The 57000-nt window shown below is 58.3% G+C and carries 49 protein-coding genes and 5 pseudogenes (2 of these 54 only partly in view); 20 read left to right on the top strand and 34 right to left on the bottom strand.

The features are described 5' to 3' along the window. On the top strand, window positions 1-136 hold the final stretch of the coding sequence (locus ACZZ0D_RS11895) for an autotransporter outer membrane beta-barrel domain-containing protein (protein ID WP_463553334.1). It extends 3758 nt beyond the left edge of the window; 136 of the gene's 3894 nt are visible here — the last part of the coding sequence; the start codon falls outside the window, past its left edge; the stop codon is at window positions 134-136. Between the two features lie 210 nt (window positions 137-346). On the opposite strand, the gene ACZZ0D_RS11890 is transcribed toward ACZZ0D_RS11895, so the two are convergent. The 3 genes from ACZZ0D_RS11890 to ACZZ0D_RS11880 form a co-directional block, all read right to left on the bottom strand. Further along, window positions 347-1618, bottom strand: a complete 1272-nt coding sequence (locus ACZZ0D_RS11890) for a delta-60 repeat domain-containing protein (protein ID WP_463553333.1) — start codon at window positions 1616-1618, stop codon at window positions 347-349. A 128-nt stretch (window positions 1619-1746) separates the two neighbouring features. After that, a complete protein-coding gene (locus ACZZ0D_RS11885) occupies window positions 1747-3021 on the bottom strand; it encodes an NHL repeat-containing protein (RefSeq protein ID WP_463553332.1) in 1275 nt (424 codons plus the stop codon). 359 nt (window positions 3022-3380) lie between these two features. Beyond that, window positions 3381-3779, bottom strand: coding sequence for a hypothetical protein (locus ACZZ0D_RS11880; RefSeq protein WP_463553331.1), 399 nt, complete (start codon window positions 3777-3779; stop codon window positions 3381-3383). A gap of 291 nt (window positions 3780-4070) precedes the next feature. Here ACZZ0D_RS11880 and ACZZ0D_RS11875 point away from each other — a divergent pair, with 291 nt between their 5' ends. Together ACZZ0D_RS11875 and ACZZ0D_RS11870 are read left to right on the top strand one after the other, a co-directional pair. Beyond that, window positions 4071-4493: a MerR family transcriptional regulator gene (locus tag ACZZ0D_RS11875; protein ID WP_053119751.1), complete on the top strand. Its 423-nt coding sequence runs from the start codon at window positions 4071-4073 to the stop codon at window positions 4491-4493. 89 nt (window positions 4494-4582) lie between these two features. Continuing rightward, a complete protein-coding gene (locus ACZZ0D_RS11870; protein ID WP_463553330.1) occupies window positions 4583-5815 on the top strand; it encodes an NADH:flavin oxidoreductase/NADH oxidase family protein in 1233 nt (410 codons plus the stop codon). On the opposite strand, the gene ACZZ0D_RS11865 is transcribed toward ACZZ0D_RS11870, so the two are convergent. Next, complete coding sequence (locus ACZZ0D_RS11865) at window positions 5816-6259, bottom strand: PaaI family thioesterase (protein ID WP_053119755.1); 444 nt, start codon at window positions 6257-6259, stop codon at window positions 5816-5818. 182 nt (window positions 6260-6441) lie between these two features. Between ACZZ0D_RS11865 and ACZZ0D_RS11860 the strand changes: the two genes are divergently transcribed. Beyond that, a complete protein-coding gene (locus ACZZ0D_RS11860) occupies window positions 6442-7569 on the top strand; it encodes a saccharopine dehydrogenase family protein (protein ID WP_463553329.1) in 1128 nt (375 codons plus the stop codon). Here the strand turns inward: ACZZ0D_RS11860 and ACZZ0D_RS11855 are convergent. Next, a complete protein-coding gene (locus ACZZ0D_RS11855; protein ID WP_463553328.1) occupies window positions 7553-8014 on the bottom strand; it encodes a thiol-disulfide oxidoreductase DCC family protein in 462 nt (153 codons plus the stop codon). The genes ACZZ0D_RS11860 and ACZZ0D_RS11855 overlap by 17 nt on opposite strands. A gap of 219 nt (window positions 8015-8233) precedes the next feature. On the opposite strand from ACZZ0D_RS11855, the gene ACZZ0D_RS11850 reads away from it, so the two are divergent. Next, window positions 8234-9046, top strand: a complete 813-nt coding sequence (locus ACZZ0D_RS11850; RefSeq protein WP_463553327.1) for a carbon-nitrogen hydrolase family protein — start codon at window positions 8234-8236, stop codon at window positions 9044-9046. Window positions 9047-9116: 70 nt separating this feature from the next. Next, window positions 9117-10217, top strand: coding sequence for a polyamine ABC transporter substrate-binding protein (locus ACZZ0D_RS11845; protein WP_463553326.1), 1101 nt, complete (start codon window positions 9117-9119; stop codon window positions 10215-10217). A 40-nt stretch (window positions 10218-10257) separates the two neighbouring features. Here ACZZ0D_RS11845 and ACZZ0D_RS11840 read toward each other — a convergent pair whose 3' ends face one another. Both ACZZ0D_RS11840 and tspO read right to left on the bottom strand, forming a co-directional pair. Beyond that, window positions 10258-11199 carry an alpha/beta hydrolase gene (locus ACZZ0D_RS11840; protein ID WP_463553325.1) on the bottom strand — a complete coding sequence of 314 codons (942 nt, stop codon included), beginning with the start codon at window positions 11197-11199 and terminating at the stop codon, window positions 10258-10260. A 92-nt stretch (window positions 11200-11291) separates the two neighbouring features. Then, a complete protein-coding gene (tspO, locus tag ACZZ0D_RS11835; RefSeq protein WP_463553324.1) occupies window positions 11292-11729 on the bottom strand; it encodes a tryptophan-rich sensory protein TspO in 438 nt (145 codons plus the stop codon). 161 nt (window positions 11730-11890) lie between these two features. Between tspO and ACZZ0D_RS11830 the strand changes: the two genes are divergently transcribed. Further along, the gene (locus tag ACZZ0D_RS11830; protein WP_053119766.1) at window positions 11891-12076 is read left to right on the top strand and encodes a hypothetical protein; all 186 of its coding nucleotides are present in this window, start codon (window positions 11891-11893) and stop codon (window positions 12074-12076) included. Between the two features lie 27 nt (window positions 12077-12103). Here the strand turns inward: ACZZ0D_RS11830 and ACZZ0D_RS11825 are convergent, their stop codons facing one another. The 9 genes and pseudogenes from ACZZ0D_RS11825 to ACZZ0D_RS11785 form a co-directional block, all read right to left on the bottom strand. Continuing rightward, entirely contained in the window at window positions 12104-13963 is a 1860-nt protein-coding gene (locus ACZZ0D_RS11825; protein ID WP_463553323.1) for an ABC transporter ATP-binding protein, read from the bottom strand. 140 nt (window positions 13964-14103) lie between these two features. Beyond that, window positions 14104-14610 (bottom strand): peptide-methionine (S)-S-oxide reductase MsrA, encoded by a 507-nt coding sequence (gene msrA, locus ACZZ0D_RS11820; protein ID WP_053119771.1) that lies wholly within the window; start codon window positions 14608-14610, stop codon window positions 14104-14106. Window positions 14611-14716: 106 nt separating this feature from the next. Continuing rightward, window positions 14717-15924 (bottom strand): annotated as a pseudogene (gene chrA / locus ACZZ0D_RS11815) (chromate efflux transporter). Window positions 15925-16295: 371 nt separating this feature from the next. Next, window positions 16296-17150, bottom strand: coding sequence for an NUDIX domain-containing protein (locus ACZZ0D_RS11810; RefSeq protein ID WP_463553322.1), 855 nt, complete (start codon window positions 17148-17150; stop codon window positions 16296-16298). Between the two features lie 58 nt (window positions 17151-17208). Then, complete coding sequence (locus ACZZ0D_RS11805; RefSeq protein WP_463553321.1) at window positions 17209-17727, bottom strand: P-loop nucleotide/nucleoside kinase family protein; 519 nt, start codon at window positions 17725-17727, stop codon at window positions 17209-17211. A 9-nt stretch (window positions 17728-17736) separates the two neighbouring features. Beyond that, a complete protein-coding gene (locus tag ACZZ0D_RS11800; protein ID WP_463553320.1) occupies window positions 17737-18282 on the bottom strand; it encodes a GNAT family N-acetyltransferase in 546 nt (181 codons plus the stop codon). 53 nt (window positions 18283-18335) lie between these two features. Then, window positions 18336-18809, bottom strand: coding sequence for an LEA/WHy family protein (locus ACZZ0D_RS11795; RefSeq protein WP_159811380.1), 474 nt, complete (start codon window positions 18807-18809; stop codon window positions 18336-18338). A gap of 67 nt (window positions 18810-18876) precedes the next feature. Next, a complete protein-coding gene (locus ACZZ0D_RS11790; RefSeq protein ID WP_463553319.1) occupies window positions 18877-20343 on the bottom strand; it encodes a nucleobase:cation symporter-2 family protein in 1467 nt (488 codons plus the stop codon). A gap of 212 nt (window positions 20344-20555) precedes the next feature. Beyond that, window positions 20556-21455, bottom strand: a complete 900-nt coding sequence (locus ACZZ0D_RS11785; protein WP_212546001.1) for a LysR family transcriptional regulator — start codon at window positions 21453-21455, stop codon at window positions 20556-20558. A gap of 99 nt (window positions 21456-21554) precedes the next feature. On the opposite strand from ACZZ0D_RS11785, the pseudogene ACZZ0D_RS11780 reads away from it, so the two are divergent. Further along, window positions 21555-22647 (top strand): annotated as a pseudogene (locus tag ACZZ0D_RS11780) (polyamine ABC transporter substrate-binding protein). A 25-nt stretch (window positions 22648-22672) separates the two neighbouring features. Further along, entirely contained in the window at window positions 22673-23632 is a 960-nt protein-coding gene (gene speB, locus ACZZ0D_RS11775; RefSeq protein ID WP_463553318.1) for an agmatinase, read from the top strand. A 206-nt stretch (window positions 23633-23838) separates the two neighbouring features. Here the strand turns inward: speB and ACZZ0D_RS11770 are convergent, their stop codons facing one another. After that, on the bottom strand, window positions 23839-24891 hold the full coding sequence (locus tag ACZZ0D_RS11770) for an aldo/keto reductase (protein ID WP_463553317.1): 1053 nt from the start codon (window positions 24889-24891) through the stop codon (window positions 23839-23841). 237 nt (window positions 24892-25128) lie between these two features. On the opposite strand from ACZZ0D_RS11770, the gene zapE reads away from it, so the two are divergent. The 3 genes from zapE (at window position 25129) to ACZZ0D_RS11755 (ending at window position 27521) form a co-directional block, all read left to right on the top strand. Beyond that, window positions 25129-26247, top strand: coding sequence for a cell division protein ZapE (gene zapE / locus ACZZ0D_RS11765; RefSeq protein WP_400748636.1), 1119 nt, complete (start codon window positions 25129-25131; stop codon window positions 26245-26247). Window positions 26248-26264: 17 nt separating this feature from the next. Beyond that, window positions 26265-26846, top strand: coding sequence for a DinB family protein (locus ACZZ0D_RS11760; protein ID WP_463553316.1), 582 nt, complete (start codon window positions 26265-26267; stop codon window positions 26844-26846). Between the two features lie 177 nt (window positions 26847-27023). Beyond that, a complete protein-coding gene (locus ACZZ0D_RS11755; protein WP_159811374.1) occupies window positions 27024-27521 on the top strand; it encodes a GNAT family N-acetyltransferase in 498 nt (165 codons plus the stop codon). 78 nt (window positions 27522-27599) lie between these two features. Here ACZZ0D_RS11755 and ACZZ0D_RS11750 read toward each other — a convergent pair whose 3' ends face one another. Both ACZZ0D_RS11750 and ACZZ0D_RS11745 read right to left on the bottom strand, forming a co-directional pair. After that, complete coding sequence (locus ACZZ0D_RS11750) at window positions 27600-27809, bottom strand: hypothetical protein (RefSeq protein ID WP_463553315.1); 210 nt, start codon at window positions 27807-27809, stop codon at window positions 27600-27602. Between the two features lie 260 nt (window positions 27810-28069). Further along, window positions 28070-30316 (bottom strand): TonB-dependent siderophore receptor, encoded by a 2247-nt coding sequence (locus ACZZ0D_RS11745; RefSeq protein WP_463553314.1) that lies wholly within the window; start codon window positions 30314-30316, stop codon window positions 28070-28072. Between ACZZ0D_RS11745 and ACZZ0D_RS11740 the strand changes: the two genes are divergently transcribed. After that, a complete protein-coding gene (locus tag ACZZ0D_RS11740; protein WP_463553313.1) occupies window positions 30291-30563 on the top strand; it encodes a hypothetical protein in 273 nt (90 codons plus the stop codon). The genes ACZZ0D_RS11745 and ACZZ0D_RS11740 overlap by 26 nt on opposite strands. On the opposite strand, the gene ACZZ0D_RS11735 is transcribed toward ACZZ0D_RS11740, so the two are convergent. Beyond that, window positions 30560-32311, bottom strand: a complete 1752-nt coding sequence (locus ACZZ0D_RS11735) for a phosphoethanolamine transferase CptA (RefSeq protein ID WP_463553312.1) — start codon at window positions 32309-32311, stop codon at window positions 30560-30562. The two genes, ACZZ0D_RS11740 and ACZZ0D_RS11735, sit on opposite strands and share 4 nt — an antisense overlap. A gap of 231 nt (window positions 32312-32542) precedes the next feature. Here ACZZ0D_RS11735 and ACZZ0D_RS11730 point away from each other — a divergent pair, with 231 nt between their 5' ends. Further along, complete coding sequence (locus ACZZ0D_RS11730; RefSeq protein ID WP_463553311.1) at window positions 32543-37342, top strand: dermonecrotic toxin domain-containing protein; 4800 nt, start codon at window positions 32543-32545, stop codon at window positions 37340-37342. A gap of 42 nt (window positions 37343-37384) precedes the next feature. Here ACZZ0D_RS11730 and ACZZ0D_RS11725 read toward each other — a convergent pair whose 3' ends face one another. Beyond that, the gene (locus ACZZ0D_RS11725; RefSeq protein WP_053119802.1) at window positions 37385-37573 is read right to left on the bottom strand and encodes a DUF6026 family protein; all 189 of its coding nucleotides are present in this window, start codon (window positions 37571-37573) and stop codon (window positions 37385-37387) included. Window positions 37574-37848: 275 nt separating this feature from the next. Here ACZZ0D_RS11725 and gnd point away from each other — a divergent pair. The 3 genes and pseudogenes from gnd to ACZZ0D_RS11710 all read left to right on the top strand — a co-directional run bounded on the left by gnd (window position 37849) and on the right by ACZZ0D_RS11710 (window position 41177). Next, window positions 37849-38830 (top strand): annotated as a pseudogene (gene gnd, locus ACZZ0D_RS11720) (phosphogluconate dehydrogenase (NAD(+)-dependent, decarboxylating)). Further along, complete coding sequence (gene zwf / locus ACZZ0D_RS11715) at window positions 38827-40350, top strand: glucose-6-phosphate dehydrogenase (protein ID WP_426620230.1); 1524 nt, start codon at window positions 38827-38829, stop codon at window positions 40348-40350. The pseudogene gnd and the gene zwf overlap by 4 nt, the downstream one beginning before the upstream one ends. Further along, window positions 40347-41177, top strand: coding sequence for an HAD family hydrolase (locus ACZZ0D_RS11710; RefSeq protein ID WP_463553310.1), 831 nt, complete (start codon window positions 40347-40349; stop codon window positions 41175-41177). Before zwf ends, ACZZ0D_RS11710 begins: the two co-directional genes overlap by 4 nt. A 211-nt stretch (window positions 41178-41388) precedes the next feature. Here ACZZ0D_RS11710 and nhaB read toward each other — a convergent pair whose 3' ends face one another. The 3 genes from nhaB to ACZZ0D_RS11695 all read right to left on the bottom strand — a co-directional run bounded on the left by nhaB (window position 41389) and on the right by ACZZ0D_RS11695 (window position 44919). Next, window positions 41389-42891, bottom strand: a complete 1503-nt coding sequence (gene nhaB, locus ACZZ0D_RS11705; RefSeq protein ID WP_463553309.1) for a sodium/proton antiporter NhaB — start codon at window positions 42889-42891, stop codon at window positions 41389-41391. A 188-nt stretch (window positions 42892-43079) separates the two neighbouring features. Then, window positions 43080-44369 (bottom strand): hypothetical protein, encoded by a 1290-nt coding sequence (locus ACZZ0D_RS11700; RefSeq protein ID WP_463553308.1) that lies wholly within the window; start codon window positions 44367-44369, stop codon window positions 43080-43082. 283 nt (window positions 44370-44652) lie between these two features. Continuing rightward, on the bottom strand, window positions 44653-44919 hold the full coding sequence (locus ACZZ0D_RS11695; protein ID WP_053119811.1) for a hypothetical protein: 267 nt from the start codon (window positions 44917-44919) through the stop codon (window positions 44653-44655). Between the two features lie 345 nt (window positions 44920-45264). Between ACZZ0D_RS11695 and ACZZ0D_RS11690 the strand changes: the two genes are divergently transcribed. Continuing rightward, entirely contained in the window at window positions 45265-46590 is a 1326-nt protein-coding gene (locus tag ACZZ0D_RS11690; protein WP_053119813.1) for a sigma-54 dependent transcriptional regulator, read from the top strand. Between the two features lie 78 nt (window positions 46591-46668). Here ACZZ0D_RS11690 and ACZZ0D_RS11685 read toward each other — a convergent pair. From ACZZ0D_RS11685 to ACZZ0D_RS11645, 9 genes and pseudogenes are all read right to left on the bottom strand, one after another. Continuing rightward, window positions 46669-47984 (bottom strand): annotated as a pseudogene (locus ACZZ0D_RS11685) (hypothetical protein). A gap of 45 nt (window positions 47985-48029) precedes the next feature. Next, window positions 48030-48849: pseudogene (locus ACZZ0D_RS11680) on the bottom strand (hypothetical protein). Between the two features lie 27 nt (window positions 48850-48876). Beyond that, the gene (locus tag ACZZ0D_RS11675; RefSeq protein ID WP_053119820.1) at window positions 48877-49557 is read right to left on the bottom strand and encodes a C39 family peptidase; all 681 of its coding nucleotides are present in this window, start codon (window positions 49555-49557) and stop codon (window positions 48877-48879) included. A gap of 64 nt (window positions 49558-49621) precedes the next feature. Next, window positions 49622-50617: a heme utilization protein gene (locus tag ACZZ0D_RS11670; protein ID WP_463553307.1), complete on the bottom strand. Its 996-nt coding sequence runs from the start codon at window positions 50615-50617 to the stop codon at window positions 49622-49624. A 68-nt stretch (window positions 50618-50685) separates the two neighbouring features. Then, a complete protein-coding gene (locus ACZZ0D_RS11665; RefSeq protein ID WP_282357597.1) occupies window positions 50686-51255 on the bottom strand; it encodes an adhesin in 570 nt (189 codons plus the stop codon). A 1-nt stretch (window position 51256) separates the two neighbouring features. Then, window positions 51257-51706 (bottom strand): hypothetical protein, encoded by a 450-nt coding sequence (locus tag ACZZ0D_RS11660; RefSeq protein ID WP_463553306.1) that lies wholly within the window; start codon window positions 51704-51706, stop codon window positions 51257-51259. A gap of 357 nt (window positions 51707-52063) precedes the next feature. Next, window positions 52064-52588 (bottom strand): AAA family ATPase, encoded by a 525-nt coding sequence (locus tag ACZZ0D_RS11655; RefSeq protein WP_463554800.1) that lies wholly within the window; start codon window positions 52586-52588, stop codon window positions 52064-52066. Further along, window positions 52585-53148 (bottom strand): nicotinamide riboside transporter PnuC, encoded by a 564-nt coding sequence (pnuC, locus tag ACZZ0D_RS11650; protein ID WP_159811360.1) that lies wholly within the window; start codon window positions 53146-53148, stop codon window positions 52585-52587. Before pnuC ends, ACZZ0D_RS11655 begins: the two co-directional genes overlap by 4 nt. A gap of 192 nt (window positions 53149-53340) precedes the next feature. Beyond that, the gene (locus ACZZ0D_RS11645) at window positions 53341-54975 is read right to left on the bottom strand and encodes a methyl-accepting chemotaxis protein (RefSeq protein ID WP_463553305.1); all 1635 of its coding nucleotides are present in this window, start codon (window positions 54973-54975) and stop codon (window positions 53341-53343) included. 305 nt (window positions 54976-55280) lie between these two features. Here ACZZ0D_RS11645 and ACZZ0D_RS11640 point away from each other — a divergent pair, with 305 nt between their 5' ends. Then, window positions 55281-56111, top strand: coding sequence for an undecaprenyl-diphosphate phosphatase (locus tag ACZZ0D_RS11640; RefSeq protein ID WP_282357602.1), 831 nt, complete (start codon window positions 55281-55283; stop codon window positions 56109-56111). Beyond that, window positions 56108-56536: a DUF1294 domain-containing protein gene (locus ACZZ0D_RS11635; protein WP_463553304.1), complete on the top strand. Its 429-nt coding sequence runs from the start codon at window positions 56108-56110 to the stop codon at window positions 56534-56536. Before ACZZ0D_RS11640 ends, ACZZ0D_RS11635 begins: the two co-directional genes overlap by 4 nt. Window positions 56537-56652: 116 nt before the next feature. Here the strand turns inward: ACZZ0D_RS11635 and ACZZ0D_RS11630 are convergent, their stop codons facing one another. After that, window positions 56653-57000, bottom strand: partial view of an MmcQ/YjbR family DNA-binding protein gene (locus tag ACZZ0D_RS11630; RefSeq protein WP_159811356.1) — the 3' portion only. 12 nt of this gene lie beyond the right edge of the window; only the last 348 of its 360 coding nucleotides appear in the window; its start codon lies off the right edge, out of view; it ends in the stop codon at window positions 56653-56655.

Below are 57000 nucleotides of genomic sequence, written 5' to 3'. Positions count from 1 at the left end.
GGGCGAGGTGAATGTCGGGGTGGATTATCAGGCGAATCGGCGCACGACGTTTACCGCTTCGGCGGGGTATCGCCAAGGGTTTGATGGCGACAGTCATGGGTACGACGCGATGCTGGGGTTCAAGATTAATTTTTAGCGTACACCCACTGTGGGAGCGGGCTTGCTCGCGAAAGCGGTCGTCCTGCAACAATGATGCTGAATGTTCTATCGCCTTCGCGGGCAAGCCCGGCTCCCACAGGGTGCCACGTCGTTCACAAAATCCGGCTACACCACATAACTGTGGGAGCAGAGCTTGCTCGCGAAGAGGCCAACCCCGACCTCGGATGCGAAAATCAGCCTGTGATCTTCAGACGTGATAGCGAAGGATGACGCCGCTTGTTTGTGGCAGCGCAGCCGCAGCGCAAATAAGAATTTTTCCATCACCTTGCAGCTCTATAGCCCTTGCCGATTGGCCATTCTGGCCGATGGGCGTTGTGGTCCAACCTTGGCCGTCATTAAACGATTGGTCGAACGATCCATCACTCTGCAAGCGCGCCACGGCGATGATTGACTCGCCTTTGGGCCAGTAGTCGCCGACAAGCACGATGCTACCGTTGGGCTGCTGTCGGGCGCCTGACCAGTAGGTATCAGCATTATCCAGGCGGATCAGTAATGGCTTTGCGCCGTTGAACTGAATATTCGGTTTGCCGTCGGGTTCGAGGCTCTCGAGCAGGCCGGAATATTGTGCGCCGTCGTTGGCATAGCCTAATCCCAATACCCGTTTGTTCACTTGTCTGATCGCGCCAACTACAGTGGAGTACTCGGCGGTGGTTTCGGTCACCACGAAACCATTGTCACCGAATGAAGGGTCAAGACTGCCATTGCGTTTATAACGAACGAACAACGGTGCCGTCGTCGTCCCCGATTTCAAGAGGCCGCAAGCCACAGCGTTGCCATTTTCATCAATCAGAGCGCCGTGCAGCACAATATTGTCTGGGGGATGATCTGGATGTATGACCTCTACGTACCCTTTTCCATTGAACGTCAGTTCAGGATCGCCGCTGTTATTGAGCATAAACACATATGAGCTGATTGGAGTGTCTGACTGTCGGTAGGTAAAGCTGATCAGGATCTGACCGTTTCGCGTGCTGGACGTGTGGCTGTGCACCGAATCGGGTTCATTGGAGCGGCCTTCCGGGACTTCGTTGGCAGGCGTTGATGGATTTTCAAGGACGAGGTGCCCGTTCACTCCATAGCTTTTATCAAGCACGCCGTTCGGCAGAAACCGGGCCATGGCTGGAGATGAGTGGGTAGCCCCGATCAAAAGGATGTTTCCCTGAGCAAGCAGGGCAATTGACTCGCCCCTTGAATCCACTGAAATGCCGAACTTTCCCGTGACAATTCCTGAGTTACCGAAAGCATCGTCCAGGCCGCCATCTTCAAGTAGTCGGCCAAGAACATAGGGTCGGTCAGAGCCGCCTTTGCGCGCTTTTCCGGTGAAGTAAATGGTCTTGTCGGTCGGGTCGGCCAGCAACCCCAGGATTGTTGTTTCCTGATACGTTGCCAGATCGAGCGTAAACATTCCCTTGTCGGCGAAGCTGGTATCCACAGTCCCTGCGTTATTGGCTTTAACATCCATGACAGCACCCTTGAAAGTAAACAACGTGATTCTGGATTGAATACTCTTGCGTGCACCAAACCTACTGCCAGACCTGACAGTAGGTTTGGTCAGTAAGCGAGAGTAAGACTGCGTACGCCCGCGTGTTCTTAGCCGAGATAACGAAGGATAATCGCACGCAAATTTGTCTCACGGTAAAAGCCGCATACGAGGATTTTCCCATCATCCTGCAGCGCTACATTTTTCGCCGATGTGTGATTCAGGCCAATGGAAGTCACGACCCAGCCTTGACCATTATTAAACGTCGGATCGAATGCGCCATTGCTTTGCAAACGTGCCAGCGCAATGGTTGGTTTGCCCGATGCCGTTGAGTTGCCGGTGACGACAAGGCTGCCATTGGGCTGCTTTAACGCGCTGATCCATTGCGTATCGGAATCATTGAGGCGAGTCAGCAGAGGCTGGCCCCTGTTGAACTGAATGTTGGCTTCGCCATTCCATTCATGGCTGATCATTAAGCCGGAATAGTCGAAACCGCTTCTCGAATAACCGATTGCCAAAATTCGCCTGTTTCCCTGTTTGGCTAACGCATCGACCAAGGCATATTCGGCTTGAGTGTCCACAACCAAGTAGCCGTTTTCACCGTATGAGGATTCAATGCTTCCATCCTTTTTGTAACGGACGAATAACGATGCCTGGAAGTCTGCGGATTTCAGGCTTGCGCAAGCCACCACGCTGCCATCTTCATCGATCAGGCAACCGTGCAACCGGATTTTTTCAGGCGAATGGTCTGGATGTTTTACCAGCACACTGCCTGTTTGGTTGAACGACCGATCGAGTTCGCCGTTGATGTCGAGCATGAAAAGATACGAGCGGGTTGGATTGCCTGATTGGTGGTAGGTAAAACTGATCAGGATCCGGCCGTCTTGCAGGGCGGCTGTGTTGCTCTCCGCAGATTCTGCTTCGCCGGCGCTCTCTTCCGCGCTCAAAGGTGCGCCAGGCGACGGATTGGCCAGGATAAGGTGGCCGTTCACGCCGTAGCTTGTGTCGAGCGAGCCATCGGGGTGGAAACGGGCGAGGGCAGGCGAAGAGTTGATGGCGCCGATCAAAAGGATTTTGTCTTGGGCAATCAAGGCAATGGAATTTCCTTTGGACTCCGCAGCATTACTGAACTTGCCCATGGCGATTCCTTCGGTCGCGAACGTTTCGTCCAGATTGCCGTCCGGAAGCAGGCGACCGAGAACATACGGCCGATCGGAAATGCCATTTCGCCCCTGTCCTGCGAAATAAATGTTTCGGGTGGCAGAGTCGATCAGCGTCCCGGAGATGATTGTCTCTTGATAGGGCGGAGGCAGCGTTAACTCAAACATTCCATTATTGCCGAAGCTTGTATCCAGCTCGCCTGGGTTATTGGTTTGAGCATTCATCTGTGCACCTCAAAGTGATCGGCTAGTGCTTGATTGAATACTCATGTTTGGGCGATATCTACTGTCAGACCTGACAGTGGATTTTTGTTGGAAAGTGGCGTAAGCACGGGTATTTGGTTTTAGTAGCCAAAGGCTGCGCTCGCTTTTGTAGGAGCCGAGCCTGCTCGCGAAGCGGTGTGTCTGCCACGGAGGTGTCGAGCCTGCCGCCGTCATCGCGGGCAAGCCCGGCTCCCGCAGGGAGCTGCGTCGTACACCCATTTCCTTGCACACTCCTACAGGTGCCTCTGTCGAACATAAGTCTCTACGCACACCCATCGCCATGTCGCCTGCTCTACTCTTTGGAAAGACATTTGATGCAACTAAATTGTAAGGTGTCTGATTGCCATCCCACGAGGATCCGCGCCTGCTGTTCTGTCAAATATAAATTCAACTTCTATGATGGCCGTCGTCGCGTTACTTATATTAAGTTTTACATTTCGGGCATACGGTCTCCAGTTTCCATCCTGAATCATGCTATCAAGAGAATCGGTGGTGATAGTTGCACCATTGCCACCTGTTACTTTGAAATTGATATTGGCTTTGTTCCCCCCTGTATGACCACCTTTGTTGATTCGGTACTCAAGTGTATCAACAGTAAATTCGGGGCCGATCCTACGGTAGCGCAACTTCAAGTCGCCTGAGAAACCATGAACAGAAACATTCATTGTTTCTACATGCCAATCATATTTGGCTTCTGTTTTTTTAATTTCAGTTGACATTATTTACTTCCTTGTGTGGCAGGGGAGGTGATTTGTTGGTCATGAATAATTTTTCGAAATCCACCCTGTCACTGTCATAAATTACAGTTTTTTAGAACGGTTACTCATAGCCTTTATCGTGAAACGAAAGCGTGAAAAAGTTCGCTGCATCAGACTCGCGCGGCAAACTGCAGGAGCCAATTTCGGGCCCGCGAGAGCGATTTGAGCAGGGCCACAACCTTTCAGCCCTTGGCCACAAAACCGCCAAAGGTTTAAAGTGCCCTTCAAGGTCAAACGCTGCTCGGGTGAAACATGAAAATCGGTGAACTGGCAAAAATCAGCGGTCTGGCGACGTCGCGCATCCGCTTCTACGAGGCGAGCGGGCTGATCAAGTCCGTTGCGCGCAAGGCCAACGGCTATCGGGATTACGCGCCGGAAACCGAGTGGATTTTGCAGATCATCACCGGTGCGCAGGCGGCGGGGTTTTCGCTGGATGAAGTTCGCCAGCTGCTGCCGACAGGGGCAGATGACTGGCGCCCAGAAGAAATGCTCGTGGGGCTCAAGCGCAAGGTTGCGGAAATCGAAGTGCTTCAGCAGCGGCTGGCGCACAACAAAGCGCAATTGCTACAGGTGATCGAAGGCATCGAGAGCAAGCCAGAAAATGTTGGCTGCGCGGACAATGCGCAGCTATTACTCAAGCGCATGCGCAAGGACGCGGTTGAGTCTTCCCGTTAACGCCTGATGTTTGATCGACACCAAAAAAGCGGTTGACCTTCAAGTTGACTTCAATCTTATGGTGATCCCACGTTAAACGAGGATTGCCCATGAACGTGTTCGACAGCCTGTTACTTCCCAACGGCTCCACCGTCAAAAACCGCATCGCCAAAGCCGCCATGGAAGAGAACATGGCCGACGCCGATCAGGCGCCTTCAACCGAACTCATGCGTCTCTACCAAGCCTGGGCCGACGGCGGCGCTGGTCTGATCATCACCGGCAATGTGATGGTCGACGGCCGTGCGATGACCGGGCCGGGTGGCGTGGTGTTGCAGGACGAACAGCAACTGGCCAAGTTCAAGCGCTGGGCGCAGATAGGTCGATCCGGTGGCGCGCAGTTCTGGTTGCAGATCAACCATCCGGGCCGACAGATGCAGGCCAACCTCGGGCAGAAAACCTGGGCACCGTCAGCGGTTGCGCTGGAACTGGGCAGCCTGTCCAAACACTTCGCTACGCCCCATGCGATGACGCCGGAAGTGATTGCCGACGTGATTCAGCGTTTCGCCACTACCGCACGGCTCGGTGAGCAGGCCGGGTTTACTGGCGTAGAAATTCACGCCGCGCACGGCTATTTGCTCAGCCAGTTCCTTTCGCCGTTGACCAATCAGCGCACAGACGAATGGGGTGGTTCGCTGGAAAACCGCGCGCGACTGTTAGTCGAGATCGTCAAAGCCGTGCGCGCTGTGGTGGCGCCAGCCTACTCCGTCGCGGTGAAACTCAATTCTGCCGATTTCCAGCGCGGCGGCTTCAGTGCCGAGGACGCGCGGCAAGTGGTGACATTGCTCAACGAGCTGGGCGTGGGCCTGGTCGAGTTGTCCGGTGGCAGTTACGAAGCGCCGGCGATGCAGGGCGACGCACGTGATGGTCGCACCTTGGCGCGCGAAGCGTATTTCGTCGAATTCGCCCGCGACATTCAGACCGTCGCCAAGATGCCGGTGATGGTCACTGGTGGCGTCCGTCGTCGTCCGATTGCCGAGATGGTCGTGCAGAGTGGCGTGGACATGGTCGGCATCGGCACAGCTTTGGCCATCGACCCCAACCTGCCGCGTGACTGGTTGCAGGGCAAAGACAGCGCGCCCGAATTGCCGGCGATTACCTGGAAGAACAAGGCCATGGCCTCGCTGGCCAACATGGCGGTGGTCAAGTTCCAGCTGCGTAAACTCAGCCAGAACCGAACCCCCGATCCGAAGGTGTCGCCTTTGCGCGCGTTGATTCAGCAGCAGATTGCCAATGCCTTGCGCACTCGGCAGTACCGCAAATGGGTGGCGGCACGGGCGCTGTGATCAGCCCTTGTACGGCAGATTGCGCATGGTCACCAGCGCCGTGGCGCAAAGCGTTTCCTTGCCATCCTTGACGGCAAACAGATCAGCCGCCGCCACGGTGGTGTTGTTCGACGCATTGATCACCCGCCCTCGGGCGAGCAGTTTTTCGCCGTCGGCCGGGGCGATCAACTTGACCGTAAAATCCGTGGTCATGTTGATCCAGCCCGGCGGCAGCAAGGTGCCCGCCGCCGAACCGCCGGCAAAGTCCGCCAGCGCGCCAATGATTCCGCCCTGGAAAAAGCCGTTGTGCTGAGTGAGTTCTTTGCGCGTCGGCTGCTCGATTTCGCAGTGACCGGGTTTGAGGTAGTTGAAGTGAAAACCCAGCAGTTTCGCCGCCGGCATGCTGAGCACAGCGGCAGGCACGTGCTTGTCGTAATCGGGGTTGCTGGCGGTGAAATCTTCCATGGTATTGATCCTTGTCGTGACATGAGTCACTGGGTATAGCGGCTCAGCGGCAGAAACCAAGGTTTCTGCGGGTTAATAAGGCTTTTGAATATCCTTCGATAACGCGATGCGGTGGGTTACGCCGATTGCTTGGCGCTATATTCTGCCTGCCTGTGAGATCCACTGACTTAGGGAAGAATTGAATGCCGCTCAGGGTGATGGTGGTCGGTGGTTACGGTAATTTTGGCAGCATCGTGTGCCGGCATTTGGCGGTGATGCCGGGCATCGAGCTGCTGCTATCGGGGCGTGATCCGCGCCAGTTGCAATGTAAGGTCGATGAGCTGAATCGAGCGGCCGCCAACAACGTTGAAGGATGGTGCGGTGATGCCATGGGCGCCGGATTTCAGTCCGCGCTGAAAACGCTGAATATCCAATGGGTCGTGCACACCGGCGGGCCGTTTCAGGGGCAATCCTATGCGGTCGCCGAAAACTGCATTGCTGCGGGAGTGAATTATTGCGACCTGGCCGACTGCCGAACCTTCGTCAATGGCATCGACGTGCTTGATGCCCGAGCGAAGCAGGCGGGCGTGGCGATTCTCAGTGGTTGCAGCTCGGTGCCGACGTTGTCGTCGGCGATCATCGATCAGCAGCGTGATCGTTTTAGCCGTATCGACTTGATTGAACTTGGCGTGTCTGCCTCGGCAAAAATGCCCGGCCTGTCGACGATTGCAGGCGTGCTCGCCTATGCCGGCAAACCGATCAAACAACTTAAAAACGGCCAAGTGCATGAAGTGTCGGGCTGGCAGGATTTAACTCTGCGCAAGCTGCCGCCGCTCGGCACGAGGTTACTGGCCAACGTCGACGTGCCCGACATGGATATTTTCGCCGCTCGCTACGGTGCGCAGACGTTGCGTTTCAAAGCAGGCGCCGGACTCAAGCTCGCGGGCATCGCCAACTGGCTGTTGGCGCAAGCCGTTAAAACCGGTCTGATTCGCGATCATGTTCGGTGGGCCGCAAGGCTGCATCGTTTGGGCACTGTGTTCGAACGTTTCGGCGATGGCAAAAGCGCGATGTACATCGACGTTGAGGGCATTGGCGTCGACGGCGAGCCGTTGTTGATGACCGCCCAATTGACCGCTCTGAATGAAAAAGGTCAAGAAATCCCCGGCTGTGCTGCCGTGGCCCTCATGAGCAAAATGGCTCAAGGTTATGTGCCGCAGCCCGGCGCCCGGCCTTGCGTGGGTGAAATCAGCGTCGATGAATACCTCGCCGCGATCAACGAACCGGACAACCTGAGCCTCTCCGTACAGTGGCTCAGCCTTCCGAGGTAGAGGCTTTGAGGAAACGCCGTTCGTGATCGGCACTGGGCAACAGGCAGGTGTCGTACTTGCCGAACAGTCGATAGCGATTGCGCGCGATGCGGTCGTAGGCCCAATCGCGCAACGCACGCGGGAAGATGCGCAACAGCCTTAGCGGTTGCCAGCGCCCGGGCAATTGGCTGATGACTTCGAAAAAGGCCTCCGAACGCTCCCAGTAATGCCGGTCACGAATCACCGCCATGGTGTCGAACTGATCAATCGGCAAACCCGCCCATGCCAGCAGCGCCTGACCCTCGGGCGATTGCACCGCCGCCAGCCGCACGCGGCGTTGCTGATCATGACGAATCAAGAAACGCGCCCAGCCGTTGCACAGTTTGCACACGCCATCGAACAGCACCACGGTTTCACCGGGTTGCAGCAATGGCGCGGGGGTAGGGCGGGTTTCTGTGGCAGGCATAGGGGCTGATTCTTGGCAGAGGGGCACGTCGGATCATAGCCGGGTGTTGGGTGAATCAAAAGATCGCAGCCTTCGGCAGCTCCTACTTGGATCGGCATCTAACCCTTTGGGGGTACTCCCTCAGCGTGATAGGAAGTTTCGCCACGATCCGCATACTGGTCGCACCTTTGACAAAGCCTTGCTTCCTGGCCAGGACGCTATATTCCGAAAGGTCTGACAATGAAACTAGAACTCGTACAGCTGGCAGGACGCGATGGCGACGCCGCGCACAATCTGCAACTCATTCTGCAAACGATCGCCGACTGCCAGCCGGGCACCGACATCGTGGTGTTTCCCGAGGCGTACCTCACCGGTTTTCTCGGCCATGACAACATTGCCCGACTCGCTGAAAACCTCAGCGGGCCAAACGTGCAGACGATTTGCACCGCCGCCCGCGAACGCGATATCGCGGTGGTCGTTGGCCTGATCGAACGCGACGGCGAGCGCCTCTACAACACCACGCTGTTCATCACCCCAGAAGGCATCGCCCTGAGTTATCGCAAAACCCATCTATGGGTTGGCGAGCCTGAACTGGTGTTGCCCGGCGACCGCTTCGCCACCGTGCAATGGCGGGGCGTGCGCATCGGTTTGTTGATTTGCTACGACATCGAATTCCCGGAAAGCGCTTGCGCACTGGCCGCGCTCGGCGCCGAACTGATCCTGATCACCGACGGCAACATGCAGCCCTACGGCCACGTTCACCACACCGCCGTGGCCGCCCGAGCTCAGGAAAATCAGCTGTTCGCCGCCATGGTCAACCGCGTCGGCGAAGGCGTTGGCGAAGTGTTTGCCGGTGGCAGCACCGTCGTCGATCCATTCGGTCAGCGTCTGTTTGAAGCCGGCGCGGAGGAATGCCGGCATGTCATCGAACTGGACATGACGCGCATCGCCCCGGCCCGCGCGCTCTACGACTATCGCGCCGAGAAACGTTTGAAACTCGCCGCTGACATCACCGAACACCCGGACGGTCGCCGCGAGCTGCTGATCCCCTGAACCTCGCGCTATCCATAACAACAATGTCGCGGCGAACGGCCAAGCGCTGGCCGATTCCCCAGGAGCTCCTATGAAACTCAAGCGTTTGCTGCACCTTGGCGTGTTCACCGTTTGCGGCTTGGTGGCGGCCGTCAGTTCGGCGCAGGGCCCCACTGTGAACTTCTACAACTGGTACGACTTCATCGCGCCGGAAGCGCCAAAAGACTTCGAGAAAGAGACCGGCACACCGATGCTGCTCGACACCTTCGACAGCGCCGATGTCATGCAAAGCAAGTTGATGGTCGGCCGCAGCGGCTACGACGTCGCTGTGGTGACCAATAGCGCGTTGCCCAACCTGATCAAGGCCGGCGTCTTGAAGGAACTCGACAACAGCCAGTTGAGCAATCGCACGAACCTCGATCCGGACATTCTCGCCAAAGTCGCGCAAAACGATCCCGGCAATCGCTATTCGATCCCGTATCTGTGGGGCACCACGGGGATTGGTTATGACGTCGATCAGGTGAAGAAAATCTTCGGTGACGAGACGCCAGCGGATTCCTGGGATCTGATCTTCAAGGAAGAAAACATCAAGAAGCTCAGCCAGTGCGGCGTGGCGATGCTCGACTCGCCGAGCGAGATCATCCCGATCACCTTGCACTACCTCGGCTTGCCGCCGGACAGCACCAACCCCGCCGACTACGAAAAAGCCGAAGCGCTGCTGCTGAAAATCCGCCCGTACATCACCTATTTCGACTCGTCACGCTTCATCACCGATCTGGCCAACGGCAACATCTGCGCGGTGGTTGCTTGGTCGGGCGGCGTGTACGACGCGAAAACCAGCGCCGAGCGGGCGAAGAATGGCCGACAACTGGCCTATCGCATTCCGCGCGAAGGCTCGTCGGTGTGGATTGAAAACCTGGTGATGCTGAAGGATGCGCCGCACCCGGAGCAGGGCATGCAATTCATCAATTACATGCTGCGCCCCGAGGTCATTGCGAAAAGCACGAACTACCTGAGCTACCCCAACGGCAACAAAACGGCGCTGGCCTTCGTCAATGAGAACCTGCGGAACAATCCGGACATCTATCCGCCGGCCGCGACACTGGCGACGCTGTTTCCTTCACAGCCATTGCCGCTGAAGATCGAACGGGTGCGTACGCGGGTGTGGAGCAAAGTTAAAAGCGGCACTTAAGGCTCGTCATGTGGTGAGGGAGCAGACTCCCTCACCACCGTTACTGTGTTGTCCTTTGAGTCGCGGTATGGTTGGCGATGCCCTCTACATCGGCGGCGCTATCCGCGATCCGCGCCCTGATCCACTCACGACTGTACGCCAGCACACTCTGCGCAAACGCTGTCGGAAAGTGAATGAAACCGTGCGGCGAGGATGGGAGCAGGTACACCTCGACCGGCGCCGATTTGATCCAGCGTTCAGCGATGTCGAGCGTGTCGTCACGCAGAGGATCCAGTTCACCGGCAAACAGCAACGCCGGCGGCATGCCGCTGAAATCGCCGTAGAGCGGTGAAAGTGGCGGCTGACGCCGTTGCTCATCGGTCATGTCCGGCGTCAGCATGCGCAGCGCTTCAACCATCCCCGGCCCGTCCAGCACCAGCGTATCTGCCCGCGCATTGCGCACACTCGGCGTTCCCGTCAGGTCATAAACGCCGTAGTACAACAGCGCCCCGCAGATTCGTTGCAGCAATGGCGGTGACTGTTTCAGTGCCAGCAAAGTCGCTGCCGCCAGATGACCGCCCGCCGATTCGCCGACGACGATAACCGGCAGGTCGGCAAACTCGTCCTCATTGAGCAACCAGCGTGCGGCATTTAGACAGTCCTCGAGCAGGCCTTCAATCGGCGTCGACACGGCCAGACGATAATCGACCGACACCACCGCGACGTCGCAGGTGTTGACCATGGCGATGTTGAAGTTGTCGTTCATCTGCGCGTTGCCGATGACCCAACCGCCGCCATGAAAATCCAGCACCACACCTTTCGGCTGGCCTTTGGGGCGGATGATCCGAACCGGCACCGCGGCGCTGCCACTGCTAATCATTCTTCGCTCAGCCGTCAGGCCGTGCTGACGCAATTGCTTCGCGCCGCCACCCACCTGACTGACCCGCAACAACGCCTGAATCAGCCTCGGCGTAAGCCGATTACGAATGCGGAAGCGCGGCAACCAGGCGAGTTTTTAATTGAAGGCGCGCACCTCCGCTAACTCCCGCTCGCCCTGCAGCCACGGTGCTTTTCGGGTCGACCTGAACCCGCCCATCAACGGTTACGCAGAATGGAGAAATTCAGCGCCGCCGCCACGCACAACCACACGAGGTACGGAAACAGGATCAAACCAGTGATCACATCCAGCCGCAGCGCCATCACCACCATTACCGCCACCACCAGCCACAGCAGCACCAGAATCACCATCGCCGCCAACACCTGATGCGCGCCAAAGAACACCGGCGTCCACAGCGTATTCAGCGCGATCTGCGCCGCCCACAACGCCAAAACCACCTGACTGCCAGGAATCAGCGTCAAGCGATAACCGGCCCAGGCCAGCAACAGATAAATCACCGTCCAGGCCAGCGGAAATGCCCAGTTGGGCGGGGTGAAACGCGGTTTGTTCAGCGACGCATACCATTCGCCCGGTTTGAAAATCACGCCGGTGGTTGCCGCCGCCGCGCAGGCCAGAAGAAAAATGAACAGAGTCATCGCCAGTCCTTAGCTGTGATCAGCTGGTTAGGGGAGGAGGGCCGAGTTGGCCGTGTTAGAGAGAAGACGCCTGGCGTGGCGAAAAGTTTGGAATTGTCTGCGGTTCAAGCACTGGCGGGTCAGCTACGCTCAGCGCAGCAGCGAATTTTGGCGAGGATAAAATGGACTTCATCCTGGATTTGATAGCTCACCGCATCGGCGTGTTTGTGCTGAGATTGCTCAGCGGTGGCCGCTTCAAGGGCGAGAGTGGATTTGCGTGGGGCTGGGCGGTGGCGGTGGGCGGGGTGATTCTGATCGCGCCATTCGTGGCGTTTATCGCGTTGCTCATTCATTACAGTGGCCCGTAGCGTTTGTCGGCTACGGGTCATTTGTACTTAATCCTGATCCATCGCCTCGGCAATCCCTTGATCCTCACCGAGGAACCCGCCGCTCTGATGGTGCCAAAGCCGTGCATAAATGCCGTTTTTGGCGAGCAGTTCGGTGTGGGTGCCTTGTTCGATGATGCGCCCGTCGTCCATGACGATCAGTCGATCCATCGCCGCAATGGTCGACAGTCGGTGGGCAATGGCGATGACGGTTTTGCCTTCCATCATTTTGTCGAGGCTTTCCTGAATGGCCACTTCGACTTCCGAGTCCAGCGCGCTGGTGGCTTCGTCGAGGAGCAGGATCGGCGCGTTCTTGAGCATCACTCGGGCAATCGCTACGCGTTGACGCTGGCCGCCAGACAGCTTGATGCCACGCTCACCGACCAGGGTGTCGTAGCCGCTGTGACCCTGGCGATCGCTCAGTTGACTGATGAACTCATCGGCCTGCGCGTTGGCGGCGGCAGTGCGAACTTGCGCATCGGTGGCATCGGGGCGGCCATAGGCGATGTTGTCGCGAATCGAGCGGTGCAGCAGGGATGTGTCCTGCGTGACCATGCCGATGGCGCTGCGCAGGCTGTCCTGCGTGACGTGCGCGATGTCTTGGCCGTCGATGCGGATCTGGCCTTTGTCGACATCATAGAAGCGCAGCAGCAAGTTGATCAGCGTGGATTTACCGGCGCCGGAGCGACCGACCAGACCGATTTTTTCGCCCGGACGAATGTTCAGGCTCAGGCCATCGAGCACTTGGCGTTCGCCGTTGTAGTTGAAGCTGACGTTGTCGAACGTGACCGCGCCGCCGGAGGTGACCAAACCCTTCGCGTCCTGCGCATCCTGCACTTTCGGGCTGCGCGTGAAAGTGGCCATGCCGTCCTGCACGGTGCCGATGCTTTCGAACAACGCGGTCATCTGCCACATGATCCAGTGCGACATGCCGTTGATGCGCAAGGCCATGGCGATGATCGCCGCCACGGCACCGGTGCCGATTTCGCCCAAGTGCCACAACCACAGCGCATAGCCGCCGGCGCTCATGATCAGGCCGACGACCAATGCCTGGTTGACGATCTCGAACTGGCTGACCAGGCGCATCTGACGAAAACCGGTCTGCTTGAAATCTTCCATCGCCGCGCGCGCGAAGTGCGCTTCACGGTTGGAGTGGGAGAACAGTTTTACCGTGGTGATGTTGGTGTAGGCGTCGGAAATACGGCCGGTCATCGACGAGCGTGCATGTGCCTGTTCCTGGCCGACTTTGCCCAGACGCGGGACGAAATAGACCATGGCCAGGCCAAACAAGGCAATCCAGCCAACGAACGGCAGCATCAGTTTCAGCGCAAACCCGCCGGCCAGCGCGATGATCGCGATGAAATAAACGCCGATGCCGGGAAGAATTTCGATCAGCGTGAACAGCACGTCACGCACGGCCAACGCGGTCTGCATGACCTTGGTGGTGACCCGGCCGGAGAACTCATCGGAAAAGAACGAAAGGCTCTGCCGCAGCATCAGCCGGTGGAAATCCCAACGCAGGCGCAGCGGCAAATTGATCGCCAGAATCTGGTGCTGCACCATCGTGCGCAGCGCGACCAGGCCAATGCTCGCCACCATGACGATGCCCATGCCCCACAACACGCGGGTTTCTTGCGCACCGGCATCGCCCCCAGCCTTCCAGGTCGAGAGCAGATCGACGACCTGACCGAGGAACGAAAACAGCCACGCTTCGTAGATCGACACCGCGGCACTGAGCAGCGCAAACAGCAGGATATAGCCGCGCGCGCCGCGTGTGCAGGCCCAAAGGAACCGCGCCAGACCTGCGGGTGGTGGCGGTACTTCGTCTGGCGGGAAGGGGTCGAGTCTTTTTTCAAAAGCGCGAAGCATGGTGGTTTCCGAAACGATAAAGATGAGGGCGATTTTGCCACTTTAAGACTGCATCAGGGTCGGAAGCCGTCATTTACCGATGACTGATTTCGACCCCGACGCAGTGTGGCGTCTAATGGATATGCCCGTTGCGCTGACCCTCAGGCGCGCTTTGGCAGTTTCCAGTTCGGCCGGATGAAGTGGCAGGTGTAGCCATTCGGGATACGTTCGAGGTAATCCTGATGCTCAGGTTCCGCCTCCCAGAATGGCCCCGCTGGTTCGATTTCAGTAACGACGCGGCCCGGCCACAGTTTTGATGCGTCGACATCGGCAGCGGTGTCTTCGGCAGTGTCGCGTTGCGCTTCGCTGAGGTAATAGATCGCCGAACGATAGCTCGGGCCGAGGTCGTTACCCTGACGGTTCGGCGTGCTCGGGTCGTGGATCTGGAAGAAAAATTCAAGAATCTGCCGATAGCTGATCACCGCCGGATCGAAGATGATCTCGATGGCTTCGGCGTGGTTGCCGTGATTGCGGTAAGTGGCGTTCGGCACGTCGCCGCCGGTGTAACCGACCCGCGTTTGCAACACGCCCGGATAACGCCGCAGCAGATCCTGCATGCCCCAGAAGCAGCCGCCGGCGAGAAGGGCAGTTTCGGTTTGAGTGGTCATGTCAGTGCTTCCTCTTGAGGGCATTGGTGTCTGCGTAGTTATGAGGGCGGGTTGGCGGATTCCAAGGAAAAAGGCACGGATTAGTTTTCCGTTCTTTCGACGGCGCTCACATAGTGGTGCTCATCAACCCGCCGACAACACCGCTGCCGATCACGACAAGCCATGCTGGAAGCCGCCAAAACATCAACGCGATCGGGCTGCCAGCGCCAGTCCGAAGTCTTCAAGCGTGAAAATGGCGTTCGTCCAGACGGGGTCGTACAGCGCCGTCAACAGCAAGCCGACCACCGCCGCATTGATCCCGGCAAGCGCAGCCCGCGTGCGCACGCTGCGTCGCAAGCGCTCCCAAAAAGGCAAAACCCCTGCGATCAATAAAAAGGACGGGACGAAGATCGCCAGCAAGCAAAGCAGGCCGCCTGTCCAGCCGGAAGGTGTCTGGTTCATCGACGCTCCCAGAAACGCTGCGAACGTAAACAATGGGCCTGGAACCGCCTGAGCAGCCCCATAACCCGCAAGAAAGGTTTCATTACTGACCCAGCCGGGCGGCACCACCTCGGCTTGCAGTAGCGGCAAAACCACATGCCCGCCGCCGAATACCAGAGAGCCTGTGCGGTAGAAGGCGTCGATCATTGCCACGCTTCTGTCAGCGGTCAGTCCGGCTAACAGTGGCAGGCCCAGCAGCAGTGCAAAAAACAGCGACAGCCAGATTGCGCCGGACTTGCGGCTGATCGGAATTGGCAGTGAATCGTGCGCATCACTTGGCCCGGGTTTGCACAGCAACACACCGGCAAGTCCGGCAGTGACGATCACGCTGATCTGTCCCCACGCAGACGGTTCAAGCAGGGCGCCACACGCAGCAATAACCATGAGAGCAATGCGCATGAGATCAGTGCAGAGGTTTTTCGCCATGCCCCAGACGGCTTGAGCAACGACCGCGACAGCGACCACTTTGAGGCCGTGAAGGGCGCCGGGCCCAAGCGCGTCGGCATAACGGGAAACACCCAAGGCGAACACAATCAGAAGAACGGCCGACGGCAACGTGAAGCCGGCCCACGCCGCCAGCGCTCCGCGATAGCCAGCGCGGGACATGCCCAACGCGATGCCCACCTGACTACTGGCCGGTCCGGGCAGAAACTGGCAGAGCGCTACCAGATCGGCATAACTGCGTTCACTCAGCCAGTGTCGTTTTGTGACGAACTCATGGTGGAAGTAACCCAGATGCGCGATGGGGCCCCCGAATGAGGTCAAGCCGAGGCGCAAGAAGATTACAAACACCGACCAGGCACTGCTGCGCGTTTCGTTAGGGGATTGGGCCATTAATACGGTTACTCAGCAGGGTGCCCAGAACTTTGTTCAATGGTGTCTTCCTTGAGTGGAGCGTTTTCAGATGTTGTGAGGATGAACGGGCGGGCCCCTTCGCGAGCAAGCCCGCTCCCACAGGGGTTCTGTGTCGGGCTCAAAATCCGCGTTTGACGCAGAGGTTACTCAGCAGGGTGCCCAGAGCTTTTTTCAATGGTGTCTTCCTTGAGTGGAGCGTTTTCAGATGTTGTGAGGATGAACGGGCGGGCCCCTTCGCGAGCAAGTCCGCTTCCACAGGGGTTCTGTGTCGGGCTCAAAATCCGCGTTTGACGCAGATCCCCTGTGGGAGCGGGCTTGCTCGCGAAGAGGCCGGCCGCGCCACCACAAACCTACCGTTTACCAACCGGTATCTCGTCGAGGGCGCGATAAATCGGCAGCCTCAGTTGCACAGCCAGTTCTTCGATCAGATCGGCGCTCCCGGCGGTACCACCAACACGCAAAACCCCATCGCAGCGCTGCAACAGCGTCTTCGCATAGTCGCGATAAACCCCATCCCCCAACCCCGCCGACGCCACCAACGGAAAATGCCCCGCCTTCAGCAATTCACTGCCAGTAGCCAACGCCACCCGATCATCAGAACCGCAAACCACAATCGTCAACGCATCCGAGCTCGGCATCACTTGCTTGAGGTACTGCAAAAGCATGATGGTCTTGCCATCCATGATCCGCCCGTCATCAACCATCGCCAGTGCTTCGGCAAACGGCAACTCCAGTACCTCGATGTCTTCGCCTTCCTCGGCCAGACCACCGCCATCGCTGATGCGATCCTGCGGCTGATACTCACCGACAAAAAAATGCAGGCGTTCAGTCACCGAGCCGGGGCTCATGAACGCTTCGTAGACCTTGCGCACCGATTGCACGCGATAGCCGGTTTCTTCTTCGGCTTCAAGGCGCACGCGCTCTTCAGGGCTGGCGTCATCCAGCAAACCGGCAGCGGTTTCGATCAGGTAGCCGTCATGGCCGTTGACGAACGTCGGGATGCGGAACTGACGGATGAGAATGACGGTGCGCTTAGCCAAATTATAGAGACCGATCGTGGCACCATTGCCGCGATCGTAGACCTCGCGGGTGAGTGCCTGCCAACTGCCGTCACGGCGTTGCAGTTCGAAATCGATTTTCTTCAGGATGTACCAGTTGTCCGAGAGCAGATGCTGGGCGACGATGCGCACATTGCGGTGATTCATGAACAAGCAGCCTTGCTGGAAATTTATGAATTAATAGCATACGTCTGCACGAACTTCGCTAATCGACAGACACGCCTTGCACAGCCCCGTTGAGCAGGATGAGTTCGACGGATTGATCGACGCTCAGTTGCGCCGTATCAACCGTCAGTGGTGCTGGCGACCAGGGTTCATAGTCATGATCAAGCACCGATTGCCACGAGGGTGGGATCAACCCCGGAACATCTGACTGCCGCTGTTCAACGCGCCGGCGGTGCTCTTGCGGGTCTGAGCAGATCACTTCGATATTCAGCAGCGAAGCGTTAGCACGGGCGGCAACATCGGCCCACGCTTGTCTGCTTTCTGCCACAGGATTGACGCAGTCGACGATGACAGTGTGACCCGGCCGAAGATTGCCTAGCGCCAGTTCAAGCGCAACAAAATAACCACTGCGGCCGACATCGCCTGCGAGAACATCGGCGTTACGGATCGCTTGTTCAATCGAATCAATCCTCAGGTACGTGGCTTTTAACCGCGTCGCGACAGATTTGGCGAGGGTCGTTTTGCCGGTGCCGGGCAAACCGCTGAACACAATAAGCATGGGAGCTCCTCAGCGTTGACTCAGCCATTCTTCGCGGCTGATTTCCCAAAGATCCCGGGGCCAGCGGCCGCTGACGAAGTTACCTTCATCGCTGCCAATCAGGCGCATGCCGCTGCGTTCGGAGAGCCGGCGCGAGGCGATATTAGGCGCCGCTTTCGGCACCCGCAGGATCGGGCGATCAAGGGTTTCGAACCAATAGTCGGTGACGGCGGCGCAGGCTTCGGTCATCAGGCCTTGACCGTGCCATGCCGGCGCGAGCCAGAGCCCACGGTTGTTGTCCTGCTCATCCATCAGGCTGATGTTGCCGATCAATTGTTCAGGTGCCGATTTCGGCCGCAGCGACCAATGCCACTCCTTGCCAGCGGCCATCGCCGGCAATGCAATGTCGCGCAGGTAAGTGAGGGCGCCGTCGGCGGGGTAGGGCCAAGGGACGAGGGCGTTCAGGTAACGCACCACTTCCCAGTGCGCAAATTGCTGCTGCACGGCATCAGCGTCGGCCAGTTCCAGCGGGCGCAGGATCAGCCGTTCGGTGTACAACGTCGGTATCTCTTCCATAAACCTGCCGCCTCCTTGAGCATTGTTAATGAACGCTCAAGGCTAACCCATCTTTACCAAGTTGCGGCAGTGGCTTTCGGCAGGCTCAGTTTGCCGCTGTCGACAAAACGCATGGTGCCGAACAAGCCGCCGGCGAGTTTGCCACGCAGCACATACGGCAGATTGTCGAGGGTTTGCGTCTGGCTGAGGCCGAGGGTTTGGCGCAGTACCGAGAACGCGGAAATGCTCACCGGCACGCTGACGATGGTTTCGGAGAAACGCGGGATCGAGCCGCTCTGATCGCTCACGCCCGAGGCCAGTGAATGGCCGTTGACTTCCAGATCGAGGGCGATGCCGTTGTAGTCGATGGCGGTTTCGTTGGGGTTCTGCACGCGAATCTTGATCGCGAAGCGCACTTCCAGATCCTGGCTCGGCAACGGTTCGAGGCCGACCACGTTGATGTTTACCGGATCTCGGTTGGGAAACAGCGCGCAGGCACTGAGGGACAGCAACAGTAACGACAGAATGACGGCGTGGACGCGGCGCATAAACGGTCTCTCAACAAAAAAGGGCTGAACCGTTGCCGGTGCAGCCCTTTCTGTTAAAGGCCGGACGTCAGCGGTTCAACTGTGCGACAGCCGCCGGTTGGCCAGGTTCAGCTTTGGACGGCATGTCCGGGTTTTCCATGACCTGAAGAATAGAAGCTTCCGGGTCGAAATCGTCTTCTTCCAGTTCGATGAATTCTTCCGGCAGGAAGACGTTCAGCACGATAGCGCACAACGCACCGACGGTGATTGGCGATTCGAAGATGTTGCGCAGCGCTTGCGGCAGTTCGCGCAGCACTTCCGGCACAGCGGCAATGCCCAGGCCCATGCCGAGGGAAATCGCCACGATAAGCATGTTGCGCCGGTGCAGGCCGGCTTCGGCGAGGATCTTGATCCCGGCCACCGCGACGGTGCCGAACATCACCAGCTCAGCGCCGCCGAGCACCGGTTTCGGCATCAGTTGCAGCACCGCGCCGATCATCGGGAACAGCCCGAGCAGCACCAGCAGACCGGCGATGAAGAAGGCGACATAACGGCTGGCGACGCCGGTGAGCTGGATCACGCCGTTGTTCTGCGCGAAGGTCACCATCGGCATGCTGTTGAACACCGCCGCCATGGCCGAGTTGAGGCCATCAGCGAGCAGGCCGGACTTGATCCGGCGGATGTACAGCGGGCCTTTGACCGGTTGGCGCGAGATCATCGAGTTGGCAGTCAGGTCGCCCGCAGCTTCGAGCGGCGACACCAGGAAAATCACCGCGATCGGCACGAACGCGACCCAGTCGAAATTGAAACCGTACTTGAACGGCACCGGTACGCTGACCAGCGGCACTTCTGGCATCGAAGCGAAATCGACGGTGCCCATCAGCCATGCAACGAAGTAACCGAGGGTCAGGCCGATAACGATCGCGCCGAGGCGCAGGAACGGCACGTCAACGCGGTTCAACACGACAATGGTGCCAATCACCAGCGCGGCCAGAAACAAATGGGTGGACGCGCCCAAGTCCGCCGCGCCGAAACCGCCGGCAATGTCGGTCATCGCCACTTTGATCAACGACAGGCCCATCAAGGTGATGATGGTGCCGGTGACCACCGGGGTGATCAGCATGCGCAATTTGCCGATGAACTGGCTGAGCGCGACCTCGATGAACGCGGCGAAGAAGCACACGCCGAAGATCGTCGAGAGGATTTCATCGGTGCCGCCGCCGCGCGCCTTGACCATGAAACCGGCACTGAGAATCACGCTGATAAACGAGAAACTGGTGCCTTGCAGGCACAACAATCCGGAACCGACCGGGCCGAAACGCTTGGCTTGGACGAACGTGCCGAGGCCGGAGACGAACAGCGCCATGCTGATCAGGTAGGGAATTTCGCTTTGTAGACCGAGGGCGCCGCCCATGATCAGGGTTGGCGTGATGATGCCGACGAAGCTCGCCAGCACGTGTTGCAGCGCGGCGAACACGGTGGCGGTGAGGTGCGGACGGTCGTTGAGACCGTAGATCAAGTCGTTGTTGCGCGGGGCTTTTTCAGAGGCGGTCATGGTGATTTATGCGCCGCGAGGCGGGGCCGGGTCAGAAAATGGAGGCGCAGGATGCCGCAAGAGCGCGGCGAGGGCAACGAGCAAAAATTGCCTGAAAGGTCAGGTTTTATTGGGGTTGTACCCAAATCCCTGTAGGAGCTGTCGAGTGAAACGAGGCTGCGATGTTTTGATCTTGAATGGCAAAGTCAAAAGATCGCAGCCTTCGGCAGCTCCTACAGGGGGTTGAAGGCAGCCAACAGGTCTTCTTCGAAGGCTTTCTGCGCATCCCCCGGTACCTGCGCCCGGTGCCGCGCCAGGTGAAACGCCACGTCAAAACTCAATTCACCTTCACGCACTGGCCGCAACAACCCTTTGTCCTGCAACCCCCGCGCATAATGATCCGGCAAATACCCCACATGCTTGCCCGACAAAATAAATGCCAGCGTGCCCTCAACCTGCTCCGATCTGGCCGAACACACCTTGCCCTGAAACGGCTCGTCACTGCGCAGAAACCGGTACGGATGATCGACCCGATCGCACGCCGCCAGTGCCGCATCGCTGGGCGCATCGTCGGTGAACAGTGGATGCCCCGCCGCGCAATACAAATGCTGGGTTTCGCTGAACAACTCGTGATAGTCGAACGCACTTTGCACCTGCGAAAAATAGCCGATCGCCAGATCCAGCCGCTGCCGCAACAACAAGCGCTCCATCTCGCCGGGCATCGCACTGATCACTTCGATGCGCACCGACTCATCACGCTCGCGAAAGCGCCGAATCGCCTCGGCCACCCGTTGCAGCACCGATTGATCGACCGCTTCAGAAATGCCCAGCCGCACTTCACCAATCAATCGCCCGGCGACGCCGTTGGATTGATGGCGAAAGGTTTCAATGGATTCAAACAACGTGCGCGCGGCGATCAGCAGTTGCTCGCCCTTGGGCGTCACGCTGAAACCACCCTTGCCACGGCTGCACAAACGATAACCGAGGCGGGTTTCGAGCTTGGCCATTTGCTGACTGATGCTCGACTGGCTGAGCCCCAACTCACCCTGCGCCGCGCTGAAACCGCCGCACTCGACCACGCTGACAAACAGGCGCAACAGCTGCAAATCGACATCGTGAAGCTGACCGAGCATCACATTACTCCGCAATAAAGTCAGGATAACTATTCAGGTATTTTTCTAATGTATCCGACGGCGCACGCTGCAACCACTTCCCTCGGTCAGGTGTGCGTCATGGCTCCCATGTTCAAGCTGTGTTTCCCCGCGTTGCTGTTTACCGTTGTCAGCATGGCTCAAGCCGAGGACAAGACCCTCAACCTCTACAGTTGGGCCGGTTACGTGCCGCCGCAGACGCTGCAGCGTTTCGAGAAAGAGACCGGTATTCAGGTGCGTTACGACACGTTCGATACCTCCGAAGTGCTCGAGACCAAACTGCTCACCGGCGGCAGCGGTTATGACGTGGTGGTGCCGTCCTCCAGCGTGCTGGCCCGTGGATTGGCCGCGGGGGCGCTGAAGGAAATCCCCCACGAAGGGCTCAAGGGTTACGCCAACCTCGATCCGGATTTGTTGACGAAACTGGCGGCCGTCGACCCCGGCAATCGTTATGCCGTGCCTTACACCTGGGGCACGCTCGGGTTGGGCATGAACGTCGAAGCGGTGAAAAAACGCTTGCCGGACGTGCCGTTGAACAGCCTCGATCTGCTGTTCAAACCGGAGTACGCCAGCAAGCTCAAAGACTGCGGCATCGCGATTCTTGATTCGCCGCAGGAAGTCATCGGCCTCGCGCTGCACTACCTCGGCAAAGATCCGTACAGCACCGACAAAACTGATCTGGCCGCCGCCGAAGCGCTGCTGCAAAAACTGCAACCGTCGGTGCTGTATGTCGCCACGGGTCGGCAGATCAGCGATCTGGCCAACGGCACAGTCTGCCTCGCGCTGACCTACAACGGTGACGCGAGCATGGCGGCGGATCAGGCGCACAAGGCCAACAAGCCGTTCGAAGTCGCTTACCGCATTCCCAAGGAGGGCACGCTGATCTGGCAGGACAACCTGGCCATCCCCAAGGACGCGCCACACCCTGAAGCTGCGCGGGCGTTCATCGAATTCATGCTGCGGCCTGACTCGGTCGCCGAGCTGACCAACACGCTGTTTTTTGCCACCGCCAACCAGGCAGCGACGCCGCTGGTGGATGAAGCGGTGCGCAACGATCCGGACATTTATCCGCCGGCTAATGTGCGCGAGCTGCTTTTCGCCGACCGCAGCATGAGCCTCAAGGACATGCGTCAGCGCACGCGTCTGTCGGACCACTTTCCGTAGCCACCAGTAACCACAAAAAAACAAGGAGCACTCCAATGGACGTGCCGATGCTCAACGACCAAGCCCTGACGCGCGACAGCCTGTATGGCACCTCTGCCGAAAGCACTTACGCCGGTATCACCAGTTTCATGCGCCGGCGTTACAGCCGTGATCTGCGCGGTGTTGATGTGGCGGTCAGCGGTGTGCCGTTCGACACCGCCACCAGCAACCGCCCGGGCGCACGTTTCGGGCCGCGCGGGATTCGTGCGGCGTCGACCGGGATTGCCTGGGAACGCCACTGGCCGTGGACGTTCGACCCGTTCGATCATCTGGCAGTGGTTGATTACGGTGACTGCGATTTCGATTTCGGCTCGCCGCACAGCATCCCGGAAAGCATCGAGGCCCACGCTGATCAGATTCTTGAATCCGGTGCGGCCATGCTGACTTTTGGCGGCGACCATTTCGTCAGCTATCCGCTGCTCAAGGCCCATGCGCGCAAGCACGGCACGCTGTCGCTGATCCACTTCGATGCGCACAGCGACACCTGGCCGGACGAGGAGGGCAAACGCGTCGATCACGGCACCATGTTCTGGCACGCCGCGAAGGAAGGTCTGGTGGATCCGGCGCGTTCGGTGCAGATCGGTTTGCGCACCACCAACGACGACAACATGGGTTTTCAGGTGCTTGATGCGCGGCAAGTGCATCGGCGCGGTTGCGAGGCGATTGTCGAAGCGATCCGCGCAAGGGTGGGCGATAACCCGGTGTATTTGACGTTCGATATCGACTGCCTTGATCCGGCGTTTGCGCCTGGCACGGGTACGCCGGTGTGCGGTGGTTTGAGCACGGTGCAGGCGCTGGAGATTCTTGGCGGTTTGCGCGGGATCAATCTGGTGGGCATGGACGTCGTCGAAGTGGCCCCGGCCTACGACCACGCCGAAGTCACTTCACTGGCCGCCGCCACACTGGCCATGGAAATGCTCTGCCTCTACGCCGCCAAGCACAAAGTTGACCTCTGACCCTCAACACAGACCCCTTGTGGGAGCGGTGTCAGGCCATGGAAAAGCTCTGCCTCTACGCCGCCAAACACAAAGTCGATCTCTAGTCCTGAACACAAACCCCCTGTGGGAGCGGGCTTGCTCGCGAAAGCCGTAGATCAGTTAACCCATAAGTTGACTGACACACTGCCTTCGCGAGCAAGCCCGCTCCCACCGTTTGTACGGTGTCACGCCACGGGGATGATCGGCCGATCCAGCGTCTCCGGCCCGGTGTAGCGGGGTGCTGAACTGGCAATCGTCTCGAACGGCACGCCCGCCGGCACGCTACTCACACCATCCAGCCGCGCCAGTTGTTCATCGCTCAGTTGCACCGCAAGCGCCCCCAACGTCGCATCCAGTTGTTCACGGGTACGCGAACCCAGAATCGGGATCAGCGCCGTGGTCGAGCGCTTGGCTTTTTCGCGCAGCCAAGCAATCGCGACGTGAGTGGGGCTAACACCGATCTCGCTGGCAACCGCAAGCAAGGCATCGAGCAAAGCCGTTTCCCGCGCGCTTTTTTCCGCATGCACCAGCATGCCGAGTTTGGCCGCGCGGTTGTTGTCATCGTTGCCGCGATACTTGCCCGTCAGGAAGCCGCCGCCCAGAGGCGACCACAGTGTTGCTGCCAGACCGAGGGCTTCGGCCATCGGCAGTAATTCCCGTTCGGCGGTGCGTTCGGCGAGGCTGTACTCGACTTGAATCGCAGCAATCGGCGCGAACCCGCGCACCTCTGCCAGCACGTCGGCGCGAGCGATGCGCCAGGCCGGGAAGTTCGATAAACCGGCGTAGTGAATCTTGCCGGCGCGCACCAGATCGTCGAAGCCGCGCAAGATCTCTTCCATCGGCGTGACGCCATCGCTGATGTGCGCCCAGAACAGATCGATGTGATCGGTCTTCAAGCGCTTCAGGCTTTCTTCTACGGCACGCACCATGTTTTTGCGGCTGTTGCCGGTGTGGGAAATACCGGCCGCCGGCGTGGTGCCCATGCTGTATTTGGTGGCGATGACCAGTCGATCGCGCTCAGGTGCGATGAACTCACTGAGCATCGACTCCGATTGCCCACCCTGATAACCATTGGCGGTGTCGATGAAATTGCCGCCGGCCTCGAGGTAACCGTCGAAAATGCGTTTGGCTTCGTCACGTTCTGCGCCATGCCCCCAACCGGTGCCGAAGTTGCCGGCGCCCAGCGCCAGTTCCGATACGCGCAAGCCGGTTTTACGGCCAAAAACCTTGTAGTGCATGGCAATGCTCCCGATCCGATTCAGTAAGATTACGGTTGAAATATGACGCCAATATGATGCTGGTAATATTCCTCTGTCAAGCCAGACTCCGCTAAACGGTAAACTCATTGACGATCATCAAATCATCCCCTGTAGGAGCTGCCGAAGGCTGCGATCTTTTGATCTTTTTTCATGATCAAGATCAAAAGATCGCAGCCTTCGGCAGCTCCTACAGTGCGTTTGGGTATACTCCCGCGCATGACTTTCGACTCCCCCCTCAGCGCCTGGCAACACGCCATCGAGCACAAGGGCTTCATCCAGGATGAAGCTCAGGAGCACGCCGTCTGGGCGTTGCAAAAATGCCACGAAGCTCTGCACGCCGGGGCCCGTTCGGTCACTGGCGTTTATTTGTGGGGCCCGGTCGGGCGGGGCAAAACGTGGCTGATGGATCAGTTTTATCAAAGCCTGCGCGTGCCGGCGCGGCGGCAACATTTCCATCACTTCATGGGCTGGGTGCATCAGCGTTCGTTCCAGTTGACCGGTATCGCCGACCCGTTGCGCGCGCTGGCCAAGGAACTGGCAGCCGAAGTGCGGGTGCTGTGTTTCGACGAACTGTTCGTCAACGACATCGGCGACGCGATCATTCTCGGTCGGCTGTTTCAAGTGATGTTCGACGAAGGCGTCGTGGTGGTTTGCACATCCAATCTGCCGCCGGATGATCTGTACGCCGATGGCTTCAACCGTGACCGCTTCACGCCGGCAATCGCTTCGATCAAGGCGCACATGCAGGTGGTGCCGGTGAACGGCGCCGAAGACCATCGTCTGCACCCCGGCACCGGGCTGCAGCGTTACTTCGTCGCCACGCCGGAGCAGGGCAGCGCGCTGGATGAGGTGTTTCAGACACTGAACGCCGGGCAACCCGCCAGCGCTGAGCCTGTGTCGGTCGGCCACCGCGTGTTGAACGTGGTGCAGGCCAGTGCGACGGTGCTCTGGTGTCGCTACGCCGATCTCTGCGAGCAACCGTTCGCCGCCATGGATTTCATCGCGCTGTGTGATGCCTATCAGTCTATTCTGTTGAGCGAGGTGCCCAACCTCAGCGCGCAGAAACGCGAAGGGCGCATTGCCCGTGGCACCGAGGACAACGCCGAGCGCGTGGCGGCGGGGGATCGCGAGTTGCCGCAGTTGTCGGTGCATGACGACGGTGTACGGCGCTTCATCGCCCTGGTCGACGAGTGCTACGACCGCAAGGTGCCGCTGTATATTGAGGCGCAAGTGCCAATGGATGCGCTGTACACCGAGGGTTATCTGGAATTTCCGTTCCGTCGCACCCTCAGCCGTTTGCAGGAGATGCAATTGCAGCGCTTTGCCGAAGCGTGAGTGAAGAGGGCGCCAACATGACCCAGCCGCTGTCCCATCATTTGCTGACCATGGCCTATCAAAATGCCTGGGCGAACCATCGTCTGGCCAAGGCCTGGGCGCAGCTCGATGGCGCGGATCTCGCCGCGCCGCGCATCAGTTTTTTCCCCAGTATTCGTCTGACCCTCAATCACATCCTCACTTGCGACTGGTTCTACGTCGACGCGCTGGAACGCGAGTTGCGCGGAGCCGAGCCGCATCCGGATTGCTTCGTGTTTTTCAATCAGGACGAGCCGTTTACCGAGGCCGCGCCACTGCGAGAAGAACAGGCCCACGTTGATCGGCGACTGATCGCCTATTGCGAGCAGATGCGCGATGCCGATCTGGGCCGAATCGTCACCATCGCCCGCGACACGCCGCAACATGACAGCCGATTGCGCATGCTTTCGCATCTGTTTGAACATCAGATTCATCATCGTGGGCAGGTGCACGCAATGCTCAGCGCTACCTCGGTGAAGCCGCCGCAACTGGACGAGTTTTTCTGCGCGGGAGAGGCCGGGTTGCGGGCTGAAGACTTCGCCGAACTCGGCTGGACGGAAGAGCTGATTTGGGGGCATTGATTTTTCAAATGCAAAAGATCGCAGCCTTCGGCAGCTCCTACAGGGGAATGGGGTCCATGTAGGAGCTGCCGAAGGCTGCGATCTTTTGATCTTGTCGACAACACCGTGCTCGCGCTAAGGTCAGGCAGCCTATCAGTGCGCACTTTGCGCGCCGGGGTTGTGTGTTTGGGGATGGAAATGGATTCCGCAGAAATTCTTGTACTTCAGGCCAGTTACACCAATCCAGTGCATGCCGAGGCCATCGGCGTGGTACTCAACAACTATGCAGAAGATCCCATGGGCGGCGGTCATCCGATTGCCCCCGAGCTGCTGCAACGCCTGCCGGAAGAACTGGCCCGGCGACCGCATGCGTTCAGCGTGCTGGCGTTCGTTGGCGGTGAGCCGGCCGGTTTGGTGAACTGCTTTGAAGGCTTTTCGACGTTCGCCTGCCGACCGCTGGTCAACGTTCACGATGTGGCGGTGGTGAACAAGTTTCGCGGTCTCGGCTTAAGCCAGAAGATGCTGCGCAAGGTCGAGGACATCGCCCGCCAGCGTGGCTGCTGCAAGATCACCCTTGAAGTGCTCGAAGGCAACGCTATCGCCCAGGGCTCTTACCGCAAATTCGGTTTTGCCCCGGGGATGTTCAACCCGGAGCACGGCCGCATGCTGTTCTGGATCAAGGATTTGCAGGCATAAAAAAAAAGGCGCCCCAACAGGGCGCCCAACTGTCATCTGCGGTGACCGGAGCACAGTCCTCGCAGGTCCATCGGTGATTCAGTTGCGATAAGACTCGGTCACTTGGGCCGTCTGGTCGTCGGGAACCCGCAGTTCTTTGGTCTTGGCGTCGCTCACCTGTTCGCTTTGCGCGTGGTGAACGGGGAAGTTGTTGAAGTAGTAGCGCATGCGTTCGGCGCCCCCTTCGGCAAAAGCGCTGGCAGAGCCAAGGGCTAGCAGCCCGGCAAGTATTACAGTCGTGGTTTTCATGGTGCCTCCTACTGAACAAGTCGGAGCCGTTCGTCCATGAAGCAGAACTCGAAAGCGAGTGTGTTCCTTACGAATTAACTCGGGGTTAACACCCTAATACTTGTGGCGAGGGGATTTATCTGTGGCGAGGGGATTTATCCCCGTTGGGGCGCGCAGCGGCCCCGCTTTTAATCTGAAACAGCAGGGGCCTGCTGCGCAGGCCAGCGGGGATAAATCCCCTCACCACCGATAAACCCTGCACTACTCGGACAGGGGAGGGACTAAAGCTTCCAGTCCAGACTCAGCGTCACCGTGCGCGGATCACCCCAGAACACGCCGTTGTAGAAGCCGACATTGTCGTAATACTTCTCGTCAAACAGGTTGTCGACGTTCAGCGACGCCGACACGTGCTCATCGAATTGATAACGCGACATCAACTTGACCACGGTGTAAGAACCCTGATGGATCTTGGTGTTCTCTGTAATGAAATCACCATTCGCCTCACGCCCGACCGGTCGATCAGCGTAGTCGAACATCGCACTCTGCCAATTCACCGCACCGCCGACCGTCAGTGCCTGCCAATCACCCGGCAATCGGTACGCCGTCGATACGCGCAGCATGTTCAACGGCGAACTGGTATTGGTGCGCTGTTTATCGCCATTGACCGAATGGGTATAGGTGTAACCGGCCGTCATGTTCCAGCCCGTCATCACTTCGCCAGACACTTCCGCTTCGAACCCGTTGACCTTGTTGCCCTTGCCGCCAGACTTATAAAACTCTTCGCCACTAGCCGGATCCGGTGGTACCGAATCGTCGAGTTCGGCCACGTTGTCCTGCTTGCTCCAGAACACCGCTGTCGCGACGTTGAGGCGTTCTTCCAGCAGACTGCCCTTGAGGCCGACTTCGTAGTTACTGCCCACCACCGGATCCAGGTAGTTGCGGCTGCTGTCGCGGTAACTCTGCGGTTTGAAAATATCGGTGTAACTGGCGTAGACCGTGTATTCCGGCGTCAGGTCGTAGAGCAGACCGGCGTACGGCGTCCAGATGTCGTTCTGGCGCTGAGTGGTGCTGTCGACACTGGTCAGTTGCAGGTTCTCGTCATAGTAACGATCGTCCTTTTTGCCTTCCCAACTGCCATAGCGGCTGCCGATCACCGCGTGCAGTTCATCGGTCAGGCTCAGGCGTGTGGCGATGTAGCCGGCCTTCTGGCGGGTGCTGCTGCGCGAGCCGGTGCGGCCGGTAACGGTGTCGGAGAACTTGGCGATATCGCCCATGTATTTCCAGTCACGAATGCTGTCATAACCCTCAGGCACCGCGCCCGCGACGATGGACGGGGAATAAGAACGGTGATTCGCCTCGCCGTAGCCGAGCATCATTTCGTGCTCACGGCCGAGCAGGTTGTACGGGCCGGACAGATTGAAGTCGTACACATTCATTTTCTGGTTGCCGAGCATATGGCCCCGGTAGGCGTACATGCCGCTGCGATCGGCTTCCGGGAACCCGGTGCCGCCGTAATAAACCTTGCCGTCGACATCGCTGTCGCGGTGGGTGTAGGCGGCTTTCAGGCGCCAGCCACCGGCCAGATGCTGATCCAGCGTGGCGAACGCGGTTTTATCGCGCAGCGGCCACGAACTCCATGACGTCGCCATGTTGGTCGAACGACCGAGCCCGGCCTTGGTGCCATCGGCATTCCAGTACGGCAGGGTGCCCCATGAGGTGCCCTGAACCTGTTTGTCCTGGTAGTCATAACCGACCGCCAACACAGTGGAGTCAGTCAGATCCGCCTCAAGAATGCCGTAGCCGACTTCACGTTGCAGGGCGTAACTGTCGCGGAACGACTGGCTGTCGCGATACGCCAGCACCGTGCGCCCGCGCAAACGACCATCGAACGCCAGCGGCCCGCCAACGTCGACGTAGCTGTAGTAATCGTCATAACTGCCGCCGCTGACCCCGGCCAGCGCCTGCAATTGAGCCGTCGGGCGTTTGCGCACCATGTTGATCGTCGCTGAAGGGTCGCCAGCGCCCGTGGTCAGGCCAGTGGCGCCGCGTACCACTTCGATGCGGTCGTAGATGATGGTGTCGGCATCGGTCTTCATCCGGTCGAAGGTGTTGAGCATCCCGTCAATCTGGAAATTGTTGATCGAGTAGCCGCGCGACGAATAACCGACCCGATCCGAATCGTTGTGCTGCACGACGATACCCGTGGTCTGGCTCATGGCTTCGGACAAGGTACCGAGTTTGAAATCGTCCATTTGCTGACGGGTCACCACGGACACAGATTGCGGGGTTTCCTTGATCGACAGGTTCAGCCGGGTCGCGGTGCTCATGGCGCCGGTGGTGTAGGCATCGGTGTTTTCGGTGGTGGTGCCCAAACCTTGGGCGGTAACGTTGGTCGACGCCAGTTCGAGCGCCGTTGAGGCTGGCTCTGGCTGTTTTTCAACGTCTGTTTCGGCCAGCAAGTCAGGGCTCAGTGCAGCACCGCAGAGGCCGAGGGTGAGGGTCATGGAACGGGTGATAGGCGCGAACATCGCAGCCGACTCCTTGTCTTCGAGGGGAAATATCCTTTGGTTCAAAGACGAAGAGGGCGGATGCGATTTAGTAACAAACAAGAAATATTGTTATTTGAAAGTGTTTCAAAACCCCGTAGGAGCTGCCGAAGGCTGCGATCTTTTGGCTTTGTTTTTAAAAGACAAGATCAAAAGATCGCAGCCTTCGGCAGCTCCTACAGGGAATGGTGGGCATGAAAAAGGGGCCTTTCTGGCCCCTTTTCGTTAATGCTGTTGCGCCACTTCGGGTGGTGCCTCTGCAGGTTTTTTCGGCTTCATCAGACTGAAGTCGATCAAGGCACGTTGCTGCTTCTCATACGGGTTGCCAATCAACAACGGGCGCGGCTTGAAGCTGTCACTGACCAGGCTCTTGCTGCGATCCAGTTCATCGGAACTCAAGCCGGCCAGATCCGCCCAAGTGTGAATCAGGTGCGAACTGCTGTACGGCCTATCCAGATCAGCGGCGAAGTTCCAGTTGTGGTTTTCACGCCACTTTGGCGATGCCCACGCCATGAACGGAATGGTGTACATCGGCGCGGTCGGTTTGTTTTCGTTACGGCCCAGCGTGGTGTGGCCGACCGAGTCGAACACGTCTTCACCGTGGTCGGAGAGGTACAGCAAAAAGCCGTTCGGATCGGACTTGGCGTAGTCCTTGATCAGGCTCGACACCACAAAGTCGTTGTACAACACGGCGTTGTCGTAGCTGTTGTAAGTCGGCACCTGATCGTCACGCACGCCGGCCGGTACGCCGGTGCGATCCTGGAACTTGTCGAAGCTCGGTGGATAACGGTACTGGTAGCTCATGTGCGTGCCGAGCAAATGCACGACGATCAACTTGCGCGGTGCCGAATCGGTCAGGGCCTTGTTGAACGGCTCGATCACGTCGCCGTCGTACTGCGCGGCGTTCTGATTGCGGTTGTTGTTCAGGTACACCTGCTCGTCGGCCTGTTCGGAAAAGGTCGTAAGCATGGTGTTGCGCTTGGTCATGGTCTGCTGGTTGGTGATCCAGAAGGTCTTGTAACCGGCCTGTTTCATCATGCTGACCAGCGACGGCGTCGACAGGTACAGATCCGGATTCTCTTCATCAGCGAAGGTCAGCACTTGCTGCAAGGCTTCGATGGTGTAAGGCCGCGGGGTGATGACGTTGTCGAACACCGCGAGCTGATCTTTGAGCTTGTCCAGTTCCGGCGTGGTCTTGCGCGGGTAACCATAAAGGCTCATGCGCTGACGGTTGGTCGACTCGCCGATCACCAACACCAGGGTTGCAGGCTGATTGGCCGACGCGTCCTGCAGGTTTTTCAGCGGCGGAATCTTGCTCGCGCTGTGCAGCATGTCCTGCATGTCGGCGAGGGTGTCGAGATAACGGTGGTAGGCCACAGCCATTTGCCAAGGCACCGCCGGCTCGATGCGCGTTTCGAACTTCTCGAAACCCTCGGCGAAGCTGCCAGTGCGCTGGGTCTGCTTGATCAGCGGGTAGCCGACGACAGCGATCACGATCGCAGCGGCGGCCACGTAGGCACGGCCACGCGGCATGTACACCGGGCGCAGACGCGTCCACAGGAAGTAGGCGAACAGGGTGTGAGCAAGGAACGCCGGCACCATCCACCAGGCAAAGTACTGGGTCATGTACTCGCCCGCTTCAGAGATGTTCGACTCGAACATGATGAAGATGACGCTTTGCGAGAATTCTTGCTGATAGATGAAGAAGTAACCGAGGCTGGCCATCGAGCAGGCCCACAGCACCACGCCGATCACGGCGGCAATCAGTTTTGTGCGCTTGGGGAACAGCAGCATCGGCGCCAGCCAGATTGCGCTCATCACGAACGCCTGACGGAAACCGGTGAAACCGGAGGTGCCGGTCAACTGGATCAGCAGCTGGGTAATACCCGAGAAGTACCAGAAGAAAACGAACAGCCAGAGAAAACCGGCCCAGTCAAAACCTGTCGCAGACTTGTTGCTGCGTTTGAACATCGCCATCAGCGCTCCAGCTTTTAAATTAATTGTGCGGATGCACCGGGGGGTGATCGCGCAAATGCCATCCGCGCAAAAAATGAGCGGTTATCCACAAAAGGAGAAGTATCCGCAATCCGTTGTGAAAAGTTTGTGATTTACACCCAAACGGCGCGCAGCGTGCGGTATTGGGATACCGCACGGTAAGTGCCGCGATAGGGTTTGATGAGGTTCGCCCGAATCCAGAAGGAAATGGATATGACCGAACCTGTCTTAACCGAGCCTGCGTTGCAGGCCAATGAAGTCCTGGCCCAGGCGGTAGCACTGGAGTTTGCACAGCGGCCGATTGTCATCACAGCGGTTCTCAAGCATTTTTCCGCTGCATTGGCCCGGCGTTTTCCAGCGCAACGCATCAACGTTCTTACCACAACGCTCAACCTGCCGGCGTGGGAGACCGACGATGAACGCCACAACAGCGTTCACGCCGTTGAAATAGAAGGGGCGGGACACACTACCGTGCCACTGCTTGAAGTGATGATCCACAGCATCACCGGCAAGGCGTCATTGCACTTTACCGCCGGGCATTTTCTCAACGATGTAAACGGACAGCGTCTGCAGGTCGACATGCCCGAGGTCGAAGACCTGCTACGCGCAATACCGAAGGTGCTGCCCGCTTTGCTTCAGCAGGCGCTGACCGATTTCTGGAGCGATACGCTCACCCGCGATACGCGACGATGGCAGTGGTTTGCGGACATCTGCAAAGCCGCGCTGGTGCTCAACTTGACGCCGGCGAGCGACCTCGACCGTGAGCAAATCCTGACGCAGCGTCAGATCGCCCACTGTCCTGAGAAAGCCGAACGACAGCGGGCATATGGCGCTGATTGTGCAGAGGCCTGGTTGATGAGCTACAGCGCAACTAGCGGCGAAGCGGCGCACACGGGGCACGACATACTGGTAACGCGCCGCGTCGGAGCGCGCCAGATCGTCCTGTGTTTCGATCCTGCCGGAAACGTTACCGCGTTCGACACGCTGCAAGCCGTGGCCGAACGGTATGGCGGCGTTGGCACCGCGATCGACGTCGATATCCAGCTTTGGTCGATAACGGCGGACGTCTTTGTCACCCAGGTTCAGGCTGTGCTCGACGCGCAACTTGGCAAGCTTGCACAGTGGGGAGACGCTGGTGGTCATGACCTGGCTGATCTCGAAGCGCAGTTCGCTGCGATCGGAGATACCGGCGCGTTGTTTTATGTTGCGTCAGATCTGGCTGCGCCTTCAGGTGTGTTCGGCGCGGTAGCCAACAACCAGCCTCAATGGTTGTCTTTGGCTTCTCGCGGGCAAGTGCTTGATTGCAGTCAACGGTTGTTGGCGTTGGCGGCGTTGCAGTTGGCCACCGAGGGTCGCAGCTATGATGAAGGTATCGACAGCGCCGCGACATTTGCCAGGCATGCACTGATTGCCGCCATGGCACCTTTAGGGGCGGCCTTTGACCCAGACGCGCTGCTCGTTACGCAAACCCGCTATCAAGCGGATGCTTTCGGCGTGGCCACCGGCACAGCCATCGTTGAGACGACGAGTCTGACCCAGCGCGCACTGATGAATCTCGGAGGGCTGGTGCACGCCAAAACCACTTGGCGCTTGCGCGATGACTCAGTTTTACCTGCCTGGGTCAGTGAGGACTCGCTGCGATCGCTGATCACTGACGCCGATATCGGCGCTGGCTATACAGAAATGGTCAAACGTGAGCTTCTCGATGACCCCGTTAAAAGGATTTGGCGAGAACGGCGTTTTGCCGAACAGCTGCGCGTGCAACTGCCGTTGCTGGCACTTGAAAGCCACATTACCGGACGCGGCGCGTTGACTGAGGCGGGTTATCGGCAGGTGGATGCGCTGATGAAGGTGCAAATCATCGACCGCAAAGTCGATGCGCAACCCATCGTGATCCGTCCGCTGGCGTTTGTGCTGGACGCGGCAGAGCGTGTCGACGTGGTCAGCAACATGTTCGTGATCGGCCCGCAAAGCGCCGGCGCAGGGCCTCACGTGTTGTATCGACCGCTTTATTCTCCGCCATTGATGCAATTCAGCTCGTTGCCGGCGTTGCTGGCTGCGATCTGCGCTGATACATCGCTGCAAAAAAGTGTGCTCGACTGGCTTGAACCGGACGCGCGCAGCATTTATGCCAATGGAGGATTTGAGGAGCCTCATCTGGCGACGGTCATCATTGACGTCGATTTTCCAGTGCGGCCTGCGCCGGCAGCGCCAGTGATCAGTGAGTTACCCGTCGTCGGCGATCCGCTGATGGAGCTGTACCGTGCCAATGCGCAGTTTTTGCTGCACAAGGCGGATGAGCAGACCGTCTCTAACGCCGAATATCGCTGGTCTGTGCTGCTCGGGCTGGGTGTGCATGTTTTCGATGCGTTGCTAGGGTTGATCATGCCCTATCTGCGAGGCTCTACGGCGGCGGCAGGCTGGTTAATGACGCTGGAGCTGGATGCCATGCAATCATTGGCCGCCTTGGGCCGCGGTGAGGTTGCCCCGGGTCGTCAGTTGTTGGTCAGTCTTATGGCGCAACTGGCCGTGGCATTGCTGGCGCATCGACTCGCGGAGCGTGACATCGCCTTGCCAGGCATGCCTGTCAGGACTGCGCGTATGCCTCACGCCAGTTCTATCGGTCATGTTCTGACGACAACCGCTTCGGTCGAAGAGGCGGTGGACACGGTTGTGGACTTTTCTGTCGCGCCCCCCAGGGATTCGCGCACGCGACTCGAACGCTACCTGAGCCTGCACCCACAAGGCGTGGGGCCGCGCATTGATACTGCGCCGCTACCCGGCATTCATGTGGTTGAAGGTCACTGGTATGCGCAGGTGCCTGGCCGAATTGCCGGTTGGGGATGGGCACAGGTGACGCCGGTCGAGGCGCCGGATGTGGTCATGCTGGATCACACCGGTCAACCGATAAAGTGGCTGCAACTGCGTTACAACGGGAATGACCAGTGGGACACCGCTCCGGAGTTTCGTGTCCGCCACGGCGGGCGGGCGGCCAGTCGTCTACGCAACTACGTATCAGGTGACCCGCAGCTCAATGCTGCCCGCGCAGCCCGCGCCAATAAGCTGGAGCGGCTCAAGGCAAAAAGCGCGGAGCTTGACGTACAGATCGTCAAGGTCAGAGAAAGCGGCAACGCGGCGATTCTTGCTTTCCACAAAGCCTCGGCAGGATTCGACGAGTTACAGGCGCGCATAGATGGCACTCAGGGCAGGGAGCAGGCGCAATTGAAGCGCGAGATGCAGGCCTTACAGCAGCGCTTACGGATTCTCGATCCGCAGATCCACAAGGCTGGGGCCTCCTACGCGGAACTGCAGCTCAAATACATCGCGGAACTGGACAAGATGCGCCCGATACTTGATGCCGATGAGCATTATCTGCGCGAGGACAGAATCCATTACCTCGAGGACAAACTGGCACGACTTTTCGTCATCGAAAATGCCCTGGAGAATGCCTCCGATACCATGCCGCAGTTGGGTTTCGGCAAGGAGCAGGTGTTCCCGCTGGTGTATGACGGCGCTGCGTCCGCCAATGACGTTCCCTACAACGCATTGTTTGAAGCGCGCAAACGCATTCTGAAGTTTTACCCGACACGCATCGAAGTCAGTCAGGCGCTGGAAGACACCGCTGAAGAGCTGGTTAAAGTTGACGAGGTTGTGTCAAAGGGCCGTCGTTCGGCGAGTTTTATTCAGGGTTTTACTGCTCGAGCGTTGAATACTGATGGCTACAAGGTCTTCGAACTGATGTCGATACAGGGCGCACTCACGGGTAATCCGGCTCATACACCCAGCATGCTCGAAGCCGCCGCGATCGAGGGACTCAGCCGAATACCGTTAGGGCGTGTGACCGGCCATCTGTTGGAACTTGATTCAACTTACGGTTTTACCCCCAACGAGCGGATTCTGCTGCTTCAAGATGCCGTCGCTCATTACGCCAATGCTGAAGCATTGGCGCATTGTCTGGAACGGCACGCCGGGGCAGCCTCGTTTGTACCAGAGGAATTCGTCAGTCGGTTTCTCGACAGATTGAAGCTTTATCGCCTCAAGGCCGAGCAAGAACTGGAACGAGTCGCGCGGGATGAGCTCAAGCAAACAGAACCGCAAGAGCCTGCTGCTGACGTGAGACCGCGTGCAAAACGCACCCGCAACAAAACGCGGCGAGTCATCGAAACTGCAGACGGAATGGTCATGGGGTCATCCAGTGACGAATTGGATGATCCTGATGAAACCGTGATCTCCGTTGATGCTTACACGGGGACACGTACGACCTATTATCGCCATATGGACGCCGATCCGGTTTACCAGGCCCGGCGGGTCGAGTCTCCTGTGCCGCCGCGCCCGATACCCGGTCTGGGCAAATTGCTCAAGGACGGGCATTCGCTGCTCAAGGGTGTCGAAGGGTTCAGGATCCGCGTTGCGCAGGCAGCAAACATCTCCCTCGAGCCCAAAAGCCAGGAGGACATGTTGGTGAGTCAGGCGCTAAAGCTCGAACAGACAGCTGATCAGCTACAGCGCAGACGCCACGAATACTCGACGGAGCAGCAAGACAGTGTGTCCCGACTCGCCCAGGCATTATCGGCTAGCGGTCAAAGTCTTCGCGATCAGGCTGTGCAATTGCGAATCGACGGAGCACGCCGTCTGCCGCCAACCGTCGGTAATCTGCAGTATTTGCTGGATCACCGTGAGGTGCGCATCGGAAATTGGAGCTGGTCAGACAAAACGACCCTCGCCGGTGGTGCTGATTTTTTGCTGGAGTTTGAAGTGCTGGACGAAAAGGCCTTGGCCAATCAACGGCATCGCGTGTTGTGGTACGCGCATTTTCATTGCGTCAAAAAAAACGCGACAACGCTGAAGAAAGGCCATCTGAAATTGGCGAGCCTGCGCTACAAAACCTATGCCGATCAGGTGCGAGAGGCGCAAGCCAGCCAGGTCAAGGCAATTGAAAGCGCCAACATCAACGCCAAAGTAGCAGAGAAGCTGTTTTTCATTCATTTGCCGGCAGAGGAGCGATCCAGATAAGCGACCGCTCGACTTTTGATCGCTGCGCCGGCGTGGTACGACTTAATTGCGCAGTGCGCGGGCAGTCGGAGCAGGCAACAGGTCAGCGGAATGTTGGGCTTGCACAAGCGATTGCAGTTGGGCGACCTGGCGCAGAAGCTGTTCACGCTCTTCGCGCAATTGGCGCAGTTCGTCACGACGAACGGTGACATATAACGTTTGTGGGGGACGTGCGGTAACGACTGTATCCATTGCTCACCTCGCAAATGGCATGCATCAACTGTGGACAGGCCCTCGTTCGCGAGGGCTGAACCACTATCGGCGCCAATTTTGATTTCTTTTGTGCGGGAATGGAACTTTTTTATTTTTCATGGTCGGTGTGTCTTCGCCACGTTTCGGGGCGTTATCAGTCTGGATCGGGCACAATGCCCGGAAACTTCATCGCAACGCTCTGGACTAACCTCCTATCAGTCGCGTTGGGCTATAACCAATGACACACATTTATTTGTAGTAAGGAGCATCAGCACATGCAACTCGGGATTATTGGACTGGGCCGCATGGGCGGCAATATTGCGCGGCGTCTGATGCTCAACGGTCACACCACCGTTGTTTACGACCGCAATACCGCTTTCATCGACAACCTGGTCGCCGAGGGCTCCACGGGCGTCGCCGACTTGCCGGCACTGGTTGCCGGTCTGGCCAAACCGCGTGCGGTCTGGGTCATGCTGCCGGCCGGCGCGCCGACCGAAGACACCATCAACACCCTGAGCACACTGCTGGAGGCCGGCGACACCATCATCGACGGCGGCAACACCAACTATAAGGATGATATTCGCCGGGCCAAGACCCTGAACGAGAAGGGCCTGCACTACATCGACGTCGGTACCTCGGGCGGCGTCTGGGGTCTGGAGCGCGGTTATTGCATGATGATCGGCGGCGACGCTGAAACCGTGCAGCGCCTCGACCCGCTGTTCGCTGCACTGGCGCCGGGCATGGGTGACATCCCGCGCACCAAGGATCGCAAGTCCGATGATCATCGTGCCGAGCACGGCTACATCCATGCCGGTCCTGCCGGTGCCGGGCACTTCGTGAAGATGATTCACAACGGCATCGAGTACGGCATGATGGCCGCGTTCGCCGAGGGCTTCGACATCCTCAAGACCAAATCCAGCGAGCGTCTGCCGGAAGATCAGCGTTTTGATCTGAACGTGGCCGACATCGCCGAAGTCTGGCGTCGTGGCAGCGTGGTGTCCTCGTGGTTGCTCGATCTGACGGCTGATGCGCTGGCCAGCGATCCGAAACTCGACGGCTTCTCCGGTTCGGTAGCGGACAGCGGCGAAGGTCAATGCAACCATCGAAGCGGCCATGGAACAAGCGGTGCCGGTACCGGTGCTGTCGAACTCGCTGTTCTCGCGCTACCGCTCGCGCGGTCAGGGTACTTTTGGCGACAAGATTCTTTCGGCCCAACGCTTCGGCTTCGGCGGCCATGTGGAGACACCGAAGAAATGAGTCATACGATCCGCAAGAAATCCAAGGCAGAACCCGCTCCACCGACCACGCTGTTCCTGTTCGGTGCCCACGGCGACCTGGTCAAGCGCTTGCTGATGCCGGCGCTGTACAACCTCAGTCGCGACGGCCTGCTTGACGAGAACCTGCGGATCGTCGGCGTTGACCACAACGCCATCACCGATGAGGCCTTCGCGCAAAAGCTCGAAGACTTCATCCGTACCGAAGTGGCGGCGAAGGTCGGCAAGGGCGATCAGATGCTTGATCCGGCCTTGTGGGCCAAGCTCGCCAAAGGTATCAGCTACGTCCAGGGCGACTTCCTGGACGACAGCACCTATTCCGCGCTGGCGGCGAAAATCGCCGACAGCGGCACTGGCAATGCGGTGTTCTATCTGGCCACCGCGCCACGTTTCTTCAGTGAAGTGGTGCGCCGACTGGGCGCCGCGAAACTGCTGGAAGAAACGCCTGAAGCGTTCAGAAGGGTGGTGATCGAGAAGCCGTTCGGCTCCGATCTGCACACCGCCGAAGCGCTCAACGCCTGTTTGCTCAAGGTGATGTCCGAGAAGCAGATCTATCGGATCGACCATTATCTGGGCAAGGAAACCGTGCAGAACATTCTGGTCAGCCGGTTCTCCAACAGCCTGTTCGAAGCGTTCTGGAACAACCATTACATCGACCACGTGCAGATCACCGCGGCGGAAACCGTCGGTGTTGAAACCCGTGGCAGTTTTTACGAACACACTGGTGCGCTGCGCGACATGGTGCCCAATCACCTGTTCCAGTTGCTGGCCATGGTCGCCATGGAACCGCCGGCAGCGTTTGGCGCTGACGCGGTGCGCGGCGAGAAGGCCAAAGTGGTTGGCGCGATTCGTCCGTGGACGACTGAAGAGGCGCGCGCCAACTCGGTTCGCGGCCAGTACAGCGCCGGCGAAGTCGATGGCAAAGCCTTGAACGGCTATCGCCAGGAGCCCAACGTCGCGCCGGACAGCAGCACCGAAACCTACGTGGCGCTGAAAGTCATGATCGATAACTGGCGCTGGGTCGGCGTGCCGTTCTATCTGCGCACCGGCAAGCGCATGAGCGTGCGCGACACCGAGATCGTCATCTGCTTCAAACCGGCGCCGTACGCGCAGTTCCGTGACACCGAAGTCGATGAATTGCAGCCGACTTACTTGCGTATCCAGATCCAGCCGAACGAAGGCATGTGGTTCGACCTGCTGGCGAAACGGCCAGGGCCGGCGCTGAACATGGCCAACATCGAGTTGGGGTTTGCCTACAAGGATTTCTTCGAGATGCAGCCGTCGACGGGTTACGAAACCCTGATCTACGACTGCCTGACCGGCGATCAGACGCTGTTTCAGCGCGCCGACAACATCGAGAACGGCTGGCGCGCCGTGCAACCGTTCCTCGACGCCTGGCAACAGGACGCGAGCGTGCAGACTTATGCTGCCGGTGACGACGGCCCGCAGGCCGCCGAAGACTTGCTGACTCGCGATGGTCGCGTCTGGCATGGCCTCGGATGAGTGACCTGCCGAAACAACCCATCCGTTTTCTGCTCAGTGACATGGACGGCACGTTGTTGCTGCCCGATCACACGCTGAGCCAGCGCACCATTGATGCGGTTCGTGCCTTGCGTGAGGTGGGCGTGTTGTTCAGCCTCGCCACCGGGCGTCCACCGAAAGCCATGTTGCAGCAGATCGAAGCTTTGGGCGTTGATCTGCCGACAGCGGCGTTCAATGGCGGCACCATCGTCAATCCGGACGGCAGTTTGCTGGCCGCGCATTATTTGCCGGCGACCACCGCGCTGATTGCACTGGCGACGTTCGCCGATCAGCCGGACGTGGAAATCTGGGTGTTCAGCGGCGGCGACTGGCTGCTGAAGGATCCGCACGGGCCGATGGTGCCGCGCGAACAGCATGGCCTCGGCTATCCGCCGGTGGTGGTTGAGAGTTTCGAGCCGTATCTGGAGCGCATCGATAAGATCGTCGCGACCAGCAACAACACTGAGCTGCTGATCGAACTGGAAGCGCGCTTGATTCCAAAGGTCAACGGCATGGCACAAGTCTCGCGCTCACAACCGGTGTACCTCGACGTGACCGCGCTGGAAGCCAACAAAGGCACCGCACTGACGACGATTGCCGAGCACCTGGGCATCCCGCTGGAACAGACCGCCGCGATCGGCGATGGCGGCAATGACCCGGCGATGTTCCATTGCGCCGGATTATCGATTGCCATGGGCCAGGCTGAGGACGCGGTAAAGCGCCAAGCCGACGTAGTCACCGCCCCCAACACCGAAGACGGCGTCGCCCAAGCCATCGAAAAATACATCCTCCCAACCCAAAACCTGTAGGAGCCGAGCTTGCTCGCGAAGGGGCTGTGTCAGACAACGCATTTGTCGAATGACACACCGCTTTCGCGAGCAAGCCCACTCCCACAATTGTTATGCGGCGTTTTGACTGTAGGAGCTGCCGAAGGCTGCGATCTTTTGATCTTGCTTCAAAAACAAGATCAACGGATCGCAGCCTCGTTGCGCGCGACAGCTCCTACAACGTGCACGGTGGTTAGAGCCAGTAGCTCACGGCGTACCAGCCCAGCAGGCCCATCACGAAGGTGTATGGCAGCGCCATCCACACCATCCGCCCGTACGACAAGCGCACCAGCGGGGCAATCGCTGAGGTCAGCAGGAACAGAAACGCCGCTTGGCCATTCGGCGTCGCCACGCTCGGCAAGTTGGTGCCGGTGTTGATCGCAATCGCCAAGGTCTCGAAGTGCTCGCGGCTCATGTGCCCGGCGAGGAAGGCCTGTTTCACTTCGGTGATGTAAATGGTCGCGACAAACACGTTGTCACTGATCGCCGACAGCACGCCGTTGGCGATAAACAGCATCCCCGGTTGTTGCTCGACCGGCAGGGCCAGCACCCACTGAATCAGCGGCGCAAACAATTGCTGATCATGAATCACCGCCACCACCGCAAAAAACACCACCAGCAATGCGGTAAACGGCATCGCGTCCTTGAACGCGCTACCGAGACGATGCTCATCAGTGATCCCGGTAAACGCTGTGATCAGCACGATCACCATCAGTCCAATCAGGCCGACTTCGGCGACGTGAAACGCCAGGCAACCAATCAAAATCAGTGCCGCCGCGCCTTGCACCAGCAAAGCGGCGCGTTGACGCGGGGTACGCTCGGCATCGTCTTCGGCGGCGTAATCGGCCAGCACCGCACGCACGTTGTCCGGCAGCAGCGTGCCGTAACCGAACCAGCGCAGTTTTTCTAACAGCACACAGGTCACCAGGCCAGCCGCCAATACCGGCAACGACACCGGCGCGACCTTGCTGAAAAACTCGCCAAAGTGCCAACCCATCTCATGGCCGATCAACAGGTTTTGCGGCTCACCGACCAGCGTGCAGACACCGCCCAGCGCCGTGCCGACCGCACCGTGCATCAACAGGCTGCGCAAAAACGCGCGGAATTGTTCGAGATCGTCGTGATGCAGTTTGGGTAGGTGCTGATCGTCGGCAAACTCGCTGTCCTGACGCGGATCGTTGCCCGAGGCAACGCGGTGATACACCGAATAGAAACCGACCGCCGCACTGATGATCACAGCCGTAACGGTCAAGGCATCAAGAAACGCCGACAGGAACGCCGAGAGAAAGCAGAACATCAACGCCAGCGCCGCTTTCGAGCGAACCCCCAGCAACAGCCGCGAGAACAAATACAGCAGCAGATCCTTCATGAAGTAGATGCCGGCCACCATAAACATCAGCAGCAGGATCACCGGGAAGTTGTGCACCAGCTCATCATAGAGAGCCTGTGGCGTGGTCATCTTCAGCAGCAGCGCTTCGATCAGCAGCAGGCCGCCCGGCATCAGTGGGTAGCACTTGAGCGCCATGGCCAGGGTGAAAATGAACTCGATCACCAGCAACCAACCGGCAGCGACCGGGCCTGCGGTGAACAGAACTACAGCATTGAGGATCAGGAATCCGACGATGGTCGCCTTATACCAACGTGGCGAATGCCCGAGAAAATTTTGCGCGAACGCCTGGGCCATTGAACCGGACATCGGTTGCTCCTTATCTTAAGAAGCGCGCAAGTTGCCGCATGTGTCGAGCAAGTTCAAGTTGTTAATGACTTGGCCCGGCCTTCCTTTGTAGGAGCTGTCGAGTGAAACGAGGCTGCGATCTTTTGACTTTAAAGATCGCAGCCTCGTTTCACTCGACAGCTTCTGCAGGTCGACCGTCCTGCAGCCCGTTATGGGTTGAGGTAGCGCGCGACCATTGCCCGGTAGTTGCCATCCAGTGAATAACCGCCGACCAGAATCCCGCCATCGGCTTGCAGGGCCAGTGAGTTGGCGGTGTCGAGGCTGCGTCCCAGGCGTGTGCGCAACCAGCCGCAGCCATCGCCGAAACTTGGGTCGAGGTTGCCGTCAGCCAAATAGCGCGCGACGATAAAATCCGCTTCAACGCCACCGATGGTCGCGCCGACTGCGATCATGCGACCGTCCGCCATGTGTTGCGCAGCGCTCCACTGGCAGCCGCTCGGGCCGATTTCCAGCAACTGCGCCAAACCGTCATGGCTGTGCAGATCCGGGCGACCGTTATGGTGCAGCGACAATGCCACGCAGCGAATCGGATCACGGCTGCTGCCGAAACAATGCAGGTGTTCCGCCGATTCAATCACCTGGCTGACCTGCGCGCTTCGCCCCTGAGCCTTGAACGCCATAAAACCGTCCACCGCAAAACGTTCATCCAGACTGCCGTCGGGCAGATAGCGCGCGAGCAGGCCCTCCTGCGGAAAGTCGATCGAACCGGCCACCACGATCCGCCCGTCCTCCTGCAACAGCAGGCTGCTGAGCCAGGTATTGAGCAATAGGTGACGGATCATCACAAAGCCACGGCCGTTGAACGTGTCGTCGAGACTGCCGTCGGGTTTGAGGCGAATCAGCATGCCGGCGTGGTCGGCCAGTTCGAAATGGTGGTTGGCGATCAGCAGGATGTGCCCGTCATCCTGCACAGCGAAGTCGCAGGCTTCGGCCCCGGGCACGCCCGGCGGTAGCCAGGTATCGCGCGAGCCCATGGACAGATTGCCCGGCAGGCGCACGACTTGCCGGCCATTGTCGCCGAAGGTCGGGTCTGGCTGACCGTGGGCATCGAAGCAGGCAAAGGCGGGAAGGGTTTGATGGGCGCTTTCATAATGCAGGCCGGCGAGCAGGATTCGTCCATCTGGCAATGCCTGCACTTTGCCGGCGGCTGCCTCGAAACCCGCGTTGAACTCACCGATCACGCTGCCCTGATGACCGAAAGAAAGATCAGCAGAACCGTCGGCCAGCAATCGCGCCAGGCCAAACCGGCTGCCATGAGCGGTGCCGATTTTTGCGGCGACCAATACACGACCTTGCTGATCGAGTGCCACGCCTTGCGTCATGCTCGACAGGCTGCCGGCGAAATAAACCTGCGCCACGCCGGTCGCAGCGAATGTCTGATCAAGATGTCCGACTTTATTTATGGGGGTTGCCAGCGCAAAAGCATTCGAGCTGAACATGCACGCATCTCCTTGCGAGTTGACCATAACCCGGGAGCCGGGTGGGTAACTGCATGAGCGGAACATTCAATCCCTGATAACAAAGAAGCACAACTGTAAGAACTAACAGGCGGAGGGTCGCACTGTGCCGAAACAGTGTCTTTTTGAACCAAATGCAAGCCTGCCAAGCAGTTATGCCTGGTTTCGTTGCTTAGCGATGTAAAAAGTGCGCGGGGTTAAAACAATAGGGCAACTAACCAAGAAGAGGGCGGATGACATTGAAGTCATCCGCAACGCCCTCTACTCAGTGCGGCATCGACCACGATTGCAGCTCGTAACCTTCTTCGCTCAATTGTGCGCGAGCTTGCTGCAAGACCAATTCAAGTTGTGCCGGATCCGAATAGTCACTGCTGGAAATCTGTTTGCGACCAATGTGATTGTTGGTGCGGTCGATGACGGTCAGGCTGACTTCGCCATTGCCGTCTTGTGGGGCCCAAGCCACGCACTGGAACGGTTTGAACGCGTGGTTGGCAATCAAAAGAGCTTCGTTGATACGGAGCGGGGCGGTCATGGGGTCTTCTCTCTGTCGTGCCCAATCAAGTGATGTGCCGTCGGTTGGGCTTACCGTTCGGCTGGTTACTTGTACTGATGCACGCAACCCGGTGACAGGTCACACCTGAAACAAAGAAATTTCAACTTTCTTTCATATACTCAGTTTGTCGACAGCTATTGAAAGCTGGCTGAAAGATTCAAAGTCGATAGCTGACTAACAACTTCGCTTCTTATAACTGGTTCGCTTGTATCCCTATAAGCAATCGATACAAGGCGCTGTCAAAATCTTGCTAATGTTACAGCCAGGTCTGCCAAATGACTGTTTTTACAATCATTTCTTATAATTTGGCGCCAAGGAACAGTCATGAGCGAAGCGCCTGCATTAAGACGTTTATTGGTCGTCGATCCTTGCGACGATTGTCATCGCCTGTTGCCCGGTTTACGTGCGATAGGTTGGGATGTCGACAGCTGTACTTTGGAAAACGCCGCTGACCGAAGTTGTGATGTTGGTTTGCTGCGCTTGCAGCCGTTTCACCTCGAACGCCCCGAAGCCGTCAAAGAACTGATCAGCCGCAGCGGTACGGAATGGATCGCCGTGCTGAATCAGGAAGTCCTGCGTTTACAGAACGTTGGCGACTTCGTTTGCGAATGGTTTTTCGATTTTCATACTTTGCCGTTCGACGTTTCGCGGGTGCAGGTCACCCTTGGTCGTGCGTTCGGCATGGCGCGTCTACGCGGGCAGGGCACGATCCACGTCGATCAACCAGAGCATGAGTTGCTCGGTGACAGTCGACCGATTCGTGAACTGCGCAAATTGCTCAGCAAACTGGCGCCGACCGAGTCGCCCGTACTGATCCGTGGCGAAAGCGGCACGGGCAAAGAGCTGGTGGCGCGCACCCTGCATCGACAATCGCAGCGGCACAGCAAACCTTTTGTAGCGATCAACTGCGGGGCGATCCCTGAACATTTGATCCAGTCAGAATTGTTCGGTCATGAGAAGGGCGCGTTTACCGGCGCTCATCAACGCAAGGTCGGGCGCATCGAAGCGGCCAACGGTGGCACGCTGTTTCTTGATGAAATTGGTGATCTGCCGCTGGAACTGCAAGCCAATCTGTTGCGTTTTCTCCAGGAAAAACACATTGAACGGGTTGGCGGCAGTCAGCCGATCCCCGTGGATGTTCGGGTATTGGCCGCGACGCACGTTGATCTGGAGTCGGCGATCGAGAAAAAGCGCTTTCGCGAAGATCTGTATTACCGGCTCAACGTGCTGCAAGTGGTCACCGCGCCGTTGCGCGAACGCCACGGTGATCTGTCGATGCTGGCCAACCACTTCTCGCATTTCTACAGCCACGAAACCGGTCGGCGACCGCGCAGTTTCAGTGAAGACGCGCTGATTGCGATGGGCAAACACGACTGGCCGGGCAATGTGCGCGAATTGGCCAACCGCGTTCGTCGTGGTTTGGTGCTGGCCGAAGGGCGACAGATTGAAGCGCGAGATCTGGGTTTGATCAGCCAGCAGTCGATCGCCACGCCGATGGGCACCCTGGAAGACTATAAAACCCGCGCCGAACGCCAGGCCTTGTGCGATGTATTGAATCGGCACAGCGACAACTTGAGTGTGGCGGCAAAAGTGCTGGGCGTTTCGCGACCTACGTTCTACCGGTTACTGCACAAACATCAAATTCGTTAAATCAAAAGATCGCAGCCTGCGGCAGCTCCTACATTGGGATAACCCTGTAGGAGCTGCCGCAGGCTGCGATCTTTTGCGTTAGAAGTAATACGGGAATTTCAGGCTGAAGGAAAAGTCCGGCGCATCTTCGGTCATGCCGATGGACAGGTTAGGCACGATCGTCAAGTTGTCGGTGGCCGCAATGGTCATACCGATGTTGAAGTAACCGGCGTTGGCGTCACTTGAGACAACCGACTCCCAATCGCCGCCATCCTGTTTGATCTTGCTCTTGCGTTGCACCAGGTCGGAGACCGAGAACGACATACTCATCTTCTCGTTCAATGCGAACGCTACACCGGCACCGATCTGGAAGCTGTCGCCCAGTTGCACTTTACCGCCAATTTTCTCGTTGACCCGTGGACTGATGTCGTCAAACGAATCTTCGAAGTTGTGGGTGTAGGACAAGCTACCAAAGAGCACGGCAGGGTCGAAGGTTTTCACCAGCGAGATGCCCGGCGTGATCGACCAGACACCGTTACCGGTTGGCAGGCTGTCAGGCACGAAGAGGTTGGTGTTGTCGCCCGGGGCCTGGCGCAGCTTGATCCCGAACGGGTCTTTGCCGGTTGGCGCTTTTACGCGCAACGTCACCACCGCATCCGGCAGGTTCGGCGATTCGTCGAGGAATTTGTAGGCAATACCTGCGTTGACATCGCCCAGGGTCGGATCCTGAGTGACATCCTGTTCACTGAGGGCGCCCGATGCGCCGCCTTGCGCGCCGCCGGACTGGTAAGTCGAGTCGCGGTAAATGACTGGAGCGTTGATATCGAACTGCCAACGGTTGTTGTAGTTGTAGCGTGCCGTCAGGTCGAGGGTCAGGTATCAGCCTTGATCCGGTCAAGGTTGATGCTGCCGAGAAAGATTGAATCCAGCGCCAGGAAGCCATTGAGCGCCAGTTGACGAGTGTCGTAACGCGAATAGGTGATACCGGTTTCAACGCTGAAACGACCGCCACCGAAGAAGCCGCTGGCCTCGTCGTACAGGTTGGACACCGATTGTGCGGGCTGCGAATCATCGGCCAGCGATTGGCCATAAGAACTGCCCGTGCCCCCACCGGCTGCGCCCCCCGACGCTGCTGCTGCACCAGTCCCTGTTGCGGCCGCCACTTTTTGAGTTCTGAGGTCTGCCGGCGATTTGACCAGGCGTTTGGGTTGCGGCGCAGCGGGTTGGTCTTCGACCTGGCGGACACGTTGTTCAAGGACCGCCAGGGCTTTTTGTTGCACTTCGTATCGTTGCTTGAGTTCCATCAGTTCTTGTTTTAGCGCTTCTACATCGGCGTCAGGTGCAGCTTGCAACATTGCCGCCGGGAGAAGCGTACTCAGACATACAGCAGCACGCAGTGATACTGATCGATACATGAAAAAGCCGTCCCTTTAAGCCCAATGATCGAGACTCAGCGTAGTTCAATATCCTATGTTGCGTAGGGCCCTGAGTTGAGTCAGGTTGCAATCCAGTGCGCCGGCACTCATGCCGTTATTGTTCAACACAACGTTGAGTTGAGTCATGTTATTGACCACGTTCGAACTGCCCAGCAAACGGGTGTTCTGCAGCAGCCCGCTCTGGGCAACCTGTTGCAGGGCGGTGCCCTGATTGCCGCTGGCCTGAATTGCCATTTGCACGCCACCGCCGGTAGCGGAAACCGCGACATTACCCGCGGCGTTGCTGCCGGTGATGGTCTGGCCTGCGATCAGGGCCTGGCCCTGGGAAGGCGTGATGGCGGGCGCCTGACTGGCTTCTTTGACGTTGATCGCAACATTGTTATAAGCCGTATTACTATCACCAGCGGCGCGCACGCTTTGCGTTACGCCTTGGCTGGTGTTGAGCGCTGCGCCACCGACGATAGTGCCGGTGCCTTGCTGTTGTGACCGGGGTGGCAGCGTCGCCATTACTGGCGCTGGCGACGGCGTTCTGCGCCGAGTTGACGATATTGCCGGCCTCTTTGATGGTCGAAACATAGAATTCGGGTTTGATCGTGGACTGCTGAATCTGCATCGAGGCGGCTGCACCGATCAGATCGCCACTGGCGTTGCGCCAGGTACTGCTCATAACAATGCCGAAGCTGATAATCCGCCCCGGCATCACATACCGACCACGCAGCTCAGAGAGCTCTTGATCCTTTATTTCGATGGGTTTAAATCCTGCATTGGCATAGCCTGACGCACTCGCGGCCAGGCAGGCGGCGGCCAGCCAGTATGAGGTTTTCATCTGCTGCTCCCGGGACATCCAGTCCCATTTTTTTATAAGCGGCGATTAGAAGAAGTCGCTCTGAATGAATCCGAAGTCCATCAATTCAGCATCTTTGACAGGGTTGAAGCCATCCAGCTTGTTCTTCGCGGTCAGCGGTACCGGTGGGCTGCGCAAGGCGTTTGCCTTGTCATAACCGGGGCCCACAATGGCGAAGACGATGCCGTTCCAACCTTTGACAAAATCATCATGTTTGTAGCGTTTGTGTCCCAGCACCGGGTCTCCGATATAAACCCAATCCTTATCCGAACGCTGTAGCACGACGAAATGCTTGTAGCCGCGAATTTCCATCAGTACCACCACCGGGATCGTTACAGCATCAAGCTTCTCCGGTGGAATCTTGTAGCCCCTGGCACGCATGCCGATGCTTTCTATGTAGCGCTTCATGTCGAGCATGGAAAAACCTTGAGTACGAACAAGGTCCTGGTCAGCGTTGACCAGCATGCCTTTGATGATGTGCTCCTCATCGACGTCGAGCCAATAGGCCTGGCGTAACACCGTCGCCAGTGCAGCAGCGCCGCAGCTGAAGTCGGTTTTCTGTTCGACGATGTCGGCAAACTTGCGCTCACGAATGCTCTGCACATCCTTGTAAATGAGTACGCCACCGGGGAGGGCGGCCACTGGCATTTGCGCGGCCTGGCTCAAGCCAGACAGGCAAAGCAAAGCGATAAGGGCAGTTTTACGCATGATCGATACGCCTTGGCGGACTGAAGGAAAAGCCCCGTTGCCGGGGCTTTCAGTTCGATCGCGATTACATGCAGGCTTTGCAACCTGCGGCGATGGACAGCGAGTTGCTTTGTTGGTTGCCAACACCGGCGGCGTTGTTGAAACCAGCGTTGCCGGAGAAGTTGTTGCCAACGTTGCTCAGGGTGGCATTGTTGGTCACAGGGTTTTTCCAGCCGTCTGGAGTCATCACTTGTTGAGTGGTTACGCCAGCCAGACCGAAGACACCCACAGCTTCGAAGGTAGCTTTCTGATCTTTGCTACCACCGCTGCCGCCGTGGCCTTTGTCGTCATAGCCGCCACCGCCGTGACCGCTATCACCTTTGATGGTTGCTTCGCCGACTGCGCCGAAGGCGCCGAGAGCGGCAACTGTGCCAGTGAGCGTAGTGGTTTTGTAGGTTTGAGTACCGGCGTTACCAACCGTCAGACCGGTGGAAGTCTGGTTAGCCGCTGCAGCAGCATTCGCTACACGACCACCCGACACTGCAATGGCGAGGTTGTTTTTCTGTTGGTTGAAGTTGCCAGCACTGTTGTTGATACCGATGTTGCCGGAACCAGCATTGCCGACGTTGTTCAAGCTTGCATTGTTGGTGGTCGAAGCATTGGCAACGGTGTTGCCGCTGTTAACCTGGGTAGCGCTGGAGACAGCGACCGCCGAGCCGAAGATGAAGCTTTCGTCAGCAGTGGCCAATGCAGCAGCGTTGTCTTGTTGGTTGCCGTCGCCGGCGGTGTTGTTCATGCCCAGGTTGCCGTTGGAACCGTTCGCCGAGTTATCGACAGTGGCATTGTTTTTAGTGCCCTGGTTGATAACGATGTTGCTGTTACTGTCTTGCGCATCGAGTACGGCAGCCCCAGCGCCGGCACCGATTTGCAGGAGTTCTTCCAGGGTTGGGCCTTTTGGTGGAGGAGGGTTGTGACCATGACCGCCATTGTTACCATGATCATTGCCGCCTGCTTGAGCCGCCATTGCCATTACTGCTGCAAGTGCGAAAACCAGTGGTTTGAGAGCCATTGTAGTTTTCATGGTGTTTCTCCGTGCTTATTAGTTGGTTAAGTGTTGGTACTTTCTAATTGCACTGCTTTTTATATGGGTCAGTCTGCGACCCGGATGCTCAGGGTGTTAGCCATTCGGTTCCCCACCCCGGCACTCTGGTTCACCTGGATTACCCCGCGGCTGCCGGTGAAGGCCTGATCACTTGTCGTGACCTGGCGGCTGCCGATTGAGGTACCAGTTGCTCCTGAGCTCGGTAACAACGCCACGTTCTGTTGCGAAAGGGCGCTATCGTCAACGCTCTGCGGGGCAGCACTGATGCTGACGCGCGTCACGTTGGCCATTTGGTTGTTGGCCCCGGCACCCTGGTTCACGCCCAGAATCCCGTTACCATTACTGAAAGAGTTGCCGCCGATGTTCGCGCTGGCATTGGCCGAGCGTTCGGCCGGGGTGTCGATGCGCTGAATCACGCTGGTCGATGCGCTGGCACTGGTGCCGATGGCGATCGCTTTGGTGTTGGTTTGTTGCATCTGGTCGCCGGCGGCCTGGTTAACGTTGTAGTTACCTTTGTATTGGATGCCGGTGTTCTGAATGTCTGCGTTGTTGTTGCTGGAGTCGGCCATGGCGCTGGTGCAGCTGAGCAGGGCCAGAATGAGTAGAGTGCGATTCATCTCATTGGCCTCCAGCCATGCGGGTTAGCGGGGCGAGACCGGTGCTCAGAGAGCGATTGATGGTGTTGGAAATGCTGCCGCCGCTGCCGCCACCGTGACCGGCACTCATACCGGGCAACCCGTTGGGGTTGGTGATGACGTTGGTACCGGGCAGCGCACCGTTTTGATTCATGATGGTGCCGCTGATGGAGGAACCGCTGGCGACGCTGGCAAACTCGCCATCGCTGAGTTCACCGCTGTTCACGGCCTGAACGACTCGCGCCGAAGGGTTGGCATTGACGGTGGTTGGGTAGGGGTCTTTGCCCCTCTCGCGGCCGATCGAATGAACCTGGACATCGCGATTGAGCACAATCACGCCGTTGCCTTCGGCCTGAGCGTAAAAACTGATGAATGTGCTGGCTGCAGATCCGATCAGCACCAGGCAGGTGAAGCCTTTTTTGATATTCCCCACGGCGGCAATTCCTTCTTCAGTGGGCTGGCCCTAGTCAGCGTTGGGAAGGAGAGAGCGAAAGCTGTGCCGCTTTTTAAAACAGACGGTTTTTCAATGGGTTATCGGAAAAGTTCGCAGGGCTGAAACACGTGATGTTTCATCGCTGAAACAGTGCTTGGCCAGAAGACCTGTCTGTTCGCTGAACAAAGCTCTGGAACAAGGGTTTGCGGGGATGTGTTTCATCAACGTAACAAGCGGCATGACAAAACGATGAAGGGCGTTGAAACGGCCACTTTGCACTCGGGCGAGTGTTTCAGAAACGGACACAATTGCCCCAGAACAGGGGAAATTGGTGGGGCAAAAGCCCCACGTCGCTGATCACTCAGCCAATAGATGTGCGACCGCGGCTACGGCTTGCGCCTGTCGCTCGGCCCAGTTGCCTTGAATGATTTGAAAGGGCTGCCGGTGTTTTTCCAGCCAGTTTTGTGTGGCTCGAAAGAACGCCAGACGTTCCTGCAGATCCGGTTGGCAGCGCTGACCGTCATCCGTCCAGTCGATCTGCTCAGGGGACAGCAACAGGTGCAAATCGTAATGCCGCGCCAATAGCTCGGGCTCCAGCCAGTCCGGACAATCACCGAACAGCGTCTGACTCCAGAGGATATTGCTCAACAAGTGGGTGTCGAGAATCAGCAGCGCTGGCCGCTGCGCGCGTGCCTCGTCTTCCCATTGCAACTGGCCACGGGCGATCGCGGGAATGTCAGCCAGACAAGTATCGCGCGGATTCTCTTCGATGAACCGGCGCACGTACTCATCCACCCGAACCCCGCCAAACTGCTTTTGCAGGCCGGCAGCGAGCCAGCTCTTGCCCGTCGATTCAGGGCCGGTGAGCACCACGACTTTCATGTGCGCAACGCCGGATCCGCCCGCCATTCGCGCCAGCCTTGCACCGCAATCAGGGTGAACAAGGCGTACAGCGCAGCGGTGAGGTACAGGCCTTTATAGATGAACAACCCGACGAAGATCACATCCAGCACAAACCACAGCGCCCAGCATTGCAGACGTTTCTGCGCCATCCACAACTGCGCGACCAGGCTAAAACCGGTGAGCGCAGCGTCGAGCCAAGGTTGCGCAGCATCCGTCCAGTGCGCCATCGCCGCGCCCAGCAACAAACTGCCAACCGCGCCGACACCCAGCCCCAACAGAATCGAACGCTGATCGAGGCGGGTGACCTGACGCCCGTCATGCATCGTCCCGGCCCGCGTCCACTGCCACCAGCCGTAGACTTGCAGGGCGGCATAGATCACTTGCAGCAACATGTCCGAATACAGCTTCACCTCAAAGAAGATCCAGCTGTAGAGCAACACCATGACCAGCCCGATCGGCCAGCACAGCGGATTCTGTTTAACCGTCAGCCACACGGCAATCACACCGAGAGCGGCGGCAAACAGTTCGAGCCCGGACATGAGTCTTCCTTGGGGGAGTTGAAGAGGGGGCGGATTGTAACCAAAACCTCTCGAATGAGGTTCACACAATCAACTGGCACACCACCAAAAACCTGTGGGAGCGGGCTTGCTCGCGAAAGCGCTGTATCAGTCAAGTAAGAGGTGACTGACAGGACGCCTTCGCGAGCAAGCCCGCTCCCACAGTGAAATGCGTCAAACGCGGAATTGGCGCAGCAAGCCGTTCAGCTGTTCGCTGAGTTGCGCAAGCCGTACGCTGGCCACACTCGACTGTTCCGCCGCCAACGCCGTGCTGTGCGATAGCCCGGCTGCTTGGGTCACGTTCTGGTTGATGTCCTCAACCACATGCGCCTGCTGCAGCGTGGCGCTGGCGATCGACGCATTCAAACCGTTGAGATTGCGCAGTGCCTGGCCAATCGCACTCAAACTGGCCCCGGCCAGTCCTGCTTGCTCAATGGTCAGCTGCGAAGCCTTGCTGCTGTCGCCAATCACCTTAACGGCGGCTTCGGAATGATTCTGCAAACGCTCAATCATCGTCTGAATTTCCGCCGTCGACTTCTGCGTCCGTTGCGCGAGCAATCGAACCTCATCCGCCACCACCGCAAAACCGCGACCCTGTTCGCCAGCACGCGCCGCTTCGATAGCAGCGTTGAGCGCGAGTAGATTGGTCTGCTCGGCAATCGAACGAATCACTTCCAGCACACTACCAATCTGCGTGCTTTCAGCAGCCAATGTGCGAATCACTTCAACCGCCTGACCAATCGTCCCCGACAGTTTGTCGATCTGTTGCAAGCTGCCATCGATATTGATCTGTCCCTGTTGTGCCTGCGCTTCGGCGTCGCGCATTTCCGCGGCCGCGTGCTCGGCGTTTTTCGCCACGTCCTGCACGCCGTAGGTCACCTCGTTGATCGCGGTGGCCACCAACTCCATTTGCTGCGATTGCTGCTGACTGCGTTGCTGCGCCTGCGAGGCATCGTTGCCCAGTTCGCTGGACGACACGCCCAGCGCACTGGCCGAGACCTGCAAGTCGCCGATCACCCTACGCAGCTTGGCCGTGAAGGCGTTGAAGTGGTGCGCCAGCTCAGTGACTTCGTCCTGACCGTGGGTATCGAGACTGCGAGTCAGGTCGCTTTCGCCGCTGGCGATGTTGGCCATGGCGTTCACGGTTTCCTGCAACGGCCGCACGATGCTGCGCGCAATCAGAATCACCAGCAGCGCCATGATCACGGCGATCGCCAGACCAATCGCCGAGGCTTTGATCACCTGGCCCTGAAATTCGGCCTGTACGTCGTCGATATACACGCCGGAGCCAAGTACCCAGCCCCACGGCTCGAACAGTTTGACGTAGGAGGTCTTGGCCACAGGTTCGCTGGCACCGGGTTTTGGCCAACGGTAATCCACCATGCCGGCGCCCTTGGCTTTGGCGATGGCGACCATCTCGTTAAACACCGCAAAACCGTCCGGATCGCGAATTGCCGAAAGGTTCTGGCCTTCAAGTTTGGGGTTGGTGGGGTGCATGACCATCACGGGCGTGAGGTCGTTTATCCAGAAATAGTCGTTCTGGTCATAGCGCAGGCCGCGGATCGCAGTCAGCGCCTGCTTCTGCGCAGCCTCTTTGCTCAGGGTGCCGGCGGTTTCCAGGTCGTGGTAATAGGTCAGCAGGCCGCTGGCGGTTTGCACCACATGCTGGGTTTTCTGGGCTTTGGCATGATAGAGATCGGCGTGGATCTGCTTGAGCATCAAGGCGCCCAAGGTCAACAACATCACCACCGCTACCACCAAGATGAGCCACAAGCGTCGGCTGATCGACACACTGCGCAAGCTGTTCATAACGCTGTCACTCCGGGTTCTTTTTATTGTCATAAACCATCGCCAGCATCCAACCACGATTCGGTGATGCGGCCTACGCGACCCAAGTCGTATAACACGGCAGCGCTTTTACGGCTTGTCTGATAGGATTTCGGCCCCGCGCGTAAAAACCTGAATCCAAGTTGATATTTCACGGAATTTTGACCATTTCGTGTGGATCCTGTGCGCGCGGAATCGGTACAGCCATAAACAGCTACGCTGATCGCAGTGAACGTAAGAAAAATACTATCGGGGCATGCCGTCGTGCATCGCTCTTTGGGGGATTGATGGATCTTTGGACCGCCTTGCAGGCACTGATACTTGGAGTTGTAGAGGGGCTCACGGAGTTTTTGCCCATTTCCAGTACCGGACACCAGATCATCGTTGCCGATTTGCTCAACTTCGGCGGCGAACGGGCCATGGCGTTCAATATCATCATCCAGCTCGGCGCGATCCTCGCGGTGGTCTGGGAGTTTCGCCGCAAGATTCTCGACGTGGTCATCGGTTTACCGACCCAGCCGAGCGCGCGGCGTTTTACCGCTAATCTGCTGATCGCTTTCTTGCCGGCAGTGGTATTGGGGGTGATTTTTGCCGACCTGATCCACGAGTACCTGTTCAACCCGATCACCGTTGCGGCGGCTCTGGTCATTGGCGGCATCATCATGTTGTGGGCGGAAAAGCGTCAGCATGAAGTGCATGCCGAAACGGTCGATGAGATTCGCTGGACGGACGCCTTGAAAATCGGTTTCGCCCAATGTCTGGCAATGATTCCAGGGACTTCGCGCTCCGGCTCGACGATCATCGGTGGTTTGCTTTTCGGTCTGTCGCGCAAAACCGCAACCGAGTTCTCGTTCTTCCTCGCCATGCCAACCATGGTCGGTGCAGCGGTTTACTCGGGCTTCAAGTACCGCCACTTGTTTGTGCCGGCGGACTTTCCAGTGTTCGCCATTGGTTTTGTCACCGCTTTCATCTTTGCCATGATCGCGGTGAAAGGTTTGCTCAAGTTCATCGCCAGCCACAGCTATGCGGCGTTCGCCTGGTACCGGATCGTCTTCGGTCTGGTGATTCTGGCGACCTGGCAGTTTGGCTGGGTGGACTGGTCGGCAGCCAAACCATGAGTGATTCCCGCGCACGCCGGCCGGAAGGGCGACCTTCGGGCGGCAACATTCAGCATCTGAAATTGAAACTGGTGGTGCTGCTGATCGTTCTCGCGTTGCCGTTGTTCGGCTCGTTGTCGATGTGGGTGCGCGGGATTTCGCTGGTGCCATTGGCGGCGTACGGCATTGTCAGCGTGCTGGCGTTTTTTCTGTACTGGGCAGATAAACGCAAGGCCCGCGCCGATGCCTGGCGCACGCCGGAGAACATCCTTCACGCGGTGGAACTGGCCGGCGGCTGGCCGGGTGCGTTGATCGCCCAGCAAGTGTTTCGGCACAAGACGCGCAAGGTGTCGTTTCAGGTGCTGTTCTGGGTGATCGTTGCGCTGCACCAGGTGTTCTGGATCGACCAGATATTCCTCGGCTCGAACCTGCTGGCCCTGTTCTAAACAAATACCGACTCCCCCCTGTAGGAGCTGCCGAAGGCTGCGATCTTTTGATTTTGCTTTTTTAATATCAAAGTCCAAAGATCGCAGCCTTCGGCAGCTCCTACGGGGGATTGGGTTTACAGCAGTAGGCCGATCTGGGTTTTCTTGGGCAGTTTGCTTACTACCAACTGGTGCGAGCGCTGCAACAATCCGCGCAACTCCTCAGCGCCCAGCGGGTAGGGCGGGTGCATGATGATCCACTGCGCCCGCGCCAGATACGGCGCCGGGTGAATTCCCGGGCGGTCGCAATGGCCGAGGAACAGATCCTTGTCGACCTTGAACGCCAACGAATCACCGCGCAGTCCCTGCAAGGCAAACATCTTGTTGCCGGCAATCGAGAACACGCGCACGCCGCCCCATTTGTAATCTTCCCGAGCACCGGGCAGGCCCAGGCAAAACGCGGCGACGTCCGCTTCGCTCATTTT

The organism is Pseudomonas sp. AC193 (genome assembly GCF_979258075.1).
Note: the sequence above shows the minus strand (reverse complement) of the source record. Positions and strands in the feature narration are given on the sequence as shown.

Bases quoted from the DNA above. Each gene is read 5' to 3' on its own strand.
- ACZZ0D_RS11890 (WP_463553333.1), bottom strand. From the start codon at position 1,618: ATGGATGTTAAAGCCAATAACGCAGGGACTGTGGATACCAGCTTCGCC.
- ACZZ0D_RS11885 (WP_463553332.1), bottom strand. From the start codon at position 3,021: ATGAATGCTCAAACCAATAACCCAGGCGAGCTGGATACAAGCTTCGGC.
- ACZZ0D_RS11880 (WP_463553331.1), bottom strand. From the start codon at position 3,779: ATGTCAACTGAAATTAAAAAAACAGAAGCCAAATATGATTGGCATGTA.
- ACZZ0D_RS11875 (WP_053119751.1), top strand. From the start codon at position 4,071: ATGAAAATCGGTGAACTGGCAAAAATCAGCGGTCTGGCGACGTCGCGC.
- ACZZ0D_RS11870 (WP_463553330.1), top strand. From the start codon at position 4,583: ATGAACGTGTTCGACAGCCTGTTACTTCCCAACGGCTCCACCGTCAAA.
- ACZZ0D_RS11865 (WP_053119755.1), bottom strand. From the start codon at position 6,259: ATGGAAGATTTCACCGCCAGCAACCCCGATTACGACAAGCACGTGCCT.
- ACZZ0D_RS11860 (WP_463553329.1), top strand. From the start codon at position 6,442: ATGCCGCTCAGGGTGATGGTGGTCGGTGGTTACGGTAATTTTGGCAGC.
- ACZZ0D_RS11855 (WP_463553328.1), bottom strand. From the start codon at position 8,014: ATGCCTGCCACAGAAACCCGCCCTACCCCCGCGCCATTGCTGCAACCC.
- ACZZ0D_RS11850 (WP_463553327.1), top strand. From the start codon at position 8,234: ATGAAACTAGAACTCGTACAGCTGGCAGGACGCGATGGCGACGCCGCG.
- ACZZ0D_RS11845 (WP_463553326.1), top strand. From the start codon at position 9,117: ATGAAACTCAAGCGTTTGCTGCACCTTGGCGTGTTCACCGTTTGCGGC.
- tspO (WP_463553324.1), bottom strand. From the start codon at position 11,729: ATGACTCTGTTCATTTTTCTTCTGGCCTGCGCGGCGGCGGCAACCACC.
- ACZZ0D_RS11830 (WP_053119766.1), top strand. From the start codon at position 11,891: ATGGACTTCATCCTGGATTTGATAGCTCACCGCATCGGCGTGTTTGTG.
- ACZZ0D_RS11825 (WP_463553323.1), bottom strand. From the start codon at position 13,963: ATGCTTCGCGCTTTTGAAAAAAGACTCGACCCCTTCCCGCCAGACGAA.
- msrA (WP_053119771.1), bottom strand. From the start codon at position 14,610: ATGACCACTCAAACCGAAACTGCCCTTCTCGCCGGCGGCTGCTTCTGG.
- ACZZ0D_RS11810 (WP_463553322.1), bottom strand. From the start codon at position 17,150: ATGAATCACCGCAATGTGCGCATCGTCGCCCAGCATCTGCTCTCGGAC.
- ACZZ0D_RS11805 (WP_463553321.1), bottom strand. From the start codon at position 17,727: ATGCTTATTGTGTTCAGCGGTTTGCCCGGCACCGGCAAAACGACCCTC.
- ACZZ0D_RS11800 (WP_463553320.1), bottom strand. From the start codon at position 18,282: ATGGAAGAGATACCGACGTTGTACACCGAACGGCTGATCCTGCGCCCG.
- ACZZ0D_RS11795 (WP_159811380.1), bottom strand. From the start codon at position 18,809: ATGCGCCGCGTCCACGCCGTCATTCTGTCGTTACTGTTGCTGTCCCTC.
- ACZZ0D_RS11790 (WP_463553319.1), bottom strand. From the start codon at position 20,343: ATGACCGCCTCTGAAAAAGCCCCGCGCAACAACGACTTGATCTACGGT.
- ACZZ0D_RS11785 (WP_212546001.1), bottom strand. From the start codon at position 21,455: ATGCTCGGTCAGCTTCACGATGTCGATTTGCAGCTGTTGCGCCTGTTT.
- speB (WP_463553318.1), top strand. From the start codon at position 22,673: ATGGACGTGCCGATGCTCAACGACCAAGCCCTGACGCGCGACAGCCTG.
- ACZZ0D_RS11770 (WP_463553317.1), bottom strand. From the start codon at position 24,891: ATGCACTACAAGGTTTTTGGCCGTAAAACCGGCTTGCGCGTATCGGAA.
- zapE (WP_400748636.1), top strand. From the start codon at position 25,129: ATGACTTTCGACTCCCCCCTCAGCGCCTGGCAACACGCCATCGAGCAC.
- ACZZ0D_RS11760 (WP_463553316.1), top strand. From the start codon at position 26,265: ATGACCCAGCCGCTGTCCCATCATTTGCTGACCATGGCCTATCAAAAT.
- ACZZ0D_RS11755 (WP_159811374.1), top strand. From the start codon at position 27,024: ATGGATTCCGCAGAAATTCTTGTACTTCAGGCCAGTTACACCAATCCA.
- ACZZ0D_RS11750 (WP_463553315.1), bottom strand. From the start codon at position 27,809: ATGAAAACCACGACTGTAATACTTGCCGGGCTGCTAGCCCTTGGCTCT.
- ACZZ0D_RS11740 (WP_463553313.1), top strand. From the start codon at position 30,291: ATGGAACGGGTGATAGGCGCGAACATCGCAGCCGACTCCTTGTCTTCG.
- ACZZ0D_RS11745 (WP_463553314.1), bottom strand. From the start codon at position 30,316: ATGTTCGCGCCTATCACCCGTTCCATGACCCTCACCCTCGGCCTCTGC.
- ACZZ0D_RS11735 (WP_463553312.1), bottom strand. From the start codon at position 32,311: ATGGCGATGTTCAAACGCAGCAACAAGTCTGCGACAGGTTTTGACTGG.
- ACZZ0D_RS11730 (WP_463553311.1), top strand. From the start codon at position 32,543: ATGACCGAACCTGTCTTAACCGAGCCTGCGTTGCAGGCCAATGAAGTC.
- ACZZ0D_RS11725 (WP_053119802.1), bottom strand. From the start codon at position 37,573: ATGGATACAGTCGTTACCGCACGTCCCCCACAAACGTTATATGTCACC.
- zwf (WP_426620230.1), top strand. From the start codon at position 38,827: ATGAGTCATACGATCCGCAAGAAATCCAAGGCAGAACCCGCTCCACCG.
- ACZZ0D_RS11710 (WP_463553310.1), top strand. From the start codon at position 40,347: ATGAGTGACCTGCCGAAACAACCCATCCGTTTTCTGCTCAGTGACATG.
- nhaB (WP_463553309.1), bottom strand. From the start codon at position 42,891: ATGTCCGGTTCAATGGCCCAGGCGTTCGCGCAAAATTTTCTCGGGCAT.
- ACZZ0D_RS11700 (WP_463553308.1), bottom strand. From the start codon at position 44,369: ATGTTCAGCTCGAATGCTTTTGCGCTGGCAACCCCCATAAATAAAGTC.
- ACZZ0D_RS11695 (WP_053119811.1), bottom strand. From the start codon at position 44,919: ATGACCGCCCCGCTCCGTATCAACGAAGCTCTTTTGATTGCCAACCAC.
- ACZZ0D_RS11690 (WP_053119813.1), top strand. From the start codon at position 45,265: ATGAGCGAAGCGCCTGCATTAAGACGTTTATTGGTCGTCGATCCTTGC.
- ACZZ0D_RS11675 (WP_053119820.1), bottom strand. From the start codon at position 49,557: ATGCGTAAAACTGCCCTTATCGCTTTGCTTTGCCTGTCTGGCTTGAGC.
- ACZZ0D_RS11670 (WP_463553307.1), bottom strand. From the start codon at position 50,617: ATGAAAACTACAATGGCTCTCAAACCACTGGTTTTCGCACTTGCAGCA.
- ACZZ0D_RS11665 (WP_282357597.1), bottom strand. From the start codon at position 51,255: ATGAATCGCACTCTACTCATTCTGGCCCTGCTCAGCTGCACCAGCGCC.
- ACZZ0D_RS11655 (WP_463554800.1), bottom strand. From the start codon at position 52,588: ATGAAAGTCGTGGTGCTCACCGGCCCTGAATCGACGGGCAAGAGCTGG.
- pnuC (WP_159811360.1), bottom strand. From the start codon at position 53,148: ATGTCCGGGCTCGAACTGTTTGCCGCCGCTCTCGGTGTGATTGCCGTG.
- ACZZ0D_RS11645 (WP_463553305.1), bottom strand. From the start codon at position 54,975: ATGAACAGCTTGCGCAGTGTGTCGATCAGCCGACGCTTGTGGCTCATC.
- ACZZ0D_RS11640 (WP_282357602.1), top strand. From the start codon at position 55,281: ATGGATCTTTGGACCGCCTTGCAGGCACTGATACTTGGAGTTGTAGAG.
- ACZZ0D_RS11635 (WP_463553304.1), top strand. From the start codon at position 56,108: ATGAGTGATTCCCGCGCACGCCGGCCGGAAGGGCGACCTTCGGGCGGC.